Raw genomic sequence first — 45,049 nt, 5'->3', positions numbered from 1 at the left:
AGGGTGTCCACTAAACGAGGGTAACCTCAGGTGAACGTGTGACATATTTTATAATGTTTAAAAGGCATCTCATGTGAAGGTTGTCTGGGGTGGTGGTTTGTTGCTGTGACGTCTTTCGAATTTCCAGGGTCACAGCTTTGACTATGGCCAACTTGCCCAATGATTGCGGTGGTTGAGTGGTGTTTTTAGTGTTAGTGTTATGACGTTAAAGCGCTAACGTTTTAACGCTAACGTTTCCTGACTTAGGTCATTTTAGTCAGACAGTTGGGGTAGCTTTTCGGCGAGTTCGCGGACGCCGGCGGGCAGGTCGGTTTGTGCGTGGAGTGTGTGGCCTGAGATTTCGACGGTAAACGATCGGTATTTCTTCAAGATTCGTACCAATCGCTTCAGCGACAGGCCCGAGGCTTCTTCCAACACGTGGCCTGTGGCCATCGCTGCCATCACAATGGTCAGGTGAGCGTGGATGGAGCCTTGCGATAGGTTCAGTACGCCCAGAACGCTAGAATATGCTTGGGCTTCGACTTTACGAGCGTTAAACATCTGGCCGATGAGCTGTGCTGTCGCTGTCCCAATACTTTTCGCCCAGTCTTCCAAGCGTTGCCGGTTCCACTGGGTGTTTAAGTCCTTATGGTTGTCGGGGACATGCTCATCCAAGGTGGAGTAGCCATAATTAGCAGGGGCAATACGATGTAAAGCAACAATCTCACCGTCGTAGAAGACATCCAGATAGTCATCAAAGAGTTGCACGTCGACGAACTTGCCCGCTAGCTTCCACGGCACTGAATACCAGTGATTGGCGATCCGGATGTGGTAGTTCATTGCGACCTTGGACTTCTTCCACCGCGACCACGACCACCGCCGGTCGGGCAACGGGCGCAGCAGCTGTTGCTCATGGTCTTCAAACAACTGGCGACGAGAGATATCCTGCCCGCGGTAGGGACGGCGATCGTTGATGAAATCGCTTTGGTCCTCGAGTGCTTTATTGAGCATGTCGAAACTGTAGAACTCCTGGTCGTCGAGGTATTCTACGCACCATTGCTGGGTAATATCCACGGCCTTTTCAATATTCGCCTTGTACCGCGGCCGGTAGCGTTTCGCCGCAGTAATACCTATCTGATAGAAATCGGCAAATGTGGAATACTCCGCAACCGGGATACGCCCCCGCAGCCCACGGGAAATCTGTTGCGTGGCTGTAAGCGCGTTATCCGGGATCAACCGCAGCGGACAACCACCGAAACACTCCAAAGCCGCACGGTGGGCTAAAAGCCACGACCGCATTTTTTGATCCGGCCACGCCGATACATGCCTCATCCCTGAGTGCGGCAATGAAGCTACAAACAAGTGCGCGGTAAACCGCTGGCCCGAGACCGGATCCACAACGACCATTCCATCGCCCGACCAGTCCACCATGAGCTCGTCACCGGGATCGTGATTCAGTTGCGCTGACAGCTGATGAACATCGACATAATGCTCAAACAGCGAACAGTACTGTCGATACGAATAATGACGCTGACCAGTACCAACAGGTAACTTCAGGTACTTGGCGTGCGCGACTTTCAACGTCACGCGCTTGCCAGAGACCATCCGCTCGGCAACCTTTTTGAAATCCGGTGCGAGGAACTCCGCATCGTTGCGACGCCGGTTATCCGGAAATAGCTCCTCTAACTGGGCATTCGACAATCCAGCAATCCCACGAGCATCGATTTGATGGTCCCTTACAACGCGACTGCCCTTATCAATCGTCGACTTCGAGACCCCTAAATCGGCTCGAATCTGGTTCCAGGAACGATTCCCGGCAACCAAGGCAAACATGATGGCACGGTAATCCGTCACCACCATCACTCCTTCCACGTGAACGCGATCCACACGTACACACTGCGCGGGCCGTCCACTAAAGAGTGCCCAAAAACTACCCCCGGTACCCGATATCCGCACCGGTCGGTACTCGATACCGCCCTACCGGTACTAAATAGCGTCGCGCGTCATGAGTCTTCGTTTAAAGACTATTGGAAACAGAACGATGCTGAAGGAAGCTATCAAGCTAGACGGCGGATTCTTAGCGCAATATTTGATCCGTTTGAGAGGCATGTCGAAGGCCTCGAAGATGCGCAGCTTCAAGGAAAATTGGTTTCTCCTGTTAGCCCGCGGGATTCTACCGGATGGGTGCGGATTGATACAGAAATCAAGGAGCTCCGTGAGAAGTTTGCTTTTGCAAATATTCAAAGTGACTTCAGTGATGTCGGTAATCGGGTGGTTCGCATTCTCGATGAATTGTTAGCGGACATGAAAAGCTGACCGGAGGCGGACATAAAAAAGTCCGCCTATGGCCATGAGAAACTGACCAGTGGCGGACACCACGGGGGCAGGGCGTGTTCGAATGATTGACTCGTCCTGTTGGAGTATGGTAAGCGAACTTATCCCCTCTGGTTCAGAGCCCTGTTGTGACGTCGATCTAGCGCTGGGATGCTCCTCGAGTCCGAACGACGATGACGTGATGCATCAGCCGACCGATGGGAGCCGTGTTGTTCGGTGTCGGGCGCACCTGTGGCATGAGGTCCGTGAAGCTTGGCACATGTGATTTCACGGAACGTGCCGACGGCGCGCGGCCGCGTGCTGTGGTTGCCTTCGATAGGCACGAGGAACCCGGTGTTGGAGTCACCATCGGCGACGGCGGGGCCACAGGCCTGACACCTCAACTTCACCCCTGCTTCTTCTAGAAGACAATTGCTGCTGATTAGAGACGGAGTCAGGTCCGTCCATGCTTTTCGCTAGATGAGTCCGGTTAGACTCTTCTATCGAACATCGGATGAAGACCCCTTGTTTTCCTACCCCCAATAAAAACTCCCCAAACCCCTAAATCCCGTGTCCGCCACTGGTCAGTTTTTCATGTCCGCCAACATGAATTGAACCGCGTAGCCTTTGACGAAACTCGTCACTTACGGAATGGTGATGATGCGGATAAATTTAATGCGGGAAACTCAAAAACCGGCTGGCACGAGTTGTTGAAGTAGAACTTCCAGGACCAGCGAATAGTGAACTGCGTAGTTTTGTTCGTAAGGCAGTTTCGTTAGCTCATTCGATAAAACACGCACCGAACTCATCGCGCCGTGAAGCTGGCATAATCGCTGATTCCGTAATCATGCTTGTCAATATTTTTCGGCGGATGTTTGAAAGCGTGTGATGGAACATTTAATTGAAAAGCGTTGGTGAGCAAATATCGTCGCGACATAGAGCGAAACGAGGTTAGTCCGAAAGGAAAGGGCCAGTTCGTACTTGAACTGGCCCTAATTGCTAGAGGTTACGCACCCGGGAATTCACCGTTGCTGCCCAGGCGCGCATCGGCGTCGAGGAGCATGGAGATTTCCGCGGCCTTGTCGGCGTCGACGAGACCGTAGCCGTCAATCATCACCTTGGCGTCGGCGTGCGGTAGGCGGCGGCCCTCGATGACCTCGAAGAGCGGGGCGCGGCCCAGCATTCCGGCCTCGAAGTGTGCGCGGCCGGCGCGCAGGCGCTGCTCGGCGTGCTCACGCCACTCGGCAGCTGCATCCGCCCCGCGCTGCTGAGACACGGCCTGCTCGAACACGCCGGGGTGGGCGTAGACGATGAGCGCGCTGACGTGGCCGAAGCCAAGCGAGGTCAGCGCCGCGGCCTTCACGTTGCGGCCCGCGGCTGCCAGATCCAGCGGCGAACGCAGCCACACCAGGTTCTTCGCCTTCGGCGCGATGAGCGGATCAACGCAGTCCAGCGACACGTTGGCCGGGATGCGGCCGGTGCGGAAGACGTCGATGATACCGCCGGTCTGGAAGAGCGCGGCACCCGCCTTGGAGTGGCCGGTGAGCGTCTTTTGCGAGATGACGAACATCGGCTGGTCCGCGTCGCGGCCGATAGCTGGCCACAGGATGGAGTGCAGCTCGGACTCGTTCGGGTCGTTGGCGTTGGTGGAGGTGTCGTGCTTGGACAGGACCGAGACGTCGTTTGGCGTCAGGCCCAGTCCGCGCAGCGAGCGTGCGAGACGAGAGTTCTCGCGACCACGGCCAGCACCCAGCGCACCCAGGCCAGGGGCCGGGATGGAGGTGTGGGCACCGTCGCCATAGGAGGCGGCGTGCGCGACCACTGCGAGCACCGGCAGTCCTAAGTCGGCTGCTAGTGAGGCACGAACCAGCAGGACCGTGCCGCCACCCTCGCCTTCGAGGAAGCCGCCGCGGCGGCGGTCATTGGCGCGGGAGATGAAGCGATCATCGATTCCCTTGGCGGTCATCTTCGCGGTCTCCGCGGTGGCGTTCATATCGCCGAAGCCCTGGAGGGACTCCACCTGGACATCGTCGATACCGCCGGCCACGACCACATCGGCCTTGCCCAGGGCAATCTTGTCCACGGCCTCCTCAATCGACACCGCCGCGGTAGCGCAGGCACCGATGGGGTGAATCATGGAACCGTAGCCGCCCACGAGGGACTGCATGGTGTGCGCCGCGATGACGTTGGGCAGTGCTTCCTGCAAGATGTCGGAGGGGCGGTCCTCGCCCAAGAAGCGGGAAACGAATACCTTGTGCAGGGACTCCATGCCGCCGATACCTGTGCCCTGCGTGGTGGCCACCTGGCCCGGGTGGATGGAGCGCAGCAGCTCCGCCGGAGAGAAGCCGGCCTGGGTGAAGGCATCCACCGCGCTGACCAGGTTCCACACAGCCATGCGGTCGAGCGAGTCGAGCATGTGGTCCGGGATGCCCCAGCGGGCAGCGTCGAAGTTGTCCGGCATCTGCGCGGCCACGGTGCGGGTGAGCGTGGCCTTGCGCGGCACCTTTGCGGTGGCACCCTTGCGGCGGGTGACCTCCCACTCGCCGTCAGCCTCGCGGATGCTGGTGAACTCTGGGTCGGCCTCGGCGATGTCGCGGGCGGTGGCCTCGGAATCGACGGTGAAGGTGATGTCGCGGTCCAAGAACACCGTGGTCAGGTCGATGGAGCCGCGGTCGGTGAGGTGATACTTATCCGTCAGCGTGCGGATGCCACAGCGCGCGACGACCTCATCGCGGAAGCGGTCGAAGATGTCCTCTTCGGCGATCTCTTCGTCGTTTTCCACGACGAACCAGCCCGGCGTGGGCTCCTCGTGCCATGCGATGAGGCCGGTCATCCACGCGAGCTCAATGACACCGGCGGCGGTCAGCTCGGCGGAGCCGTCGCGCTGCAGGCCATACTCGGCCTCGAAACGGGTGCGGCCGGAACCCCAGGAGCTCACCTCACCGATACCGGCGATGACCACCATGTCGTCGAGGTCGGTGGTGATGTCGCCAAGTTCCTGAGCCAGCTGCGGCTGCACCGGGCGCGCCGGGGAAGGCAGTGCCTTGATGCGGACGGTGGTGTCCTTGGCGGCACCCTCTGCAGCGGACTGCGCAGCAGGCTTCTCGACCTCTAGAGAAGTCAGCGAGAAGCCTTCGAGACCGCCGGTGAGGTCTGCCTCGATCGGGCGTTCGGTGGCGCGGGCACGGGATTCGGCGGAAGCTAGGTCTAGCAGCTCAGAGGAGATTTCCTCCGGCGACCAGACGTGGATTCCGGCCTTCTGCGCGGCTGGAACGAGGACGTCGTTGCCGCCCATGAGGTGAGTGCCTGCGACCCAGCCGATCTTGGCTTGCGCCAGGGTGACGCCGGCCGGCCAACCAGCCTCGACGTTCCACTTGGCCAGGATGGCGTCGAGTGCCGCCTTGACCTCGCCGTAGGCGCCGTCGCCACCGAAGGTGCCGCGGTTGGGCGAGCCTGGCAGGACAACGTGGCAGCGCTTGTCGACGTCCCCCTGGCTCAACCTTGCCAGTCCCGCGATGGTGCGCTCGACGGACCAGAGCAGCAGGCGGGCCTGCGTCTCGGTCGTTCCGGAGGCATCCGCTAGCGAGCCGGAGACACTCGGCGCGGCGAAGGGGAAGGCCAGCGTCGGCGTGAGGGCCGGCTTGAGGATCTTGACCTCGTTGCCCACGGACTCGCGCTGTTCAGTGCCGATCCAGTCGATGAGCGCGTCAATATCGCGGAAGCTCGACAGGTTCGCCGGGACCAGCCACAGGGCGGAACCAGCAGCGCCGTGCTCGGCGTAGAGCGTGCGCGCGAATTCCTTGCGGGCCTGGCTGACACGGGAGGCGGTCATGATGACGGTCGCGCCGCCCTCCAGTAGGCGCTCCACCAGCGCAGTGGCGATGGAACCAGGGGCAGCACCCGTGACCAGGGCAACCTCACCGGCGAACGCGCCGGGGGTGGTGTCCACGGCGGCCTTGGCGATGTCCTCGCGCTTCCACCAGCGCGCCTGACGCGCTAGGTCCTCGCCGGCACCGCGGAAGCTGTCCACCGGGTACTCGGCCTGGCCCAGTGCCAGGCGGGCGACGCGCTCGCGGGCGATGGCCCAGGAGTCGTCGAAAAGCACGGCCTTGTTCGCATCAAAGGACGGCGTGACGGACTTGAGCCAACCGGAGCCGAGCTCTGCCTCGACGGCATCGATGACGGTGGTATCAGGTGCCTCGATGAGCTCCGGTTCGGAGTCCAAGCCCAGCTGGGAGAGAACCTGGCGGGCGACAGTAGCCAGCACGCCGCTCTCACCGGTGACGGTCTCGGCGAAGGCATCGAGCGCAGCGGAGTCGACCACGGCACCGCCACCGGCACCACCGGCGGCCGCGCCCTTGGACACGGATGCACCGTGGGTAGCGGCGACGGCTTGGACGGCGGCGTCGATCAGCTCGTGTGCTGCGGACTTGGAGGTAGCGCTCGCCGGCACGGTGCTCAGCGAGCCGCCGCGCACGGAGTCCTCCTCGCGGGAGCCCAGCAGAATCTCAGCCTCGACGTGGGCAACCCAGGACTCGGGCAGGCCCCAGGTGCCGGTGACGTAGTCCGCCACGGCGGTGGGCTTGAGGCCCGCAGCGCCGAAGAGCTGGCGCAGGCGCGCGCCGACGGCCTCACCCAGCACCGGGCCGAAAGCGGAGTAGCCCGGGGCGGCGGTGGCGACCTTCTCGCGCAGCGTTGCCACGTCGGCATCGGCGGCGCCATCGATGGCCGGCACGCCGATCTCCGCGGACATGTCCATGAGCAGCTGGTTACGGCGCGAGGACACACCGTTGGTCAGCTCCTCCACGGTGTCGGAGTCCGCGATCTGATCCACGCGGATCTTGTTCTGGAAGGCGAAGAGCACCATGATGGCCTCCGCCGCACCAAAGCGCAGCTCGGGGGCGTCGCCGGAGGCGGCGGCTGCGGTAGGCGCAGGAGCAGGTGCGGCAGCTGGCGCGGCCGCAGCCGGAGCCTCGGCAGCCTCGGCTGGTGCCTCGTTGGTTTGTTGTGCCTCCTCGGCGTCGGATTCCGCAGCCGGTTCGGCGGCTGGGGCTTCGGAGACGTCGGCAAGCATGACCTGCTCCTGGTCGCGCTCCACGTTGAGCACGCGGATGGTGCCCTCCGGGATGCCGGCGACGGCCAGCGAGCGGGTAGCCAGGTTGGTCAGCGTCGGGGAAGAAGCCAAGCCGACCTCGATGATCTGCTCGACCTTGCCGAAGAGGAGCTCCTGGGTCTCAATCCAGCGCACAGGCGAAGCGAACTGCCAGGACAGCAGCTCAATGAGCAGCAGGCGGGCGAGCTCGTGCTCGGAGAGGTCCTCCACCTTCAGCCCGTCCAGCTTGCCGGAGGGAGCCAGCGGTGCCACGGCATCGACGAAGTCCTGGGTCAGCTCGAAGGGGCGGGCCACCAGGTTCGGGATGTAGCGGCCTACCAGGGCGTCCAGATCCAGCTCCTGCGGCAGGAGCTCATCGAGCTTCTCCGCGAAGGCCGGAACGCCCTCGCGCAGCACGCGGGAGTGGAAAGGAACGTCGATGCCCGGGACCATGACGGCCGCGCGCGGGGCGATGGCATTGGCCTTGTCCACCAGGGCCTTGAGCCCCTTCTTGGTGCCGGCGACGGAGTACTGCTGGCCGCGGATGTTGTAGTTAACAATCTCCAGGAACTCGCCGGTGGCCTCGGCGACCTCAGCCACCCAGGCGTCGACGTTGTCGGCATCAATGCCCGCCATGTTCGGGCGCAGTGCCGCCATGGCGTATTCGGAGTTGCCCTCCGCATCGCGCGGGACCAGGCTGCCCATGGCGGAGCCGCGGGAGTAGACGATGTCGATGACACCCTCAAGGTCGAAGATATTCGCTAGCGAGGCTAGCGCGGTGTACTCGCCCAGGGAGTGACCGGCGAAGTAGGAGGTCGGAGCCAGGGCGTCCTCGGTGCGCAGGCGCTCGGTCTGGGCATAGGCCACTACAGCCAGGGCCACCTGCGTGAACTGGGTCAGGTGCAGCACGCCTTGCGGGTGGCGGAAGGTGGTGCCGCGAACGGTGAGTTCCGTCGGGTTCTCATCGATGATCTTCTGGATGCTAAAGCCCAGGTTCTCGCGGGTATGCGCATCAGCACGGCGCCACGCTTCGCGCGCTGCCGGGGAGGCCTGGCGGTCGCCCTTGCCCATGCCTTCGGCCTGGATGCCCTGGCCGGGGTAGACATACGCCGTGGTCGGCGCGGCAAGCAGGGCCTGGCCGCGGGAGACCACCTCGCCGTCGATGCGGCAGGTGACTTCGAGGGCCTGGTGGATGCCCTTGCGGCCGACGCGTTCAACGGTGACCTCGATGTCATCGCCCAGCTGCACCATGCCGTACATGGAGTAGGTCCACCCCACCACGCGGCCATGGCGCCCGGCCACTTGCTGTGCGGCGGCCGAGAGCCACATGCCGTGCACCAGCGGTGCCTGCAGGTTCACCAGCTGGGCCGCGTTATAGGAAGTGTGAATCGGGTTGTAGTCACCGGAGACTAGAGCGAAGGGCGTCATGTCCTGCGGGGCGGTGACGGTGGCGCGGTCGACGAAGGAGCGCGGCGTCGGCACCACCTTGGTGGCGGACTTGCCGCCGCCCCACTCCGGTGCTTGGCTCGGTGCGGCGGTGCCGGTGGCGCGGCCACGGATGGCAAAGCGGTGCATCTGCGTGGCCACGACATCACCGGAGGCGTGGTCCTTGAGCTCCAGCTCCACCGTGACGATGCGCCCGGAGACGGATTCCTCGATGGCGGTGCAGGAGGAGGTGACGTCGATCTGGCGGCCGTCGGCAAGCTGCTCCAGCGGCACGCGCAGGTCGATGACGTGGTCCAGGTGCACCGCGTTGAGCAGGCCTTCGATGACCGGGTAGCCGTCCTCCAGGCGGCCGGAGCCGAGCGCGGCGTAGATGGCCGGCCAGCACGGGCCGACCAGAACATCCGGGGTGCCGGCCTTCTCGGCTGCAGCATCGCCGCAGGTCACCGCGCTGTGTGCGGAGAGCAGCGAGGCAGGGAAGTGGAAGGAGTAGCCCGACTCGACGGTGGGCATCTCCGTGATTTCATCGCCCTGCTCCGCCGTGGAGCCGACACCAGCCAGGCCCTCCAGGAGGGTGAAGACGGAGTTGGGCAGGCGCTCCTCGGAGACCACCGGGGAGCCACCCGTGGCTACATCCTCCGGCAGGTCCACAGGGACGGTGACCTCGCGGACGTAGAAGGGGCGCTGCTCCTCCGGCAGGTCATCCCAGTAGGAGTCGGCCGTGATGACGATCTCCCAGTTGCCCTCGGCATCCTGGCGCAGGTCGAAGGCGTTCTCATCCATCTCATAAGCCGGGTTGGCCATGAGGTGGCCGTGCCACAGCAGGGTCGGGGAAGTACGCAGGAACGCGGCCTCATCGGCGGCGGAATTCAGGCGGGAGAAAGCCTTCTGCGGGGTCGATCCCTGCTCCAGCAGCGCATCCGTGGTGGCCTGCTCGAAGCGGGCAAGCAGGTCTGCCACCGGCTCGTTCTTCTTGGTAATACCCGCCACGGCCACGGGGCCGGGGATGATGCGCACCTGGTCAGCGGTGTAGCGCTCATCCTGCGCCTGCCAGAGCGTGTCCTTGCCGAACCAGGACTTCAGGTCACCGTCCAGGGCCGGTACCCACGGCATGGGCTTGACGTGCTTGTAGTGCAGGGAAATCCACCAGGCGGCATCGCGCGCCGAGACCTCGGTGGTGCGTGCGGCGGGGTAAGCCTCCAGCAGCTTCGCTGCGGCTGCGGGGGCGTCGTGGACGTCCTCAAGGCTTGCGAAGAGGGTTTCAATCTGGCCGTGGTCCGCCGGGTTCAGGCGGGCTTCGACGCGGTGGAGGAGATCGAAGAAGCGGTCATCCCACGTCGGATCCACAAACGGGTGGGCCAGCGTCACAAAACGCTCGATCCACTCGGCGTAGGTCATGGACTCGACATCGCCGAAGTAGGGCTTGCAGGTCTTGGCCAGGGCGTCGATGATTTCCTGGCGGTGTGCTGGGTACTCCTCGATGCTCAGGCTCGTAATCAGACGAGAAGCTGCGGCGAAGGAATTATCGAGGTCGTGGATATCTGCCAAAAGGTGGGACTGCGAGGATGCCACGCCGTTCGCACCGGTGCCGCGGCCTACCCAGCCGTCGTTCTGCTCCGGGCTGATACCGGCGGTGTTGACCAGCAGGTCCTTCACCGAATCAGTGGCCTTGGCCTCCTTGGTGGCCATGGCGACGGTGCCGAGGAAGACGGAGTCGACAGGCATGGCCGGCATACCGTGCTTCTTCGCCCACTCACCGGTGAGGTAGGAGGTGGCGCGGTCCGGGGAGGCGATGCCGCCGCCGACTGCCAGGTAGACGTTGGGGTGCTGGCGGATTTCGGCGTAGGTATCCAGCAGCATGTCATCCAGGTTGACCCAGGAGTGGTGGCCGCCGGCGTGGCCGTCCTCGACCTGCATGATGATGCGATCCTCCGGGTAGGCCGTGGCGATGGCCAGGACATCGCGGATTTGCTTTGCGGTACCGGGCTTGAAGGAGATGAAGGGGAAACCGTCGGCGTGGAGGCGGTCCAGCAGCTCGCCGGCCTCCTCTACTTCCGGAATGCCGGCGGAGATGCACACGCCGTTGAAAGCCGCACCGGCCGCGCGCGCCTTGGGCACGATGCGCGCCTGGCCGAAGTGGAGGTTCCACAGGAAGCGGTCGAAGAACATGGTGTTGAACTGCGCCGTGCGGCCCGGGCGCAGGTGCTGCTCCATTGTGGCCAGGTGGGCGCGGAAAACCTCATCGGAGTACATGCCGCCGCCGGCCATCTCCGTCCAGTGGCCGGCGTTGGCTGCCGCGGCCACGATCTCTCCATCAGCGGAGGTCGGCGTCATGCCACCCAGCATGATCGGGGACAGGCCCGTGAGATCGGAGAAGCGGGTCTGGGTATAGGTGCGGCCGTTCGGAAGCTCGATGGTGCGCGGGGCGAAGTCAGCGTAGTTCAGGGCCTTGGGCAGTTCATTGCCCGGCGTCGCCAGCGCATCGAGCTCCTGCGGGGTGGCGGCGGAGACCACCGTCACCCCGGTTCCCTGCACCACGCGGCGGGTGATGTTCGCCAAGGCGCGGTCGAGAACGATGAGGTGCTCGGAGTTGAGCGCGGCCAGCGTGGCCGGCCAGTCGTGTTCGTTGACCAGGATGGCCTCGGCCTGGGTGCGGGCCTCATCCACGTCGAGGCCGCACTTCTGAGCCAGCGCCACGGTGCGCTCAGCCGCCGGCGCGAGAACCGCGTTGTGGAAGGGAAGGGCCACGGGCAGCTCATCGAAGCGCGGGCTGAGCTCATCGCCACCGATGGTGCGCTTCTCCAGCTCGGCGTTGAAGCTCTTCACGGCCTCTTCGATGGCGGTGCGGGTGGCAGCCAGGTCCTCCGGGTTGCCGGACAGCGCGAAGTGGCGGCGGCCGTTGACCACGGCGATGGCTGCGGTGCCGTGTAGGTGCTCAGTGACGAAGCTGCGCTCCAGGCCCCGGATGGACAGCATCTGGGGGCGCGGGTCGGAGCCGTTGACCGCGCTGGCTGCGGTGCCCATCAGGATGGCCAGAGCCAGGGCTTCTACTGGCTTGTCGACGGCCATCTCGCCCAAGCTTCCCTGCGAATGCCCAGCGCGCTCGTCGATGTCGACGCCGAGATCACGCAGCTGCTCGATGGCAGCAATCTGGCCAAGGACGATGCCGGGGATGGACACTGCCGGCAGAGAGTCGAGGGAATTGGGCTCGACGGAACCATCAATGAGCTGCTCGAGGCGCTCAAGTGCGCCAGGGCACGTGGAGGCAATGGTGCGTGCGGCGGGGCCGGTGAGGCTGCGGGCCTGGGCGAGGGCCTCGCGCAGGGAGTCAGCGGTGGCGGCAGTCTGCGCGGCGGTGGTGATGAAACCCTGCCAATCGGAGCCTTGTCCGGCGAAAAGCACGGCCGGGCGGGGCATGGAATGCAGCATAGTAACAGGCATCTTTCCTCTTTTGAGCTGATGGGGAACGGTTTTATGAAGAGCTGTGGGCAGGATTAGTTAGCCCTACAGAACAATCATGATGTGCCACCGTAGTCGAAGCTTTCGCGCAAAGCTGTCTCCCGCGCGGAAAATGTGAGGTTTTTCTCACGTTTGGTGGCGGGGGCACTCTTTCTCAGCGCTCGCCGCGCGAAGTTGCCCAACCTTTTGTATCCTCGGGCTCACTGCAGCGGCTCGGGGAGGAGCAGGGGTGGCTCGGCATCGGCCCGCGCAGCATGAATGAAAAGAAAAACTAGGGGGGACTATGTCTCAATCAACACCAGAGAAAACGACTAAGACACCGGCTCGGCTCAGCAAAAGCCGAGTTATCAAAACCATGACCAAGCTGGCCGGAAAGCTTGAGGAGGATTCCTCGACCGGCATGCCCACCATCAAGATTGCGGGCGGATTCTTAAGCATCGACGTCAACGAAGAGATGGGCGGCCTCTGCGTCCTTGGGTATTGGGGCGGCGCGGTGTGCTTCGACCCGGACCGGCAGCCGTTGCGTATGGAAGTCAACGATCTCAACGGCGGTGCAATATCCGGCAGCCTCGTGGCCGAGCCCTGTGGAAGCTCCGCTATGCATACCCACCTGCGGGTCTTCGCGCCGCCCTATCTGCCGTCGACGGCCACGAATGCTCAGCTCAAGAGCATTATCGCGGGCTATGCGGCCGAGATGTCAGCGGTCTTCGCGCGCTTGGATGAGCAATTTCCGGAAGATCGCTCAAAGCCGCGGAAAGGCTCTGGGCTCAAGCCGGTGTCGCCTCACTATTTCAGTGAGGCCTATGGGGTGTCAGTAGTGGGGATGTGGCGGGTACATGAACGCGCCACACGCTTGGCGATGATCGGCACGCCCATCCACGTGGTGGATAACAAGAACGGGGCCGTGAGCATCCTCATCAATGAGCACACGATCGCCATTGAATCCGCCCTCGATGGCTCCGGGGATATTGAGCTCAGCCTCGTCACCCCCTCCGGCCGCTGCGCGTGTGACCTGGATGCGCTCGTGCGCTGGGCTGAGTTTATGGACGATGATCAATACGTTTACTCCGCGCGCATCGAGGCCGTGAACCTCGATGGCGGCCAAGAGCAGGACCTCGTCTTGGTGACCACGGCCCGCATTCCCACGAAGTGGGGCTACACCGACGAACAGCTAGATTGGCAGCTCAGCACGTTGGTGAGCCAGCTTGTCGGTGCTGGTGAAGCGTTCTACCGAACCTTCAACCCCACGCGCGTGATGCGCTATATCGACCGCGCGGCCTAGGCGGGGGCCTCTTCGCCGAGCAGTTTTAGGAGGTCCTTCTGCACTTCGCGGCGGCGGACCTTGCCCAGCTGGTCGGAGGCCAGGTGCTCGAAGTGGTAGAAGGTACGCGGTACCTTGTAGCGGGTCAGGCGCTCGCGGCAGTAATCCTTGAGGCCCTCCGGATCGAGCACCGCGCCATCCTCCAGGATGATGCAGGCCACGACATCCTCGGAGCCATCCGCGCGCGGGCGGCCGACGATGGCCACGTTGGTGACGTCCGGGTGCTGGCGGATAACGTCTTCCACCTCGGCCGGGTACACATTGAAACCGCCGGTAATGATCATCTCCTTGATGCGGGAGACGATCTTGATGAAGCCATCGGACTCCATGATCGCCATGTCGCCCGTGCGGTACCAACCATCGTGGAAGGACTGCTCGGTGGCCTCCGGCATGTTGAAGTAACCCTTGAATACCTGCGGCCCGCGCACGAGAAGCTCGCCCGCGGTGCCATCCGGCTGGGTCTCGCTGAGGTTGTCTGGGTTGCCGATGCGCACCTCGGTATCCGGGAAGGGAATGCCGATGTAGCCGGGGCGGCGGCTCTTGTTGAGCGGGTTTGCAGCGACAATCGGCGAGGTTTCCGTGAGCCCGTAGCCTTCCACGAGTAGGCCACCGGTGAGTGTTTCCCATTCCTCAACGATGTCCTCTGGCAACGCCGCTGCACCCGAGAGACTGTTTTCGATGCCGTGGAGATCGATGTTCTGTTCCTTGGCTGCCTCCATGACCTTGGAGTAGATCGTGGGTACACCCGGCATCCACGTGGGGCGGCGCTTCTTCATAATGTCGAGGAGCAGCGGAATCTTTGGCGCCGGGGTGAGGACCAACTCGCCGCCAATGTGTACGCCGAGGGCTGCGATGAGGGTGAGGCCATAGACGTGGAAGAGGGGGAGGGCAGCGAGCATGCGCTCGGGCTTCTTGCCGATTTCGGGGACCCACGCTTCCGCCATCTTCATGTTGCAGTACAGGTTGGAGTGGGTTAACTCCGCGCCTTTGGGCTTGCCAGTGGTTCCGGAGGTGTAAAGGATCAGCGCGGTATCTTCGCGGTTGACCTTGGCATCCTGTAGCTTCTGGCCTTGTCCGCCGATGGCGCGCCCGGTGAGCGTGCTCCACGGAACGGTGTTAGGGGCGGGAACTGAGAGCTCGGCGCGCTTGTCCTTAATGATGGGAAGCGGCAAGCGCAGTAGCAGCTGCTTGGGGCGCGGCATGGCCTCGATCATGTTGACCGTAACGATCGTTTCGAGCGGCGTGGTATCACGCAGCTCCTCAAAGACCGGGCTCGCCTTATCCCACACCACGGCCACGCGGGCGGCGTGATCTTGGAAGAGGGGCTCGAGCTCAGCCGCGGTGTAGAGCGGGTTGTGCTCCACGACGGTCGCCCCGAGTTTCAAGATGGCGTAGAAGACCGCCACGTGCTGGGGGCAGTTGGGGAGCGCTACGGCGACGCGATCGCCGGGGCGAATACCGAAGGCTTTGAGGCCCGCCGCGGCGGCGCGCACGTGGGTATCGAGTTCGCGGTAGGTCATTTGGTGGCCAAAGAACCACGTGGCGGGCCTTTCGCCGAACTCTTCCACGGTTTCTCGGTAGGAGTCCAAGAGCGTTTCGGTGCCGTAATCCAGATTGGGCTTAGTCCACTCAGGGTAATACTGGAGCCAGGCTTTCGACTCAAAGGCGGAGGATGCCTGGGCAGGGGATTCGGACATGTTCGCGAACTCCTTAGGTGGTCAAACTTGTTATGTTTGGAACAGTATAACCAATCTGTGACAGAAGTCTCGCAAAACTTAGCAAAGTTGCTTAACGTAACGAAATCTTTTCGGGACAAATCAATAACCCCGGCGATGTGCGTTTATCACGCAGGGATCGCTCCGGGGTTATGGAGTGCTACTTCTCGGCCTTGAGACGCTCGAGCAGATCCTGCTGAACCTCGCGGCGGCGAATCTTGCCCAGCTGGTCCGTGGCCAGCTTCTCGAAGTGGTAGAAGGTGCGCGGAACCTTGTAGCGGGTGAGGCGCTCGCGGCAGAAGCTCTTGAGGCCGTCGGGATCGAGCGCGGCGCCGTCGTTCAGCACGATGCAGGCCACGACGTCCTCGGAGCCGTCCGAACGCGGGCGGCCCACCACGGCGGCCTCCGCGACGTCTGGGTGATCCAGCAGCGTTTCCTCAACCTCGCCGGGGTAGACGTTGAAGCCGCCGGTGATGATGATCTCCTTGATGCGGCTGACCAGACGGATGAAGCCGTCCTCTTCCATCACGCCCATATCACCCGTGCGGAACCAGCCATTGTGGAAGGCCTTCTCGGTGGCTTCCTCATCGCCGAAGTAACCCTTGAAAATCTGCGGGCCGCGAGCGAGAACCTCGCCCTCCTGACCATCGGGCATGGTCTCATCCAGGTTGTCCGGGTTGGCGATGCGAATCTCCGTGTCCGGGAAAGGGATTCCCACGTAGCCGGGGCGGCGATCATCGCTCATGGGGTTACCCACGATGATCGGCGAACACTCCGTGAGGCCATAGCCTTCCACGAGCATGCCGCCGGTGTACTTCTCCCACTTCTCCACGGTGTTGACCGGCAGGGTGGACGCACCGGAGAAGGCCGCGCGTACGCCGTCGAGGGAAACGTCGTCTTCTTCCGCCTTTGCCACGATGCGCTCGTACAAGGTCGGTACACCCGGAACCCAGGTCGGGGTGTGCTTCTTCATCAGGTCCATGATGAGCGGCATCTGCGGGCTAGGAAGCAGCACCAATTCGCTGGCGATGAGCGGCGCCAGGGTGGCGTTCATGGTCAGGCCGTAGGCATGGAAGAAGGGGAGTGCGGCGAGCATGCGCTCGGGGGAATTACCCAAGCCCGGTACCCAGTGCTTGCCCATCAAGAGGTTGGAGAAGAGGTTGCCGTGGGTCAGCTCCGCGCCCTTGGGGTTGCCGGTGGTGCCGGAGGTGTAGAGGATGAGCGCGGTGGTGTCCTTGGTGACTTCTTCCGGGGTGATGACATCGGAACCATCGCCGCCGATGGCGTTGCCAACGAGGGATTCCCACGGCACCGTATTCGGGGCCGGGGCGGTGAGCTGATCGCGCTTGGACTTCAGCGGCGGGATAGGCAGACGCAGGGCCAGGCGCTGCGGAGTCGGCATCGCGTTGATCATGTTGATGGAGACGACGGTCTCCAGGGACGTGGTCGGGCGTAGCTTCTCCAAGGTGGAGGCCGTCTTATCCCAGGCGATGGCAATGCGTGCGCCGTGGTTCTTGAACAGCCCCTCCAGCTCGTGGGCGGTGTAAAGAGGGTTGTGCAGCACCGCGATAGCGCCCAGCTTGAGCACGGCCCAGAAAGCGGAGATGAACTGCGGGCAGTTGGGGGCGACGATGGCAACGCGGTCTCCCGGGCGCACGCCGAAGGCGCGCAGGCCGGCGGCTGCGCGGCGGACCTGTTTGTCCAGCTCGGCGTAGGTCTGCGTGCGACCGAAAAAGTGGGTTGCCGACTTGTCGGGGTGGAGCGCGAGGTTGTTGTCGTAAACGTCGAGAAGCGTGGTGTCTCCGTACTCCAGGGTGTGCGGGGTCCATTCTGGGTAGTACTTCAGCCACGCCTTGGACTCGTATGCCGACATCGATTCACCTTTCGGTCGCGTAGGTTAAGGTACGGGCCAGTATAACGCGGGTTGTTTCGGGATACACTGGAAAACTATGCGCATCGCGATGATTTCCATGCATACCTCGCCCCTCGAGCAGCCCGGAGCCGGGGATGCGGGCGGCATGAACGTCTACGTTCTCAACACTGCCCGTCAGCTCGCGCGCCTCGGCGTGGAGGTCGATATTTTCACTCGCGCCACGCGCCCCAGTCAGGGGGAAGTGGTGGACGTCGAGGAGCGCCTGCGCGTCATCAACATCGTGGCGGGGCCCTATGAAGGTCTCAGTAAAGAGGAACTGCCCACGCAGCTGGCCGCGTTCACGGGCGGCATTTTCAACTTCGCGCGCTGTTTTGATGTGGAGTATGACGTCATCCACTCACACTATTGGCTCTCCGGCCAGGTGGGATGGTTGTTGCGCGATCTGTGGGATATCCCTCTCGTCCATACCGCGCATACGCTGGCCGCGGTGAAGAACGTGCATCGCACGCTCGATGACACCCCGGAAACCGAGGCGCGTCGCATCTGTGAACAGCAACTGGTGGATAACGCCGACATCCTCGTGGTCAACACCGCCCAGGAGACCCGCGATCTGATCGAGCACTACGACGCCTCGCCGGAGAATATCGTCGTGGTCTCCCCGGGTGCGGACACCGAGCTGTATACCCCGGGCACGGACCGTATGACGGAGCGTGCCCGCCGCCAGCTGGGCATCCCGCTGCACACCAAAGTCGTGGCCTTTGTGGGCCGCCTGCAAAAGTTCAAGGGTCCTGACGTGCTCATCCGCGCCGCGGCGGAGCTGATGGAGCGCGATCCGGATCGCCGCCTGCGCGTGGTCATCTGTGGCGGTGCCTCCGGGGCGAATTCCTCGCCGGATGCCTACCACAACCTTGCCCGCGAGCTGGGGGTGGAGCGCGTCGTGCGCTTCCTGAGCCCGCGCCCACCCCAGGAGCTCGTGGCCATCTACCAGGCTGCGGATATTGTTGCGGTGCCCAGCTATAACGAGTCCTTCGGGCTGGTGGCCATGGAAGCGCAGGCCTCCGGAACTCCCGTGGTGGCAGCAGCCGTCGGCGGGCTGCCTATCGCCGTCGCGGACGGTGACACGGGCTTGCTCGTTCACTCACACTCAGCGCAGGACTGGGCGGACGCATTGGAACAGCTGCTTGACGACGACCCCCGCCGCATCGCCATGGGCGAAGCCGCCGTCGATCACGCCCAGCAATTCAGTTGGGCAGCGGCCGCCACCCAGTTGGAGAATATTTACGCCGATGCGATGAGTATCGAGATTCCGGATTGCCACGCGCGCCGGGCAATCGGATATTAAAACCACCTGACGCGCTGTCGAAAAACGTGGCATGCTGGTGTTTATGAGTAACGGAAAGCTGATTCTACTTCGACACGGACAGTCCGAATGGAACGAGTCCAACCAGTTCACCGGTTGGGTTGACGTCAACCTCACTGCCAAGGGTGAGGGCGAGGCCAAGCGTGGCGGCGAGCTGCTCAAGGAACAGGGTATCTTGCCGAATATCGTCTACACCTCCCTGCTGCGCCGTGCCATCCGCACCGCCAATATTGCACTCAACGCAGCGGACCGCCACTGGATCCCGGTTGTGCGTGACTGGCGCCTCAACGAGCGCCACTACGGTGCCCTGCAGGGCCTTAACAAGGCAGAGACCAAGGATAAGTACGGCGAGGAGCAGTTCATGGCATGGCGCCGTTCTTACGGCACCCCGCCGCCGGAGCTCGAAGACTCTTCCGAGTACTCCCAGGCCAACGACGTCCGCTACGCCAACCTGGAGACCGTCCCGCGCACCGAGTGCCTGAAGGACGTCGTCGAGCGCTTCGTTCCGTACTTCGAGGAGGAGATCCTCCCGCGCGCCAAGAAGGGCGAGACCGTTCTCATCGCCGCGCACGGTAATTCCCTGCGCGCGCTGGTCAAGCATCTGGATCAGATCTCCGATGAGGAGATTGCCGGGCTCAATATTCCGACCGGTATCCCGCTGGTTTACGAGATCACCGAGGACGGTTCGGTTGTGAACCCGGGCGGCACGTACCTGGATCCGGAAGCTGCTGCTGCCGGCGCCGCTGCCGTGGCTGCCCAGGGCGGAAAGAAGTAACCGCCCAGGAAGCTGCGTGCTGCGCACGATCCCCAGGGAGCTTATACTCCTTGGGGATTCTTTGTAGGGGTGTGATTGATTGTGGAACTGGTACTCGCTTTCCTCGCCGGTGTGGTGGCCTGCGGCCTGGCCATACCGGTGATCACCCGGATCCGTGAACGGATGGAGCGCCGCCGCGTCCGCGATGCAGACGCTAACCAGGTCACCAGTGTTAGCCAGGTTCTGCACCTAGCCGTGGGTGGTTCCCCATCTGGAATGACTGTGCTTTCGCGCACGAAAGAGGTCATCTTCTCTAACCCCGCTGCCCATGAAATGTCGATGGTGCACGACCGCGCGGTGAACCCCGACATTTGGAAGGTCGCGGAAGAGGTCTTCGAAGACAAAGAGACCCGCACGCTGGACCTTGCTATCCCCAAACGGCGCACCGGCAACCGCGTGATTCAGGTGCGCGCAGTGGTCCAGCCGCTGACGCTCAACGATGATCGCTTCGTCATCGTCTACGGCACCGACGAATCCGAATCGGTGCGCATGGAATCCGCTCGTCGTGACTTCGTGGCCAACGTGTCGCACGAGCTGAAGACCCCGGTGGGCGGCATCGCCCTGCTAGCCGAGGCGCTCCTCCAGGACACCGGGGACCCCGAGCACGTCGAGTACTTCGGTAGCAAGGTGCAGAAGGAAGCGGCGCGCATGGCGGACATGGTCAGCGAGCTCATCTCCCTGTCCAAGTTGCAGGGGGCGGAGGCCCTCCCGGAGATGGAGCCGCTCGACCTCGATGAGGTCATTGATGAGGCCATCACCCGCAATCAACTCGCTGCCGATTCCCACCACAACCAGCTCACCCGCGGCGATTCCGCAGGCGTCAAGGTAATGGGAGATAAGTCCCTCTTGGTCACGGCGATTTCTAACCTGATCTCGAACGCCATCCACTATTCGCCGGATGATCTACCGGTGTCGGTAACGCAGAAGGTGGTCGGCGAGAAGGTCGTTCATATTCGAGTTACGGATCGCGGCATCGGCATCGCCCCGGAGGACCAAAAGCGCGTGTTTGAACGCTTCTTCCGCGTGGACAAGGCGCGCTCCCGGCAGACCGGCGGAACGGGCCTGGGCCTGGCCATTGTGAAGCACGTCGTGGCTAATCACGGCGGCAACATCAAGCTGTGGTCGCGTCCTGGCACCGGCTCGACGTTCACTATCGAGCTCCCTATATATGCGGAAGAAAAGCCAACAGATAATCTTATTAATCGGGATAATATAGAAGACGGAGCCGTCAGCTCTGCCGCCCCTGGTTTGCAGCGCGCCGTGGCGCGTGTAGCAGCTCGTCGAAAGGATAAAGCGCAATGACCACCATCCTCATCGTTGAAGATGAAGAGTCGCTGGCCGATCCCCTCGCCTTCCTCCTCCGAAAGGAGGGATTCGACGTACTCCTCGCCCCGGACGGGCCTAGTGCGCTAGAACAGTTCGCGGCGAATCACGTGGACATCGTCCTATTGGACCTCATGCTGCCGGGAATGTCCGGAACTGACGTGTGCAAGCAGCTGCGTGCGACCTCCTCCGTGCCGGTGATCATGGTGACTGCGCGCGATTCTGAAATCGACAAGGTCGTGGGCCTCGAGCTCGGCGCGGATGATTATGTGACCAAGCCTTATTCCTCCCGTGAGCTCATCGCCCGCATCCGCGCGGTGCTGCGCCGCGGCCACGACGTTTCCTCTGACAACGCCGAGGAGGAACCGGACGATCAGATTCTAGAAGGCGGCCGTGTGCGCATGGACGTCGAGCGCCACACCGTGCTCGTCGCCGGTGAACCGGTCTCCATGCCGCTCAAGGAATTCGACCTTCTCGAGTACTTGCTGCGCAACGCTGGGCGCGTGTTGACCCGCGGTCAGCTCATCGACCGCATCTGGGGCGCCGACTACGTGGGTGACACCAAGACTCTCGACGTTCATGTCAAGCGCCTGCGCTCCAAGATCGAAGCCGAGCCTTCCCACCCGCAGCAGCTCGTGACGGTGCGCGGCCTCGGCTACAAGTTCGAGGCTTAAGCGCGAGGATCCGCCGGGTGCCGCGGGAAGTCGACCCCGGAGCGCGCCCGAGCCTCGCAGTGCTTGGCCAGAATCTCGTAGCTCTCCTCGCCAAGTAGCGCGATGAGCTCGGTTTTCTGTGACTTCCACAGCGGCTCATCCGCTATGTGGCAGGAGGGATCCGCCGAGCAATACCAATCGAAGTCCTCGCCGCCGTTGCCCCACCCACGGCGATCATATTCGCCGATAGTGGTCCGCAGGATTTCCTCCCCGTCGGGGCGCTCCTCATAGTCTTCGTGCCGGCGAATCGGCAGCTGCCAGCATACTTCGGGCTTGACCACGGTAAGCTCCTCGCCTGCCTCGAGCGCCCATTGGTGGATAGCGCAGCCCGCCCCCGTGGGCCAGCCGGCACGGTTAGCGAAGATACAGGCGCCGTCGACAAGCGGCGTCTTTAGCGCCGGTTCCGGCTCGCCATCGTCGCCGTCGAGCTCATCCCATTCCAGCCAGGGTTCCAGCTCCTCAGGCTCACCGTGTTGGAGGAACTCATCTACCCCCTCTGGGCGGTGCTGCCAGAAGCGGGCGGGCATGCGGGCGACGGCGTCGTGAAGCTGCTCCCTGTCTGTCTCATCAGCCATGTAGGCGCCGTGGACGCAGCAGCCGACGTCGGGCTGTTGCTTATCGATGCCGTGGCACCTCTCGGTCCCAAACTGGCAGGCATAGTGCGATTCGAGCCAGGTCAGGTCGATAGAGAAGACATGGAGTGGATCGTTCGGATCAGTAAATTCAAACCACTCTCTGGGGAAGTCGGGGGCCTTTTCGCGGCCGGCCAAGATGGATGCTGCCGCGGGGGAGGAGGCAGGAAAACCCAGGTAAACTTCATTCGATTTCGGGCGATTCACACCTACCCACGGTAGACCTACTACTCTGGAGGCGTGCGATTAGGTGTATTAGACGTCGGAAGTAATACCGTCCACCTTGTTGCGGTCGACGCCGCAACCGGTGGGCGGCCTTCGCCGATGAGCGATTGGAAGACCCCGCTGCGTCTGGTGGAACAGCTAGACAAGGACGGCAACATCCACGAGAAGGGCATGAAGAAGCTCATTTCCGCCGTGGGTGAGGCCGCTGAGCTGGGCCAGAAGCTGGGCTGTGATGAATTCATCGCCTTTGCTACCTCTGCCGTGCGCTCGGCCACGAACTCGGCCAAGGTCCTCGATGAAGTTGAGAAGCAAACCGGCGTCCGCCTAGAGATTTTGTCGGGTGAGGAGGAAGCGCGCTTGACCTTCCTTGCCGCCCGCCGTTGGTATGGCTGGTCCGCTGGCCGCATCACCAACCTCGATATCGGTGGCGGTTCGCTGGAGCTGTCCACTGGTACCGACGAGCATCCGGAAATGGCTTTCTCCCTGGACTTGGGAGCTGGCCGCCTGACCCATAACTGGTTCGATACTGATCCGCCGCAGAAATCCAAGGTGAATTTGCTGCGGGATTACATTGATGCGGAACTGGTCGGCGTGGCCGATAAGATGCGTGCGCTGGGCCCCGCGGGTTTGGCCGTGGGCACCTCGAAAACATTCCGCACGCTGGCCCGTTTGACCGGTGCTGCACCGTCTTCGGCGGGTCCCTACGTCAAGCGCACCCTCACGGCGCCGGGTTTGCGTCAGCTGATTTCCTTCATCTCCCGTATGACTGCAGCTGACAGGGCGGACCTTGAGGGTGTAAGTTCTACCCGATCGCATCAAATCGTCGCCGGTGCTTTAGTGGCGGAGGCGAGCATGCGTGCCCTGGGAATCGAAAAGCTGGAGATCTGCCCCTGGGCTCTCCGAGAAGGTGTCATTTTGCGCCGTACCGATAAGGGACTGGAATAGGAAAGAAACGTGGCTGACAAGAAACAGTTGACAGTTGCGGAGCTGCTGGCCCGTAACGCGAAGGACCGACCCGGCGAGGAGAAGAGCCCCCGCCGCCGTCGCCGGAGCCTCGATGAAGGCGGCATCTCAGTTGCGGAGCTGACCGGCAATCTCGAAAAGGTCAAGGCAACCCCGGCTGAGGCAAAACACTCCAGCGTCTCCATCGATGAAACGGCCCCGGTCATTCCCGCGCCGAAAAAGGAGCAGAAGGAACAGCCTAAGCAGGAGACTCCTCAGCAGGAGGAATCCAAGAAGAAGGCTGACAAGCCTCAGGCTGCCGCTGTCCCAGTAGAGAAGCCAGCTGAGCCGGAGACCAAGCGCTCCCAGCCCTCTGATGAGGACACGCGTGTTATCCAAAAGGTCAAGGACGAGCCTAAGGAGAAGGCTGAGGCAAAGAAGACTGAGGCTAAGGCCGAGCCGAAGGTCGAAGAAAAGACCGACGATAAGGCCGAAACAAAGGTCGCAGACAAGCCCGCACCACAGGCTCTGGTAGCAACCGAGGATGACACCGTCACCACCGGTGAGCTCGAAGCAGTCGATCAGGACCTTGAAGAGTACGACGAGGACTACGACGACGAGGAGGAGGGCAAGCTCAACCCCTTTGCCGTCGTCCTGCTCGCCCTCGTGGGTATCGTGCTCGGTGCCATCGTGTTCAAGGGCTTTGAGATTCTCTGGGACCGCTTCGACCGCCTCGTCGTCGTCGTGCTCGGCGTCGTTGTCACCGGCGTCATCGTCGGAATCGTCCACGCACTGCGCACCAGCCGCGATGGTTTGTCGATGTTCCTCGCAGCCGTCGCTGGCCTCGTGCTTACCTTCGGCCCGCTGCTCGTTGTGATGTAATCACCTGTTCCACAAGACACTTTCTATAAGGCATCTGTCACAAGGCATCTGTTAAAAGGTATCTTTGCCCCTGCAAACGCCTTTTATCCCTTGCAAAGGGCGTTTTTAGAGCAGAAAACGCCTTCTGACAGATGCCTTTTGCATGCGCGGGGTCAACCTGCGGGCAAAGCCTTGACCTGGTGGCCGCGTTCCAGCCTTTCTGGCACCCTGGGATGCATGACAAAAATTGCAGTACTTGGTGGAGGACAAATCGGCGAGGCCCTAGTTTCCGGGCTCGTGAATGCAGGCTACGAGGCCGCAGACATTGTGGTGACCAACCGCCGCTCCGAGCGCGGTGAGGAGCTGAAGAACGCTTACGGTGTGAGTGTTACCAGCGATAACGCCGCGGCGATCGACGGCGCCGACTACATCTTTGCGTGTGTGAAGCCCTATGCCATCGTCGAGCTTCTCGAGGGCCTCGACATTCCCAAGACAGCGGTGGTCGCCTCCATGGCGGCTGGTCTGACCCTCGACACACTTGAGAAGGCCGCCGGCGAGGACGTTCCCGTCGTCCGCGTCATGCCGAACACCCCCATGCTGGTGGGCAAGGGCATGTGCACCTGCGCGGGTGGTGCCCACGTCACGAAGGAGCAGCTCGACGGCGTGGTCAAGCTGCTGGAGGCCGTCGGTGAGGTCGCCGTCATCGAAGAAAAGCACATTGATGCCGCTACCGCCCTGGCGGGTTCTGCGCCTGCCTACTACTTCCTGGTCACCGAAGCGCTCATTGATGCCGGCGTCCAACTCGGCCTCACCCGCGACGTTGCCGAGAAGCTGGCCACCCGCACTGCACAGGGCGCGGGTGAAATGTTGGCTGAATCCGGTAAGGATCCGGTCGCTTTGCGCGCAGGGGTAACCTCCCCGGGGGGAACCACTGCCGCTGCCCTTCGCGAGCTTGAGGAGTCCGGACTTCGAGGAGCCTTTTTCCGCGCCGCTGAGGCATGTTCCCAGCGTGCGCAGGAACTTGCCTAGAGTTCTCCACCCCCTGGGAGCGATGTGACACCTGTTGTCATTCGGGCTTGATGGGGAACAACGGTGCGAAAGAGGAAAAAATTAGCTCTTGGGTCGCATTAGTCACAGGTTTCACGCTAAGCTGGCAGGAGCGCGTGCGTGATAGTCCTGTGGGAGGGGAAGCCTACAGCGCGTCACGTGCTGAAGGGTTAAATAAACTATGACGAATGAAGATAAGGGAACTTTCCTGACCATCGCCGAAGTTGCGGAGATCATGCGTGTCTCCAAGATGACGGTGTACAGGTTGGTTCATGCAGGTGACATGCCGGCAGTGCGCGTGGGACGCTCGTTCCGCGTTCACGAATCCGCCGTCAAGGAATACCTTGAGGCTTCCGTGTACGGAGCCTAGCGCGCACCTCTCTCTGACAGCGCCCACCACTGCGGACCCTCGCGGTCCACGGCGGTGGGCGCTGCCGTTAGTTTTGGTGCTGGGCAGGCCACTAGGTAAGATGGTGAACATTCGTTTCGGCACTGGTATGCCTGTGTCTCCCCGTTTCGCGGGGCCGCCTCGAGTGCACCGTGGGTGGTTTTATTCCAGGCGTTGCCGGCCGGGTTACGTACGTACTGATACCGAAAGTGAGGAAACCTGCTATGGGTTCTGTCATCAAGAAGCGCCGCAAGCGCATGTCCAAGAAGAAGCACCGCAAGATGCTGCGCCGCACCCGCGTTCAGCGCCGTAAGCTGGGCAAGTAAAGCTTCGCCTGCAAACTCCCCGCATGGTCCTTTTGGGATCGTGGCGGGGAGTTTCTGTTATCTTTTCTCCTTCCGTCATTTCAGATAACCGCGCCGTCGTTTCAGACGACGACACCGCTTAGAACGGAATATCTTCCTGCGGGGTGCTGGGGGTGCGGGGTTCCTCGGCAGCGTCGTGCGCGTTGTGAGCCTCTTGTGCTTCCTCGTAGGCGCGCTCGCGGGTGGCTGAAATCTTTTGGGCTACCGTCTGGGCCCAACGCTTGTTCTTCTTTGCCAGCGGGCCAGTCGGCTCCGTCATGGCCCACGTTCCGTCCTCGTAGAGCCACACGATGTCCCCAGTATGCGGATCCATGATATAGTGCGTGCGCCCATCAGTCTTCATGTTGTGGTGGTGCTGGCACAAGCTGGCCAAGTTGCGCGGGTGTGTGGCACCGCCATCGGCGTAGTTAATGCGGTGGTCCATTTGGCACAGGTAGGCCGGCCGGTTGCATCCCGGAGCGCGGCAGGTGCCGTCCCGGCCCTCCACGTATTTGCGGATGAGCTCTGAACAAACGTAGCTGGCTGACTCCGGCGGCTGCGAGGAAAGGTCGCGCGTGCGTGTTGCGGGAATGTCCTGTGACGTCCAACCGTGCCCTTGGACGAAGGTGGGAGCGTTGTCGATATCGCTGGCTTGATAGGTGTGCAGAATGACGGTCGCGGGCGGAGAGATACTGCCGGCGATGAGCTTCTTCAGGGCATCGGCCTGTGAAAGGCCGTTCTCCTTTGCTGCCTGCTTGATGTAGCCATCCAGAATCATGCCCGTGGCGCTATCGGTATTGAGCTCGAGGATGCCGCGCTCGCCAGTATCGGTAAAAGTATATGAGTCCTTCTTCGGGGAATCGCGGAAGGAAAAGGACTTGTTGATGCTCTTGCAGATATCGCGCACCTTGCGCCCAATCTGCGCCGGGGTAGGAAAGACCTGGTTCGGTGAGGTAGGGGTGAAGAAGGTGGCAAGGGCGTCGTCGATAAGCGCGAGTGTTTCCGCAGGCAGCGCGCCCAGTTTGGTCAAGGTGCGGTCGATGGTGATGAGCGCTTTCATATCGAGCAAGAACTGACTGTCTTGCAGGGCCTTGACCTGCGGTAGCTCCGTGAGGCGGTGCACGGCTAGACAGCATTCACTAACGGTGTAGTCCCCGACGCCAAGCTTGGCGACGAGCCTCTGGCACGCGACCCCGAAATCCTCATCGAGGTCTGGCATGGCGGCTACCCACGAGCGGTAGTCTGCACGGCGAGCGGCGCTGCGCTCCACGGCGAGGGCGCAGTCAGGGTTCATATGGGAAAAGTAGGCGGTTTGGGTGGCGGTATTCACGGTATCCCCCGAGATTGACGTGTCGATGATATGTTCTAAACGCACTATAAAATATGCCCCGGACATCTATCTCTACCTGGCATTATTGGGATATCTGGGAGGGGGTTATGGAGCCTGTATTTGTCGCTATACACCGAGTGGGGAGTGCCATCCTTCTCACCCCACAGGAGCTCATCGCGTACGTAAAATAGCGAACTATGTTGCCTCGACTCCTCACTCTTAACAGCCTGGTTATTTCGCAGACCAAGTCCTTCATGCAGGATGAATTCCTGATCGCCGATGACGAGGGCGTGCCCGTCGGGACGATTCTGCAGTCGACGAGCCTGAAGGACATGTTCTTCAACGCCTCCCGCAGCCTTCAAGTTGCCTTCACGGATGAGCAGGGAAACCCGCAACAGCCGCTCATGGTGATCAAGGATCCGCCCAACTTCGTGCAGGATACCTATGAGGTGTATCTGCCGGGCGTCGAGAAGCCCATGGCGATCGTGACCAAGCGGTTTGCCATGTTCAAGACGCGCCTGAGCCTAGAAATGGAGGGCTTCCCGGAGATCGAGATTGAAGGCGATGTCTGGGATTGGAATATCACGATTACCAGCCAGGGGCAGCCGCTGGCAGAGGTGCGCAACGAGTGGGGAGGCGTGGGCAGGTTCCTAGCCGGTAAGAATACCTACCGCCTCAGCATCGCGCCGGGGCTGGACCCGCAGCAGCATGCAGGGTTGATTGGTGCGGTCATGTGCATGGACATGCTGCGCACTAAGGCTCAAAACAGCAGTTAGCGGCGCACGAAGCGCCAGCTGCCATAGGAGAAGAGCGCGGTGGCGAGTGCCGGGAGGCCGTAGGTGCGCACGGCCTTGCGTACCGAGCGGTAGTCGCGGATGAGCCAACCTTTTTCCTCGGCGATATCGCGCAACTTGGAGTCGGGATTAATGGCCACGGGGGTCCCCACCATGGAGAGCATCGGGACATCGTTGGCGCTGTCGGAGTAGGCAGTGCAACGCTCAAGGTCGAGGTTCTCCAAGGTGGCCAGCGCCGCCACGGCGTGCTTTTTACCTGGGCCGTGGAGGATATCGCCGACGAGGCGGCCGGTGAAGCGACCATCTTTCACCTCCGCCACGGTGCCGAGCGCGCCCGTGAAACCGAAGCGCTGCGCCAGAATCTGCGCCAGCTGCACGGGGGTGGCGGTGACCAGCCACACCTGCTGGCCGGCGTCGAGGTGCATCTGCGCCAGCTGCTTCGTGCCCGGGTAGGCCTTCCGGGCCATCGATTGGTCCACGATGCTCTCGCACAAGGCCACCATCTCATCTACCGAGCGACCCTTGACGAACTCGAGCGCCTGCACGCGCCCAGCGGCCACGTCGGCGGCATTCTCCGATCCGGAAATGCGGAACTTGAGCTGCTTCCAGGCAATGGGAAGGATCTCTGAGAGCTTGAAGTAGCGACGCCGCGCGAGGCCCAAGGCAAAGGACACGAGCGAGGACCCTTGGACCAAGGTGTTATCCACGTCGAAGAAGGCAGCAGCGCCGGCGTCTTGGGGGATGTCTGGGTCGGGCTCGGTTATGGAGCGCGACCCCGCCGATTCGAAGGAACCCTGGACGGAATCGATGCCGGAGGAGAAGGCGTCCAGGTCGATACCGAAGAGGTGCTCCACGGCGGCGGCTGCCGACGCCTCACCGGCTGCGCGCTGGTGCTCTTCGCCGAGCGGGGCGAAAGCCTGTTGCTCCAGGAAATTGCGCAAGTTTCCCCTGCTAGCGGTCCAATTGGCAAGGAACTCGCGGGGAGAATCGGGCATACCAGGAGGGAGCGGGAGGGGCACGCGTTCAGCTTTCATAGGGTGGGCGGACTAACGTGTCCATAGTAAACCGCGAAACGTTCTACGTCCTACCGAGGAGAGCTTTATGTCCCACGTCGTCGAACTGATGGTGCGTACCACGTGCGGCTCCTGCGCGCGCGTTCTGGAGCAGATTACCCCGGTGGTCCGTCACGCTGGGGCAGAGCTTAAAGTGTGCAACGTCGATGAGGATGCGGAGCTGGCCATGGAATACGGCGATCGCGTTCCTGTTGTGGTTATTGATGGAGAGGAATTCTCCTGCTGGGAAGTGGACAATGAGGAGCTAGCGCAGGCGCTGGCGGACTAGCTTTCTGTGGGCACTTCCGTGAGTTTCGGAAACGAGATGACAACTAGTAGTCTTTTGGATGATCTATGTCATCCAAAGGGATGATGCAAAACTGGAGGGTTGTGCATGAGTGTGCTCGTCGTGGGCATGTCGCATCAGTCGGCGCCGGTGGCGCTGCTGGAAAAGCTGAGCATGGACGAGACCGTGCAGAATGACACTTGCCGGGCCATGGTGTCGGCGGGCTCGCTGAGCGAGGCGATGATTATCTCCACCTGCAACCGCCTCGAGGTATACACCGTCACCAACTCTTTCCACACCGGGGTCCAGGATGTCGTGCGCAACCTCGCTGACGTTTCCGGGGTGGAGGAGGAGAAGCTGCGCTCCTATCTCTATGTGCGCTATGCCGACGCCGCCGCTGAGCACCTCATGATGGTGGCCTCAGGCTTGGACTCGATGGTGGTAGGGGAGCAGCAGATCATCGGCCAGGTGCGCACCGCCTACCAGTTTGCTTCGGAGCAAGGAACCGTCGGCCCGCGCATCCATGCGCTGGCGCAGTCCGCGCTGCGCACCGGCAAGCGGGTGCATTCCGAAACCGAGATCGATGAGGCGGGCTCCTCCATGGTCTCCTTTGCTTTTGATCAGGCGCTGAGCCGCATGGGCAGGGAAGATCTCGCGGGCAAGCGCGTGCTCATCTTGGGCGCAGGCGCGATGGCCTCGCTCGCGGCAACGCACGCGGGGCGCCTGGGTGCGCAGCTAATTATCGCGAACCGCACCATTGCCCGTGCGGAGCGCGTGGCACAGCATGCCCATGAGGCGGGCGTGTACGCGGACGTTATCGACTTCTCGGAGCGCGCCCAGGCCTTGCGGGATGTGGATGTGGCAATTTCCGCCACGGGAGCCCAGGGTTTCACTATTACGGCGGCCGACGTCGAGCGCTATCACGTAGCCGACCGCGAGCTGATGCTCGTGGATCTCTCTCTGCCGCGCGATATTGATGACGCTGTGGCAGAGGTCGAGGGAGTCGATTTGGTCAACATCGAGAGGCTCAGCAACTCCCTGCAGGCAGCCGACACCGACCTGGCAGCCGGCACCAGCCCGCACACGCAGGCGCGGCGCATCGTCAGTGAAGAACTAGAAGCCTATGCTTCCGAGCAGCGCGTCCGCGACGTCGTCCCAGCCGTATCGGCACTGCGCAAGCGCGCAGCAAACCTGGTCCAGTGCGAGGTGGCGCGAATGGAGCAGAAGCACCCGGAGCTGGACGAGCGCCAGATGGGAGATATCAATCGCGCGCTCAAGCGTGTCGCGGATAAGCTGCTGCACGAGCCCACGGTTCGCGCGAAGCAGCTCGCGGCCAACTCTGGAACCGTGAGCCATGAGACCGCGCTGCAGGAACTCTTTGGACTCCAGCTGGAGGGCAGCGGCGTCGCCGTGGACGTGGCGGAGCTGCCGGACGCCGCGCAGATGGAAGCCGCGGAAAGCACTAAGGAAGAAAAGGACGCATAGATGTTGAAGATCGGTACCCGAGGATCCCTCCTGGCCACGACTCAGTCGGGCCACGTGCAGGAGTGGTTGCAGCAGGAAGGCTATGAGGCTGAGCTGCACATCGTTACCACGCAGGGTGACGTCAATATGGCTCCCGTGGAGCGCATCGGCGTGGGCGTGTTTACCCAGGCCCTGCGTGAGGCCGTCGACCGCGGCGAGTGCGAGATCGCAGTGCACTCTTTTAAGGACCTGCCCACGGCTGCCGACGAGCGCTTCGACCTCGTGGTTCCGCAGCGCCAGGACGTGCGCGAAGCACTTATTGCCCGCGATGGCCTGACCCTCAAGGACCTGCCGGAGGGTGCGCGCGTGGGCACGTCTGCCCCGCGCCGCATTAGCCAGCTGCGCGCGATGCGTCCGGACCTGGACATCCGTCCGCTGCGTGGCAATATCGATACCCGGATGGGCAAGGTCACCAGCGGCGAGCTCGACGCCGTCCTCTTGGCCTACGCCGGCCTCGTGCGCGCGGGTTACGCGGATCGCGCCACCGAGGTCTTCGATCCGGAGATCTTCATGCCCGCGCCCGCGCAGGGTGCCCTGGCCATCGAGGCGGTCAAGGGGACCGAGGCGGCGAAGGCCATCGCCCTGCTTGCCGACGCCCCCGCTACCGCCGCCACCCGCGCCGAGCGCACCGTACTTTCCCAACTGGAGGCCGGTTGCACCGCGCCGGTGGCCGCTACCTCCCACTGGGAGGGCGATCAGCTTGTCGTGCGCGGTGGGGTCTTCGCTCTCGACGGCTCCCGCCAGCTCATCGCTCAGGCTCAGGGAACAGCGGACGAGGCTGAAGAATTGGGGCGCGCGGTCTCCAAGGAGCTCTTCGCGCAGGGAGCTGCAGACCTACTGGCAGCGGAGTAATCGCACGTAGATTTTTGGTTTCGGGCCTTTTCCTTTAGTGTGTATCTAGCACACGATCATTGAGAGCAATGATTAAGGGCCCCTTAACTCGCGAGTGAGGGGCTTTCTTATCTCCATCCCGCGCCTGCCACGCTTCGGCGCCGGGGCACTCGGAACCCACAAACTAGAAAAGAACCTTATGAGCAATGCCGTGCCGGATACCCAGCCTGAGCTGGGTAAGTCTGATCTGGGCAAAGTCGTCTTCGTCGGTGCCGGCCCAGGTAATCCTGATCTGCTGACCGTCCGCGCCCGCGAGGTTCTGGAGACCACCGCTAACGTTGTCACCGACGCGGGGGTTTCGCAGGGCGTGCGCGACATGGTGGCGCAGCAGGTGCCGGTTCCGCAGGAGCTTCTCGACGCCGCCGAGGAAGAGTACGAGCGCATCTGCGCCGCGGCCAAGGAAGCGGGCGCGCGCCGCAAGCCGCCGCGCCCAGCACCGCCGACGGCGGCGTTCTTTGAGGAGGTCGAGGGGGACGTCGTCAAGCAACTGCGTAACGCGCTCGAGCGCGCCGAGGGCCACGACGTGATCCGCCTGGTTACCGGTAACCCGCTCAACCGCGAATCCATCAAGGCGGAGATTACCGCCGTGGCCAACGCAGGCATGGAATTCCAGGTGGTTCCGGGCATGTCTCTGCCTTCGACGGTTCCCTCCTTTGCGGGCATTGCTCTCGGTGCCACGTACACCGAGGCTGATATCACGCAAGGGGCGGACTGGGACGCGCTGGCCACCGCGACGCAGCCGCTGGTTTTGCAGGCCACGGCGGATGACCTGCCGGTCATTTCCGCCGAGTTGGTGGAGCGCGGAATGCCCGCGGAGACGGAAGCATATGTCACCGTTCACGGCACCACGCGCCTGCAGCGCACCCACGAGACCACGCTGGGCACGCTGGGCAAACTTGATGCTGAGCTGCCGGGCGAGCTCGTGGTCACGCTGGGTCGCAGCTTTGATGATCGCTCGAAGTACTCCTGGTGGGAGAACCGTTCGCTCTATGGCTGGCGCGTGCTGGTGCCGCGCACGAAGGAGCAGGCCGCGGCGATGAGCGCCCGTCTGGCTGGTCACGGCGCTATCCCGCAGTCGGTGCCCACCATCTCCGTGGAACCGCCACGCAATCCGGCGCAGATGGATCGCGCCATCAAGGGTATCGTCGAAGGCCGCTACAAGTGGGTCGTGTTCACCTCCGTCAATGCGGTGAGCGCGGTGTGGAAGAAGATTGCGGAACTCGGCCTCGATGCCCGCGATTTCGCCGGCGTGCACCTCGCCGCGGTGGGGCAGAAGACCGCCGATGCGATTCGCTCTAAGGGCATGGTCCCGGAGCTGCTGCCGCCGGCAACGAAGCAGAACGCCGAGGGTCTCGTCGAGGTTTTCCCAAACTATGTTGAGGACATCGACGCGGTAGGTCGTGTGCTGCTGCCGCGCGCCGATATTGCAGGCGAGGCGCTGGTGACTGGCCTGCTGGACTTGGGCTGGGAAGTCGATGATGTCGTGGCCTACCGTACCGTTCGTGCGGCCCCGCCGGCCGCGGAGATCCGCGACATGATCAAGACTGGCGGTTTCGACGCCGTGGCCTTTACCTCGCCGTCGACGGTACGCAACCTCGTCGGCATTGCCGGCAAGCCGCATGCCCGCACCATCATCGCCTGCATCGGCCCCTCCACCAAGGCGGCGGCCGAGGAAGTGGGCCTGCGCGTGGACGTGGTCCCGGAGGTCGCGGACGTGCCGATGCTTGTCGACGCCCTCGCTGACCACGTCGCGGCCCTGCGCGCTGCCGGCAACCTTCCTGCTCCGCGCAAGAAGCGCCGCTCGCGCAAGAAGACGGCGTAGACCGCTTCTGGGCGGGCAGGAGAGGGGCGACTAGAGTCGAGAAGGTAGTTCAATTTTCTCGTAGCTCAAAGGAGAGTTTTTACTCATGAGCATTGCTCGCCGCCCCCGCCGCCTACGTCAGAACCCGGCTTTTAGGGATTTGGTTGCGGAAACCTCGCTGCGCCCCTCCGACCTCATCCTCCCGATGTTCGTGGTCGACGGTCTGAACGAACCCCGTGATATCCCCTCCATGCCGGGCGTGCAGCAGCACAGCCTGGATTCCCTCAAGCGTGCCGCGCACGAGGCCCTCGATGCGGGTGTGACCTGCGTTGACCTCTTCGGCGTGCCGCGCGAAGAGGATAAGGACGCGACCGGCTCCGTGGCCTGGGACCCGCAGGGCATCCTCAACGTGGCGATTGCGGAGCTGCGTCAGGAATTTGGCGATGACCTCATCGTCATGGCGGATACCTGCCTTGATGAGTTCACCTTCCACGGCCACTGCGGCGTGGTCGATGACCAGGGCCGCGTGCTCAACGATGAAACCGTGGAGCTCTACCAGGACATGGCCCGCTCCCAGGCCCGCGCCGGTGCTCACATGGTCAGCCCCTCCGGCATGATGGATGGCCAGATTGCCGCGATCCGCGAGGCCCTCGATGAGGCCGGCCACGAGGATGTTGCGATCATGGCCTACTCGGCCAAGTACGCTTCGGCCTTCTTCGGCCCCTTCCGCGATGCCGTGGGCTCCTCCCTAGAGGGGGACCGCCGCACCTACCAGCAGGACCCGCGCAACTTCCGCGAGTCCATGCTGGAGGTGGACCTGGACATCGAGGAAGGCGCGGACATCGTCATGGTGAAGCCTGGCCTGCCGTACCTCGATGTGCTGGCCGGTGCCGTCGAGCGTTCCTCCGTGCCGGTAGCTGTTTACCAGGTCTCCGGTGAGTACGCGATGATTCAGGCCGCTTCCCAGAACGGGTGGATTGACGGCGAGGCCGTTATGCTGGAGTCCTTGACCGCGTTCAAGCGCGCGGGTGCGGATCAGATCCTGACCTATTTCGCCACGGACGCCGCCCGCTTGCTCAAGTAAAAGGAGAATCGTGACGTTCAGCCCGAACACTACGCCGTCGGCACAAAAGCCGACGGGGCAGAATAAGGAGCCGGATAAGGAGCACGCCAAGCGCACCGAAGCCGTCTCCCTCATGCTCAAGGTGTGGACCGTTGCCCTGGTGCTCGAGGTGGTGCACTTGGTCTTAAGCATCGTGCTCACCTTGCTGAACCGCGATGAGCTCTTTGCTCAGGCCCGCAAGACCGCGGAGTCTGCGGCGGAGAAGTCCGGGCAGGACGTCAGCGATGCCTTCGTGCAGCTCGTGGGTTATGGCTCGGTGGCGTTCAGCTCGCTGATTTCACTCGCCATCGTCGTGCTGCTGGGCATCATGCTGGGCTTTATCCACAAGAACTCCAAGGCAGCCGGTACTGGCCGGCGCCTGTGGTTCGCCTTCTCCCTCTACTTTGGCCTCCGCGTGCTCATCGTCTTCATCAGCAGCCCCGCCGGGGCGAGCGCGCCGGATTGGCTCTTCTTACTCGATGGTGCCGTGCAGATCCTCGTCGGCGTGGCGGCCGTGATGGGCTTGATGTTCTCCACCAAGGAAGAGGTGCTCGAGTACACCGGCGAGATGGAGCAGCTGCGCCAGATGCGCAAGGAGATGGAGGAGCAGCGCCGCCAGGAAAACCTGGAGGAGCGCGAGAAGAAGAATAAAGATAATAAAGAGAAGGACAGGGAGAAAGAGGACGGCAAGGACGGCAAGCGATGAGCGAGCGCCCCGGTCCCGCGGACTATAACCGCCGCCCACGCCGCCCTAAGAAGCAGGGTGAGCAAGACTTTTCCACCTGGCCTTCGCAGCTGCGCATTGCCTACTGGGTCTGCGTGATTGCCGCAATTGTCATGCTCACCGCCGGAATGGTGGGGATCTTTGGTTCCTATACATCGGTGACGAACACCCAGCTCAGCCCGGAGCAGGTGGACTATATCCGCTTCAACACGCGTTTTGCGGCCATCTCCAACGTGGTGGGTGCCGTCATCATCGCGGCCTGCTCCGCGCAGCTGGCAAGCGGCTCAGTATGGGCGCGCCGCATCATCACCGCGGTGTCTGCCTACACCATGTTCGTCAGCATTGCGGCGCTGATCGCGGGCGTGGGCGGGCTGCTCTTGCTGCTTATCCCGATGGCGCTCATGGTGGCCATCTACTTCCTCTTTCACCCGGATTCAACGGCTTTCATCAAGGCCCGTCGCGCCCAAAACTCCTGATTGGCGCCTACTCCAACTTTTGATTCATAATGGACGGTATGTCTCGACTGTCTGATGCGCCGCTAATTGCTGCCGCTACTGGCCACACGCCCTCCCGCCCGCCCGTCTGGTTCATGCGCCAGGCGGGGCGCTCTTTGCCGGAGTACCGCAAGGTGCGCGAGGGAATCAGCATGCTGGATTCCTGTTTCATGCCGGAGCTCCTCGCGGAGATCACCCTGCAGCCGGTGCGCCGCCACGATGTCGACGGCGCCATCTTGTTCAGCGATATCGTCGTCCCGCTCAAAGCCGCGGGCGTTGGCGTGGAGATCGTCCCCGGCCGCGGCCCCGTCATGGATGCACCCGTGCGCACCACGGAGGACGTGGACAACCTGCCTATCCTCGACGTGGATGTGCCCGAGGTCCGCCAAGGCATTGAGATCATTCTGAGCGAGCTCACCGACAAGCAGGCCCTCATCGGCTTCGTCGGCGCACCCTTCACCTTGGCCAGCTACCTCATTGAGGGCGGCCCCTCGAAGAACCACGAGCGTACCAAGGCGCTCATGCATTCCGATCCGGAGACCTGGCACCAGCTCATGGAGCGCCTGACCCCGACGATCATTTCTTTCTTGGAGCTCCAGCTGGATGCCGGCATCGACGCCATGCAGCTCTTCGATTCCTGGGCGGGTTACCTCAATGAGCGCGATTACCGCGAGTTCGTGCTGCCTTATTCGGAGCAGATCCTTAAGGTCGCAGAAGGCCGCGTGCCGCGCATTCACTTCGGCGTGGGGACTGGCGAGCTGCTCGGCGCGATGTCGGAGGCCGGTTCTGAGGTCATGGGCGTGGACTACCGCGTGAGCATGGATGCCGCCGCGGCCCGCGTCAACGCGGACATTCTCCAGGGCAACCTCGACCCAGCCCTGCTGTTCGCCGGCGAGGATGCGGTGCGCAAGGAAGTACGCGCCATCAAGGCAGAAATAGATGCCGCCCGCGCGGCAGGCAACCTGCGTGGACACATCTGGAACCTTGGCCACGGCGTGCTGCCGACCACGGAGGCGGAGGCCATTACCCGTGCCGTCGCCATCATCCACGAGGAGGGCTAAATGAAGATCGCGATCATCGGTGCGGGCCTCGCGGGCCTCACCGCGGCATGGGAAATCAAGCAGAACACTGAGGGCTCCCACGACATCTTCGTCTTTGAAGCAGCGGATCGCATCGGCGGCAAGCTGCACACCGTGGCCTTCAACGGCGGTCCGACGGACATGGGCGCGGAGGCCTTCATCCGCCGCCGCCAGGACGCCGTGGACTTCTTCACGGAGCTCGGCCTGCAGGATTCCTTTGTGGAGCCCAATCCGGAGTTGCGCCCGCGCGTGTACACCGGCGGCGAGCTGCACTTCCTGCCGCAGGGCGGGGTCATGGGTATTCCTTCCGAGCCGCAGGACTTCTTCTCCGAGGCGACCAACGAGCGCATCACCAACGAGCAGCCCTTCGAGTGGGAGATCGGCGGGGATGTCTCTGTGGGTCAGCTCGTTCGCCAGCAGTACGGCGATGACGTGGTGGACCACGTGGTCTCCGCGCTGCTCGGCGGTGTGTACTCCTGTACGGCCGACGACCTAGGCCTGCGCGCCACGGTTCCGCACCTGGCGGCCACGCTGGACACACTGGCGAAGGACGGCCCCGTCACGCTGTCGGCCGCAATCAAGCAGATCGAGTCCGGCCGCAGCCCGGCCGAAGGCTCCGTCTTTGGAACCTTCAAGGGCGGCTACGCCGAGCTTTACGAGGCCCTGGCTGACAAGTCCGGTGCGCAGATCCACCTGGACACCTTCGTCTCCGGCGTGACGCGCAAGGGCGATGCCTTCGAGGTCAAGGGCGCGCCGGGGGATATCGGTCCCTTCGATCGCGTGTTCTTTGCCACCCCAGCTCCCACAACCGCGCGCCTGCTCAAGGCCGTGGCCCCGGAGGCCGCCCAGGAACTAGCCACCGTCCAGCTGGCTTCTTCCGTGGTCGTCGGCTTCAACTTCGCCTCCGCCACGGACCCGGAAGGCAACTCCCTTCCGGAGGCCACCGGTATCCTCGTTGCCTCCGACGAGCCAGACGTGCGCGCCAAGGCTTTCACGCTCTCCTCTAATAAGTGGCCGCACCTGAACGAGCGCGAGGGCTTCCTCGTGCGCGCCTCCTTCGGCCGCTTCGGCGATGATGCCCTCGTGCGCGCGGAGGAGGATGACCTGGTGGACTACGCCCTCGATGACCTGCAGAAGATCACAGGCTTCGACGGCCGCGCCGCTGGCGTGGAGGAGATCTACACGCAGCGCTGGTTCGGCGGCATCCCCCGCTATGATGAAAAGCACCTGGCCACCGTTGCCGCTGTCCGCGCCAAGCTTGCCGACGTCCCCGGTATCGCCACCGCCGGCGCCTGGGCTGATGGAGTCGGCGTGCCCGCCGTCATCGCGGGTGCCCGCGCTGCCGCGCAAGCACTCGTCAGCTAGCTCGCTGTCGGCGCCTGCCTTTTGGCGCCTCGCAAAAGGCGCCCCGCAAAAGGCGTCTGATAAAAGGCATCTTTGGGTCTAAAAACTCCATTTGTCAAGCATAAAAGGCGTTTTTGGCCGTGAAAACGCCTTATGACTGATGCCTTTTGTCAGATGCCTTTTAGGCAGAGGCGATACGGGAAGTTGACGCTAGCTAGTAGTGGTATCTGCACCCAGCAATCTCGATGGTCGCGCCCTTAATGCGATAGATCAGTCGGTGCTCTTCGGTAATTCGCCGAGACCAGAACCCGGCCAACTCGAACTTGAGTGGTTCGGGCTTTCCTATCCCTTCATTGCCGTTTCGTGCAATGTCTTTAATGAGGCTATTGATTCTCTTGAGGATCTTCTTGTTGTGAGCTTGCCACCAGAGGTAGTCCTCCCATGCTTCCTCTGTCCACGAAAGAATCATGAAGCTTAATCTTCCTCAACGAGCTCGTGCTCCGTTGCTTCCCCGGCGTTGAGACTCTCGATGGAGTCAAGCAGGCGCTGGGCATTGCGAGGGGAACGCAGAAGGTATGCGGTTTCGCGAAGAGAGTTGTAGTCATCTAAGGAAACGATGACTGCAGACTCATGACCATTGCGAGTGATGATGACTTCCTCACGGTCATCAACGACCGACTGTAGGACCTCGGCGTATCTTGCTCGCGATTCCGAGTAAGACATGGTTTTCATAAGCTATCTCCCTTCTTGTACAAGAAACTGTACAACGAAAAGGGGATGAGCGCTAGAGAGGTTTCAGTTTATGAGGCCACGTGAACAGTGCGCGTTAGGTTTAGCCGCTCGCATACGTGCTCGTCGTGGCTGACCAGGATGAATGCCCCGCGGTAGCTCGTGAGCACCTCAATCAGCCAGTCGGTGGTGGGGATATCGAGGTTGTTTGTCGGTTCGTCGAGAAGCAGGAAGCGCGGTGCCGGATCGCTGAGCAAGACGCGAGCGATTTCGACGCGGAAGCGCTCGCCACCAGAAAGCTGGCCCACGGGCTGGTGGATCTTGTCGTTGATAAAGAGCATCTGGGCCAGCTGGTCGCGCAGGAACTGCGGGTCCGCGCCGGGGTTGGCCTCCCGCACGATGTCGAACACCGATTTCTCCGCGGGCAAGACGATGCGTTGGCGGATGTACCCGCAGGGCAGCGCGTACTCGACGTCTCCGCGGGCGATGCGGTTGAGGAAGGTGGTCTTGCCGCTGCCGTTTGGCCCGGCGAGGCGAACACGCTCGGGGCCAGTAATACTCAGCAGATCGCTGACCAGCACGCGGGTGCCCGCGGGCAGCTCAGTGCCGGGGAGATCGATGTGGACCTGGGTGTCGTCGCGAAGCGCGCGCTGCGCCTTGTCGTGCGCCGACTGGGCGGCAGCGACTGCATCGTTGGCCTGTTGAGAACGCCCAGCGGCCGAGCGCTCGGAACGGTTCTTGTCTAAGCCCATGGCCATGCCGGGTTTGCGCTTCGAGGCGGCGAAGTTCTTGCCGCGACGGGCATCGCGTGCGATGCGGGTCTGCATGGCGGCGCGCTCGCGGATCTGTTTGCGGTGTTCGGCCTTGGTCTCCCTGACCTTGGCCTGCGCGGAATCCTGCTCAGCATCAATCGCTGCGCGGTAGGAGGAGTAGTTTCCCTCGAACTCGCGAAGTGTTCCGTGGTAGAGTTCCGCGATGCTTTCCGCGTGCTCGAGGAGCTCGCGGTCGTGTGAGACGACGAGAACCGGCATCGGCGCGGTGCGAATGAGCTCGAGTAGGCGCTGGCGCGATTCGGAGTCCAGGTTGTTGGTGGGCTCGTCGAGGATCAGGAAATCCGGTTTGCGGAAGAAGGCGGCGGTCAGCGCCACAGTCACGGCTTCACCACCCGACAATGTGCCGATAGTGCGATCCAGCGGGAAGGGGATACCCGCAGCGTCGAGAGCTGCTTCAATACGCTCTGCTAAGTCCCACTGCTCACCAACAGCGGCAGCGAGCTCTTCCGAGTAGTCGCCAGCCTCAATGCGGGCAATGGCACTGAGGATCTCTGTTGCGCCAAAGACTTCGGCGATGGTGTCAGACGTATGGAGACCTAAATCCTGGTCGACATAGAGGACTGAGCCCGCGGATACCGTTCCCGAAGTCGGGGCAATGAGACCAGCAAGTACCTTGGCTAGCGTTGATTTTCCGGAACCATTCGCCCCAACTAAGCCCGTGAAGTGGGAAGAAAACGTTCCGGTGAGATCCGTGAAACAAGGGGTGCCGTCGGGCCAGATGACGGTGAGATGAGAAAAAGAAATAGGCATGAAGAAATCCACCTTCGAGTAAGTCGCGTAAAAGAGTGACGTCGAATTAGGAAAAAATCTTCATGTCCGAAAGACTAGCCCCGGCTAATACCCCAGCGCAAGGGCCGCCACGCCAAGGCCGAGAGTGCCGCGGGCAATGTAGTGCAGCACCTCGGGGGAGAAAGAGACGCCGAAGCCGCCGCTGTCCAGCATGGACATGCTGTCTACCTGTGCCGGGCGGGAACGCTTAAACGACGCCCAGCTAAGGCCCGCAACAATGAGCGCCACTGCGATGGCGGAGAGCTTCCACACCAAGAGGAGGACACCGGCACCAACGAGTGCCGTGCCCACAGAAGCGATAAGGGGAAGGCCCCAGTCTGGCCATGCATCGTCGCTGACGCGGCCGAAGGAGGCGGCGCGCCCAACCGCCGCGCCGACGATGCTCCACGCGGACATGAATCCGACGATAGCCAGCGCCCCGAGCTGTGGGGCGAACCCCAATGTCAAGCCGAGGGCCGCGAGCGCACCGACGCCGATGTACCACCGTCGTCCCAGACGACGGAAGAAGAGACCCGTCAACGTGGAGGGCGCATGGGCGCGACGAGGAATCCAGGCGGACTGGCTCGCAATGGCATCGGAGGTGACCTCCGAATCAAGCAGGCCAAGGCCAGATCCACCGACCAGGCGCGTGCGCCCAGCGCTGAGAAGCGAAGCCAGCGTGAACGAGCGCCACCCCACGACGAAACGCAGGGCTGGGACTGCCAGCGCGAACCACGGGGATAGCCCGGTGGACACGCAGATGCCGAGCCCCAACACCCCGAAGCTGATCAGCTGCGCCCACGTGATCCAGTCCGTGCCGCGGAGCCTGCCGCGCGGGCGATCAACGTACACCCAACGTTCCCGGGATAGCGCCCGTAGGGGATAAAGAGTCTCGGCGAACACGATGAGAGCGAGCAGTCCCACGATGCCGGCAATAGGAGCGACACCAGTCAGCGTGATTCGCGCCGGGATGATAGGCAGGACTGCGCCGACTTCTTGCCAGACTGTATAACCGAAGCCGAAGACGATGCCGGCGAGGATGAGATACCAAATGCCATCACCTAGCCGGGATAGCGTGCGCATCACAGCTGCACCACCTCGTCGCAGGCTTGGGTGATGGTGTCGGAATGTGAGGCCACGACGATGCAGCGATTCTCCTCGTCGGCTAGGTAGCGCAATTCGCTTGCGAGGAACTCGGTCCAGGTGGCGTCGAGGTGGCGCTCGGGCTCGTCGATAAGCAAAGCACGCGCCGGCTGGTACAGCTGGGCAGCCAGAAACACGCGCTGGCGCTGGCCCGAGGACAGGCGCGAGGCAGGGTGTGGAAGGAGAGGCTCAAGCGCCCAGAGCTCGCAGAGCTTGGCGACGTCCACCCCTGCCGCCTTTCCTATCACGTCCAGGTGCTCGCCCACGGTGAGGTCGGGGAGAAAAACCGGCTCGGCTACCGTAATCACAGCACCCGGCTGCTCCTTCGTGCCGACGGGACGGCCGTCGCACTCCACTGAGCCTTCGAGAGGCGCAAGCTCACCGCCGAGCGTGGCAAGTAACGTGGATTTACCTGAACCGTTGGGCCCAGCGAGGCCATAGATGCGGCCTGGGGCGAAGTCCTTCTCAAGGTGTCCAAGGGGCGTGGAATGCCCGTAATCGGCGTCGATGGAAAGCATTGCTGGGCGGCGAGCTCCTTACACTGGGCGGCTAGACAATAGCTAAAACTTATTGATGAAGTTTAGCAAAATACACGCCCTGAACGTTGTTCTTGAGATGGGAAGCGCCCTTGGGATTGGTGTTGTGAGCTGCTAAAATGAGAGAAAATGTAGTTGAAAACTCGGGAGGATAGCAATGTCGGAGCCTGTTCAAATTGAAAGCAGTAGTAGCGACCGTGATCCGTTAGCGTTGAGCGATGCTGCGTTGCGTCTAGCAGGCCACGATGTGACTGATGAGTACGTGCGCCAGCTGGGCCGCGAGGTGGCTGCAGGGACATTATCTGCCGACGAAGCAATCGCTCGTGTTCGGCGAGCTTCGCTGAAGTAGAGCGCGGGGAGAAACATGAGCGGGGGCTGGGAGAGCTATTTCATTCCAGGGACCAAGGTTCTGAAGAATCGCTTGGGGTTAGATGACGCAGAAGAACTACGGATCTTGGAAGAAAAGTTTGTATTTCTTCGGATAGCCGAGTTGGACTCGGCACCTGTGGAAGGTGCTTTTGACTACGCGCATTTCAAGGCCATACATCGACGTCTGTTTCAAGATGTCTACGAATGGGCGGGCGAAGAGCGGACTGCCCCTACAGGTCAGTTCATGATTAAGGCTGGGCATGCCTACTATCCGGCGGGGCCGGAAATGACGAAGGCAGCAGAGAAGCTGTTTGCGGGGCTGGCGAAGGATGACTTTCTGCGTGGCCTAGAGATTGATGAGTTTGTGGCCAAGCTGGCGGAGCTGTGGGGCGAGCTCAATGTGGTTCACAGCTTTAGAGAAGGCAATACCCGAACGCAGACGGTGTTCTTTGACTCGCTGGCTACGGCGGCAGGATACCAACTCGATGTGGAGCGGCTAGCGAGTGATAGCCGCGTGCGCGCGGAGTTTATTGCAGCGCGCTTTCACAGCCAGGACACGGGGGATAACGCGCAGCTGGAGGAGGTGCTGCGCGGGCTCGTCGTAAAGCGGGGCGTCTAAACGCTCGGGCCTAGCCCTTGTTGCGGAAGACGAAGATAGAGGAGAAGTCCTGGTCGCCGTGGCCCATGGCCTGCTGCTCCTCAAAGCGCTCGATGGCGGCGGCCACCGCAGGAAGTGGCTTGTTGGCGGTCATTTCCATGAGCTTGGCGTCTTTGCACAGGGCATCCACGGTGAAGTCACCCGGAGTGGTATTGCGCTCGCCGGTGATGAACGGGCCCTTCATGTTCTTCATGAAGGCCAAGCCGGTGATGTCGAGCATCTCGAGGATGACTTCGGAATCGAGGCCCTCGGACTCGCCGAGGTGGAGTGCCTCCAGCACGCCCTCCGCGGTAACGGCGAGGGCTAGGTTGGCCAGGAGCTTGCCAATCGCCGCGGTGGTGGCGGACTCCACACCGATGAGCTTGTTCTCGTCAGCCCAGGACTCGGCAATGGTCATGGCGAGCTCACGGCGGTCGTCGTCAGGCGTGCCTACATAGACGCCGAGCTTGCCCTCGCGCGCCGGGCCCAGCGAACCGACGACGGGCGCGTGGACATAAGAGTCGACCGCGGCGGCGAATTCGCGGGCGGCATCGGGGGAGACGGTCGTGGTATCGATCCAGGTCACGTCCTCTGGGATGAGCTTGGTCTCGATGATCTGCTCACGGATGTCATCGGGGCCAAAGAGCGAGGTAATGATGACCTCTGCGCCTTCTACGGCGGCGGTGGGGGAATCGGCGAGGGTAGCGCCGGACTCAACCAGCGGTTGCGCGCGCTCAGCGGTGCGGTTCCAAACGGTGAGCTCATGGTTTTTGAGGAGGTGTCGGGCGAGCTCAGTGCCCATGCGGCCAGTACCAAGGAATGCAATCTTCATGCCGCCCAGTGTGCCATTATTGTGGGCAGGCTCGCTGCGATTCATGCGAGCCCCGGACGAGGGAGCCGTACCCGGTGACGCGACAAGACGGCCAGAAAGGGCTGGCCATGTCGTGGTGCGTGTTGATTTTCTCCGGCGCCTTCGAGGCCGTGTGGGCGGCGGCGCTGGATAAGTCGGAGGGCTTCAGCCGGCTGTGGCCCTCGGTGGTCTTTTTCGTTGCCTGCGCCATTTCGATGGGCGGGTTGGGCTGGGCCATGAAGTCCATCCCCGTGGGCACCGCTTACGCGGTGTGGGCCGGCGTGGGCGCGGTGGTCACCGTCATTTACTCCTTCGCCGCCGGGCACGAGGCGGCAACCGTGTGGAAGGTGCTGTTCCTCGCCATGATCATTGGTGGGATTGTGGGGCTGAAGGTGGTGCACTAGGGCGCGTCGTCGTTTGAAACGACGACGAAGAAGAATCATTATATCGGTGGGTGGACGCCTGTGTACTTGCGTAGTAGGCTTCTGGATATCAAGCCGCAAGGCAAATAGGCTCTGGCCCCAGCATCGCTGGGGCCATCTTTTATTTCGCCGGGAATTGCTTTAGCGCTTCAGGGATCCACCGTTCCGAGCGCATCCAGACACCCATTTTGGGATTTATGGCCTTAGCTAGCTCGATAGAGAACTGATGGGTCTTCTCTAGTTTGGGGATGTCTTTTATGAGAGGGCGACGGTGCGTCGCTCGGTTGCGCATGTCTTTTACCAGCATTGCGTACTGCTGGAATTCAACTCGGTTTAGTTTGTGAACATGTGGTCCGAGAGCCTCATTCCAGAGAACCACTCGTGGGTTTTTGTTTCCAGCGTGAGGTTTAGGTAGTAGGTGAACCCAAATACCGAAGGTCAAACCTGCAACATAATCATCGTGATTCGGTGGGCTGAAGGAGCTATCGCAATGCGCT

Annotated in this window: 37 protein-coding genes and 1 riboswitch (1 of these 38 running past the window's edge); of the genes, 23 read left to right on the top strand and 14 right to left on the bottom strand. The window is 62.3% G+C overall.

Annotated elements, in window-relative coordinates; translation table 11 throughout:
* Positions 1-252 precede the first annotated feature (252 nt).
* Positions 253-1,833, bottom strand: coding sequence for an IS21 family transposase (gene istA / locus HMPREF2565_RS04645; protein ID WP_158013202.1), 1,581 nt, complete (start codon positions 1,831-1,833; stop codon positions 253-255).
* A gap of 18 nt (positions 1,834-1,851) precedes the next feature.
* Between istA and HMPREF2565_RS14175 the strand changes: the two genes are divergently transcribed.
* A complete protein-coding gene (locus HMPREF2565_RS14175) occupies positions 1,852-2,295 on the top strand; it encodes a hypothetical protein (RefSeq protein WP_232745279.1) in 444 nt (147 codons plus the stop codon).
* 1,003 nt (positions 2,296-3,298) lie between these two features.
* On the opposite strand, the gene HMPREF2565_RS04635 is transcribed toward HMPREF2565_RS14175, so the two are convergent.
* Positions 3,299-12,268, bottom strand: coding sequence for a type I polyketide synthase (locus HMPREF2565_RS04635; RefSeq protein ID WP_071406926.1), 8,970 nt, complete (start codon positions 12,266-12,268; stop codon positions 3,299-3,301).
* A gap of 373 nt (positions 12,269-12,641) precedes the next feature.
* Here HMPREF2565_RS04635 and HMPREF2565_RS04630 point away from each other — a divergent pair, with 373 nt between their 5' ends.
* On the top strand, positions 12,642-13,568 hold the full coding sequence (locus HMPREF2565_RS04630) for a hypothetical protein (RefSeq protein WP_071406925.1): 927 nt from the start codon (positions 12,642-12,644) through the stop codon (positions 13,566-13,568).
* Here HMPREF2565_RS04630 and HMPREF2565_RS04625 read toward each other — a convergent pair.
* Positions 13,565-15,304 carry a long-chain-fatty-acid--CoA ligase gene (locus HMPREF2565_RS04625; RefSeq protein ID WP_046647820.1) on the bottom strand — a complete coding sequence of 580 codons (1,740 nt, stop codon included), beginning with the start codon at positions 15,302-15,304 and terminating at the stop codon, positions 13,565-13,567. The two genes, HMPREF2565_RS04630 and HMPREF2565_RS04625, sit on opposite strands and share 4 nt — an antisense overlap.
* Before the next feature lie 178 nt (positions 15,305-15,482).
* On the bottom strand, positions 15,483-17,195 hold the full coding sequence (locus tag HMPREF2565_RS04620; RefSeq protein ID WP_071406924.1) for a long-chain-fatty-acid--CoA ligase: 1,713 nt from the start codon (positions 17,193-17,195) through the stop codon (positions 15,483-15,485).
* A gap of 76 nt (positions 17,196-17,271) precedes the next feature.
* Between HMPREF2565_RS04620 and mshA the strand changes: the two genes are divergently transcribed.
* The 4 genes from mshA to HMPREF2565_RS04600 all read left to right on the top strand — a co-directional run bounded on the left by mshA (position 17,272) and on the right by HMPREF2565_RS04600 (position 21,366).
* Positions 17,272-18,537, top strand: a complete 1,266-nt coding sequence (gene mshA / locus HMPREF2565_RS04615) for a D-inositol-3-phosphate glycosyltransferase (protein WP_046647818.1) — start codon at positions 17,272-17,274, stop codon at positions 18,535-18,537.
* 43 nt (positions 18,538-18,580) lie between these two features.
* A complete protein-coding gene (locus tag HMPREF2565_RS04610) occupies positions 18,581-19,330 on the top strand; it encodes a phosphoglyceromutase (RefSeq protein WP_046647908.1) in 750 nt (249 codons plus the stop codon).
* Positions 19,331-19,411: 81 nt separating this feature from the next.
* Complete coding sequence (locus tag HMPREF2565_RS04605; protein WP_210385883.1) at positions 19,412-20,671, top strand: sensor histidine kinase; 1,260 nt, start codon at positions 19,412-19,414, stop codon at positions 20,669-20,671.
* Entirely contained in the window at positions 20,668-21,366 is a 699-nt protein-coding gene (locus HMPREF2565_RS04600; RefSeq protein WP_070513479.1) for a response regulator transcription factor, read from the top strand. Before HMPREF2565_RS04605 ends, HMPREF2565_RS04600 begins: the two co-directional genes overlap by 4 nt.
* Here HMPREF2565_RS04600 and HMPREF2565_RS04595 read toward each other — a convergent pair.
* Positions 21,363-22,244 carry a DUF3109 family protein gene (locus HMPREF2565_RS04595; protein WP_070516515.1) on the bottom strand — a complete coding sequence of 294 codons (882 nt, stop codon included), beginning with the start codon at positions 22,242-22,244 and terminating at the stop codon, positions 21,363-21,365. The genes HMPREF2565_RS04600 and HMPREF2565_RS04595 overlap by 4 nt on opposite strands.
* A gap of 33 nt (positions 22,245-22,277) precedes the next feature.
* Between HMPREF2565_RS04595 and HMPREF2565_RS04590 the strand changes: the two genes are divergently transcribed.
* The 5 genes from HMPREF2565_RS04590 to HMPREF2565_RS13345 all read left to right on the top strand — a co-directional run bounded on the left by HMPREF2565_RS04590 (position 22,278) and on the right by HMPREF2565_RS13345 (position 25,826).
* Positions 22,278-23,207 carry a Ppx/GppA family phosphatase gene (locus HMPREF2565_RS04590; RefSeq protein WP_012714802.1) on the top strand — a complete coding sequence of 310 codons (930 nt, stop codon included), beginning with the start codon at positions 22,278-22,280 and terminating at the stop codon, positions 23,205-23,207.
* A gap of 9 nt (positions 23,208-23,216) precedes the next feature.
* A complete protein-coding gene (locus HMPREF2565_RS04585; RefSeq protein ID WP_071406922.1) occupies positions 23,217-24,086 on the top strand; it encodes a hypothetical protein in 870 nt (289 codons plus the stop codon).
* A gap of 216 nt (positions 24,087-24,302) precedes the next feature.
* Complete coding sequence (proC, locus tag HMPREF2565_RS04580; RefSeq protein ID WP_070681431.1) at positions 24,303-25,094, top strand: pyrroline-5-carboxylate reductase; 792 nt, start codon at positions 24,303-24,305, stop codon at positions 25,092-25,094.
* A gap of 199 nt (positions 25,095-25,293) precedes the next feature.
* Positions 25,294-25,482 (top strand): helix-turn-helix domain-containing protein, encoded by a 189-nt coding sequence (locus HMPREF2565_RS04575; protein ID WP_010189818.1) that lies wholly within the window; start codon positions 25,294-25,296, stop codon positions 25,480-25,482.
* A 242-nt stretch (positions 25,483-25,724) separates the two neighbouring features.
* Entirely contained in the window at positions 25,725-25,826 is a 102-nt protein-coding gene (locus HMPREF2565_RS13345) for a 30S ribosomal protein bS22 (RefSeq protein ID WP_003855542.1), read from the top strand.
* A 118-nt stretch (positions 25,827-25,944) separates the two neighbouring features.
* On the opposite strand, the gene HMPREF2565_RS04570 is transcribed toward HMPREF2565_RS13345, so the two are convergent.
* Positions 25,945-27,219 (bottom strand): HNH endonuclease signature motif containing protein, encoded by a 1,275-nt coding sequence (locus HMPREF2565_RS04570; RefSeq protein ID WP_232751688.1) that lies wholly within the window; start codon positions 27,217-27,219, stop codon positions 25,945-25,947.
* 152 nt (positions 27,220-27,371) lie between these two features.
* On the opposite strand from HMPREF2565_RS04570, the gene HMPREF2565_RS04565 reads away from it, so the two are divergent.
* Positions 27,372-27,950: an LURP-one-related/scramblase family protein gene (locus tag HMPREF2565_RS04565; RefSeq protein ID WP_070681434.1), complete on the top strand. Its 579-nt coding sequence runs from the start codon at positions 27,372-27,374 to the stop codon at positions 27,948-27,950.
* On the opposite strand, the gene HMPREF2565_RS04560 is transcribed toward HMPREF2565_RS04565, so the two are convergent.
* A complete protein-coding gene (locus tag HMPREF2565_RS04560) occupies positions 27,947-28,963 on the bottom strand; it encodes an HAD-IB family hydrolase (protein WP_046647811.1) in 1,017 nt (338 codons plus the stop codon). The two genes, HMPREF2565_RS04565 and HMPREF2565_RS04560, sit on opposite strands and share 4 nt — an antisense overlap.
* A 106-nt stretch (positions 28,964-29,069) precedes the next feature.
* Here HMPREF2565_RS04560 and HMPREF2565_RS04555 point away from each other — a divergent pair, with 106 nt between their 5' ends.
* From HMPREF2565_RS04555 to HMPREF2565_RS04515, 9 genes are all read left to right on the top strand, one after another.
* On the top strand, positions 29,070-29,309 hold the full coding sequence (locus HMPREF2565_RS04555; RefSeq protein WP_070513456.1) for a glutaredoxin family protein: 240 nt from the start codon (positions 29,070-29,072) through the stop codon (positions 29,307-29,309).
* A gap of 105 nt (positions 29,310-29,414) precedes the next feature.
* On the top strand, positions 29,415-30,791 hold the full coding sequence (locus HMPREF2565_RS04550; RefSeq protein WP_070681437.1) for a glutamyl-tRNA reductase: 1,377 nt from the start codon (positions 29,415-29,417) through the stop codon (positions 30,789-30,791).
* A complete protein-coding gene (gene hemC / locus HMPREF2565_RS04545) occupies positions 30,792-31,682 on the top strand; it encodes a hydroxymethylbilane synthase (protein WP_070681441.1) in 891 nt (296 codons plus the stop codon).
* Between the two features lie 178 nt (positions 31,683-31,860).
* Entirely contained in the window at positions 31,861-33,543 is a 1,683-nt protein-coding gene (locus tag HMPREF2565_RS04540; protein ID WP_070681442.1) for a bifunctional uroporphyrinogen-III C-methyltransferase/uroporphyrinogen-III synthase, read from the top strand.
* Positions 33,544-33,628: 85 nt separating this feature from the next.
* Positions 33,629-34,606 (top strand): porphobilinogen synthase, encoded by a 978-nt coding sequence (hemB, locus tag HMPREF2565_RS04535; protein WP_070681443.1) that lies wholly within the window; start codon positions 33,629-33,631, stop codon positions 34,604-34,606.
* A 10-nt stretch (positions 34,607-34,616) separates the two neighbouring features.
* Entirely contained in the window at positions 34,617-35,330 is a 714-nt protein-coding gene (locus HMPREF2565_RS04530) for a hypothetical protein (RefSeq protein WP_070681446.1), read from the top strand.
* Positions 35,327-35,824, top strand: coding sequence for a hypothetical protein (locus HMPREF2565_RS04525; RefSeq protein ID WP_046647804.1), 498 nt, complete (start codon positions 35,327-35,329; stop codon positions 35,822-35,824). Before HMPREF2565_RS04530 ends, HMPREF2565_RS04525 begins: the two co-directional genes overlap by 4 nt.
* 38 nt (positions 35,825-35,862) lie before the next feature.
* The gene (gene hemE / locus HMPREF2565_RS04520) at positions 35,863-36,903 is read left to right on the top strand and encodes a uroporphyrinogen decarboxylase (RefSeq protein WP_049154861.1); all 1,041 of its coding nucleotides are present in this window, start codon (positions 35,863-35,865) and stop codon (positions 36,901-36,903) included.
* Positions 36,904-38,286: a protoporphyrinogen oxidase gene (locus tag HMPREF2565_RS04515; RefSeq protein ID WP_070513448.1), complete on the top strand. Its 1,383-nt coding sequence runs from the start codon at positions 36,904-36,906 to the stop codon at positions 38,284-38,286. It abuts the gene before it with no gap.
* Positions 38,287-38,479: 193 nt separating this feature from the next.
* Here the strand turns inward: HMPREF2565_RS04515 and HMPREF2565_RS04510 are convergent, their stop codons facing one another.
* The 5 genes from HMPREF2565_RS04510 to HMPREF2565_RS04490 all read right to left on the bottom strand — a co-directional run bounded on the left by HMPREF2565_RS04510 (position 38,480) and on the right by HMPREF2565_RS04490 (position 42,256).
* A complete protein-coding gene (locus HMPREF2565_RS04510) occupies positions 38,480-38,734 on the bottom strand; it encodes a Txe/YoeB family addiction module toxin (RefSeq protein WP_046647801.1) in 255 nt (84 codons plus the stop codon).
* Between the two features lie 5 nt (positions 38,735-38,739).
* Entirely contained in the window at positions 38,740-38,997 is a 258-nt protein-coding gene (locus HMPREF2565_RS04505; protein ID WP_046647800.1) for a type II toxin-antitoxin system Phd/YefM family antitoxin, read from the bottom strand.
* Between the two features lie 68 nt (positions 38,998-39,065).
* The gene (locus HMPREF2565_RS04500; RefSeq protein WP_070681449.1) at positions 39,066-40,577 is read right to left on the bottom strand and encodes an ABC-F family ATP-binding cassette domain-containing protein; all 1,512 of its coding nucleotides are present in this window, start codon (positions 40,575-40,577) and stop codon (positions 39,066-39,068) included.
* Between the two features lie 84 nt (positions 40,578-40,661).
* Positions 40,662-41,678, bottom strand: a complete 1,017-nt coding sequence (locus HMPREF2565_RS04495; RefSeq protein ID WP_071406921.1) for an ABC transporter permease — start codon at positions 41,676-41,678, stop codon at positions 40,662-40,664.
* The gene (locus tag HMPREF2565_RS04490) at positions 41,678-42,256 is read right to left on the bottom strand and encodes an ABC transporter ATP-binding protein (protein WP_070701464.1); all 579 of its coding nucleotides are present in this window, start codon (positions 42,254-42,256) and stop codon (positions 41,678-41,680) included. Before HMPREF2565_RS04490 ends, HMPREF2565_RS04495 begins: the two co-directional genes overlap by 1 nt.
* 382 nt (positions 42,257-42,638) lie before the next feature.
* Between HMPREF2565_RS04490 and HMPREF2565_RS04485 the strand changes: the two genes are divergently transcribed.
* Positions 42,639-43,262 (top strand): Fic/DOC family protein, encoded by a 624-nt coding sequence (locus HMPREF2565_RS04485; RefSeq protein WP_070681463.1) that lies wholly within the window; start codon positions 42,639-42,641, stop codon positions 43,260-43,262.
* A 10-nt stretch (positions 43,263-43,272) separates the two neighbouring features.
* Here HMPREF2565_RS04485 and HMPREF2565_RS04480 read toward each other — a convergent pair whose 3' ends face one another.
* The gene (locus HMPREF2565_RS04480; protein WP_070681466.1) at positions 43,273-44,112 is read right to left on the bottom strand and encodes an NAD(P)-dependent oxidoreductase; all 840 of its coding nucleotides are present in this window, start codon (positions 44,110-44,112) and stop codon (positions 43,273-43,275) included.
* 25 nt (positions 44,113-44,137) lie between these two features.
* Positions 44,138-44,208: riboswitch (guanidine-III (ykkC-III) riboswitch) on the top strand.
* A gap of 11 nt (positions 44,209-44,219) precedes the next feature.
* On the opposite strand from HMPREF2565_RS04480, the gene HMPREF2565_RS04475 reads away from it, so the two are divergent.
* Positions 44,220-44,534, top strand: a complete 315-nt coding sequence (locus HMPREF2565_RS04475) for a DMT family transporter (RefSeq protein ID WP_070516496.1) — start codon at positions 44,220-44,222, stop codon at positions 44,532-44,534.
* Positions 44,535-44,673: 139 nt separating this feature from the next.
* Here the strand turns inward: HMPREF2565_RS04475 and HMPREF2565_RS04470 are convergent, their stop codons facing one another.
* A protein-coding gene (locus HMPREF2565_RS04470; RefSeq protein ID WP_246819114.1) for a hypothetical protein crosses the window boundary here: on the bottom strand, positions 44,674-45,049 show its 3' portion. 350 nt of this gene lie beyond the right edge of the window; the window shows 376 of its 726 coding nt (coding positions 351-726); its start codon lies beyond the right edge, outside the window — the gene reads right to left on this strand; it ends in the stop codon at positions 44,674-44,676.

This window comes from Corynebacterium sp. HMSC072A04, assembly GCF_001809235.1.
Lineage (GTDB): Bacteria > Actinomycetota > Actinomycetes > Mycobacteriales > Mycobacteriaceae > Corynebacterium > Corynebacterium hiratae.
This window is presented reverse-complemented; position numbering and strand designations above follow the sequence as displayed.

Coding starts and splice junctions, on each gene's coding strand:
- HMPREF2565_RS04635 (WP_071406926.1), bottom strand. CDS start 12,268: ATGCCTGTTACTATGCTGCATTCCATGCCCCGCCCGGCCGTGCTTTTC.
- HMPREF2565_RS04630 (WP_071406925.1), top strand. CDS start 12,642: ATGACCAAGCTGGCCGGAAAGCTTGAGGAGGATTCCTCGACCGGCATG.
- HMPREF2565_RS04625 (WP_046647820.1), bottom strand. CDS start 15,304: ATGTCCGAATCCCCTGCCCAGGCATCCTCCGCCTTTGAGTCGAAAGCC.
- HMPREF2565_RS04620 (WP_071406924.1), bottom strand. CDS start 17,195: ATGTCGGCATACGAGTCCAAGGCGTGGCTGAAGTACTACCCAGAATGG.
- mshA (WP_046647818.1), top strand. CDS start 17,272: ATGCGCATCGCGATGATTTCCATGCATACCTCGCCCCTCGAGCAGCCC.
- HMPREF2565_RS04610 (WP_046647908.1), top strand. CDS start 18,581: ATGAGTAACGGAAAGCTGATTCTACTTCGACACGGACAGTCCGAATGG.
- HMPREF2565_RS04600 (WP_070513479.1), top strand. CDS start 20,668: ATGACCACCATCCTCATCGTTGAAGATGAAGAGTCGCTGGCCGATCCC.
- proC (WP_070681431.1), top strand. CDS start 24,303: ATGACAAAAATTGCAGTACTTGGTGGAGGACAAATCGGCGAGGCCCTA.
- HMPREF2565_RS04575 (WP_010189818.1), top strand. CDS start 25,294: ATGACGAATGAAGATAAGGGAACTTTCCTGACCATCGCCGAAGTTGCG.
- HMPREF2565_RS13345 (WP_003855542.1), top strand. CDS start 25,725: ATGGGTTCTGTCATCAAGAAGCGCCGCAAGCGCATGTCCAAGAAGAAG.
- HMPREF2565_RS04565 (WP_070681434.1), top strand. CDS start 27,372: ATGTTGCCTCGACTCCTCACTCTTAACAGCCTGGTTATTTCGCAGACC.
- HMPREF2565_RS04560 (WP_046647811.1), bottom strand. CDS start 28,963: ATGCCCGATTCTCCCCGCGAGTTCCTTGCCAATTGGACCGCTAGCAGG.
- HMPREF2565_RS04555 (WP_070513456.1), top strand. CDS start 29,070: ATGTCCCACGTCGTCGAACTGATGGTGCGTACCACGTGCGGCTCCTGC.
- HMPREF2565_RS04550 (WP_070681437.1), top strand. CDS start 29,415: ATGAGTGTGCTCGTCGTGGGCATGTCGCATCAGTCGGCGCCGGTGGCG.
- hemC (WP_070681441.1), top strand. CDS start 30,792: ATGTTGAAGATCGGTACCCGAGGATCCCTCCTGGCCACGACTCAGTCG.
- HMPREF2565_RS04540 (WP_070681442.1), top strand. CDS start 31,861: ATGAGCAATGCCGTGCCGGATACCCAGCCTGAGCTGGGTAAGTCTGAT.
- hemB (WP_070681443.1), top strand. CDS start 33,629: ATGAGCATTGCTCGCCGCCCCCGCCGCCTACGTCAGAACCCGGCTTTT.
- HMPREF2565_RS04525 (WP_046647804.1), top strand. CDS start 35,327: ATGAGCGAGCGCCCCGGTCCCGCGGACTATAACCGCCGCCCACGCCGC.
- hemE (WP_049154861.1), top strand. CDS start 35,863: ATGTCTCGACTGTCTGATGCGCCGCTAATTGCTGCCGCTACTGGCCAC.
- HMPREF2565_RS04515 (WP_070513448.1), top strand. CDS start 36,904: ATGAAGATCGCGATCATCGGTGCGGGCCTCGCGGGCCTCACCGCGGCA.
- HMPREF2565_RS04510 (WP_046647801.1), bottom strand. CDS start 38,734: ATGATTCTTTCGTGGACAGAGGAAGCATGGGAGGACTACCTCTGGTGG.
- HMPREF2565_RS04505 (WP_046647800.1), bottom strand. CDS start 38,997: ATGAAAACCATGTCTTACTCGGAATCGCGAGCAAGATACGCCGAGGTC.
- HMPREF2565_RS04500 (WP_070681449.1), bottom strand. CDS start 40,577: ATGCCTATTTCTTTTTCTCATCTCACCGTCATCTGGCCCGACGGCACC.
- HMPREF2565_RS04495 (WP_071406921.1), bottom strand. CDS start 41,678: ATGCGCACGCTATCCCGGCTAGGTGATGGCATTTGGTATCTCATCCTC.
- HMPREF2565_RS04490 (WP_070701464.1), bottom strand. CDS start 42,256: ATGCTTTCCATCGACGCCGATTACGGGCATTCCACGCCCCTTGGACAC.
- HMPREF2565_RS04485 (WP_070681463.1), top strand. CDS start 42,639: ATGAGCGGGGGCTGGGAGAGCTATTTCATTCCAGGGACCAAGGTTCTG.
- HMPREF2565_RS04480 (WP_070681466.1), bottom strand. CDS start 44,112: ATGAAGATTGCATTCCTTGGTACTGGCCGCATGGGCACTGAGCTCGCC.
- HMPREF2565_RS04475 (WP_070516496.1), top strand. CDS start 44,220: ATGTCGTGGTGCGTGTTGATTTTCTCCGGCGCCTTCGAGGCCGTGTGG.